Origin of the sequence: Pantoea sp. QMID4 (genome assembly GCF_030270445.1) — a bacterium.
Lineage (GTDB): Bacteria > Pseudomonadota > Gammaproteobacteria > Enterobacterales > Enterobacteriaceae > Pantoea > Pantoea vagans.
In genome coordinates this window covers 113,689-171,359 of the sequence record NZ_BSXL01000007.1, presented here as the reverse complement: position 1 = coordinate 171,359, position 57,671 = coordinate 113,689, and the positions used below count along the sequence as shown (strand labels likewise).

Below are 57,671 nucleotides of genomic sequence, written 5' to 3'. Positions count from 1 at the left end.
GGCTGCGCTTAACAGAATGCGCGCGTTGGGCTGAATGTCGGCCGGGTTAAACGGTAATACAAACTGGAACGGTGCCTGTTTGCCTTCAGTACGCACCACGCGCTGCGACAGCACTTTTGATGGAGCGTCGGATACCGAGGCATCAGAAAGCGTCACGGTTAATACCGCATCCGGCGGCAGCGCAATGCGCTGGCGAATAAAGACTGAACCACTTACGTTTGGCTGCGCAATCGCGGCCGTCTGTCCTGCAACTGCAGAACCCAGCGTTGGCGTTGGCACGGGTTTACTCTTGTCGGCACATCCCGCAACAGCAACCGCAATAACTACCCCACTGAACACATGCCTGAGTTTCATTGATGTCGTCTCCATTTGATCAAAATGATTGTCGGCAGCGAATCCTGCTTACAGCGCTTCACTCGCCGTATGTGCTTAATATTGGCACAAAAATGAAATTTTGCCTGGCACAGGCAAAGCGGAAAGTCTGATTGACGTCAACTGGTCCGATCTTTCACACTGAACGGGTCACTATATTGAGGAATGCGCCATGAGTCAGGCACTGCAAAATCTGCTGAATTTATTGAATCTGGAAAAACTGGAAGAGGATTTATATCGCGGCCAGAGCGAAGATCTGGGACTGCGCCAGGTGTTTGGCGGTCAGGTGGTGGGTCAGGCACTCTATGCCGCAAAGCAAACCGTCGCGGAAGATCGCATTATTCACTCATTTCACAGTTATTTTTTGCGGCCCGGCGATAGCCAGAAAGCGATTATCTATGATGTTGAAACGCTGCGTGATGGCAAAAGTTTCAGCGCACGCAGGGTTAGCGCCATTCAGAATGGCCAGCCGATTTTTTATATGACGGCCTCTTTCCAGTCACCGGAAAGCGGATTTGAACATCAGAACCCGATGCCACAGGTGGCGGGGCCAGAGAACCTGTTAACCGAACAGGCGATGGCACAGAAAATGGCGCATCTGTTGCCAGAAAAGTTACGCGAGAAATTCATTGCTGAACGTCCGCTGGAGATTCGCCCGGTGCAGATTCATAACCCGCTTCGTGGGCATGTGGATAAACCGGAGCGTCAGGTCTGGATCCGTGCCACCGGCCCCCTGCCCGCTGACCTGCGTATCCATCAGTACCTGCTCGGCTATGCGTCCGACCTCAATTTCCTGCCGGTCGCGCTGCAGCCGCATGGCAAAGGCTTTTTAGAGCCGGATATGCAGGTCGCTACTATTGACCACTCTATGTGGTTCCATCGCCCATTCGACTTCACTGAATGGCTGCTCTACAGCGTGGTCAGTACCTCAGCTTCTGGTGCACGCGGTTTTGTCCGCGGCGAGTTCTACAATCAGCAAGGTGTGCTGGTAGCCTCAACAGTTCAGGAAGGGGTAATGCGCCAGCGCAGCGAATAGAGAATAAAAAAAAGGGGCGATTGCTCGCCCCCGATTATTCATATCAGTACCTGTCCATTACTGGTTGTAAGCATTTTCGCCGTGGCTGTTTACATCCAGACCTTCACGTTCATGCTCTTCCGGTACGCGCAGTCCGACAATCAGATCGGCCAGCTTGAAGCCGATGAAAGCGACAACGCCGGACCAGACAATCGTCAGACCCACGCTGAAGAGCTGCACCCAGACCTGATGGCCCATGGTAACGCCCTGAGCATAACCGACGCCGCCCAGTGAAGAGGAAGCAAACACGCCCGTCAGGATACAGCCGACAATACCGCAGACGCCATGCACACCGAATACATCGCACGGGTCATCGACGCGCAGCCATTTTTTCAGGGTGGTGACGCCCCACAGTCCCGCCAGGCCACCAACCAGACCGATGATTAATGCACCGCCAACGCCGACATAACCACAGGCTGGTGTAATCGCGACCAGACCCGCAATAAAGCCTGAGCAGGCACCCAGTAGTGAAGGCTTACCACGTACCGCCCACTCACCAAAGGTCCATGCCAGTACGGCGCCCGCTGTTGCCACCACGGTGTTCAGGAAAGCCAGAGCCGCGATTTCATTTGCTGCTGAAGCTGAACCGGCATTAAAGCCAAACCAGCCAACATAAAGAATAGCGGTACCGGTGAAGACCATTGGCAGATTATGTGGCTTGAATGCCTCTTTACCAAAGCCCGCACGTTTGCCCACCAGATAAGCACCCACCAGACCTGCGACAGCGGCGTTGATGTGCACCACGGTACCGCCAGCGAAGTCCAGAGCGCCATCCTGAGCCAGGAAACCGCCCGCCCAGACCATGTGTGCGATAGGTAAATATGACAGCGTCAGCCAGACACCGACGAAGATCAGTACGGCAGAGAAACGGATACGTTCTGCAATGGCACCAACAATCAGGCCCACGGTAATACAGGCAAACGAGGCCTGGAATGCTACGTGGATATACTGATAGAAACTGCCCATAACGGCGGTGAGCTGAATGTTTTTCAGCATGGCCCAGCCAAAGCCGCCAAAGAAGGCATTGCCTTCACTGAAGGCCAGTGAATAGCCGTAGACCACCCACAGCACGCAGACCAGCGAGAAGGTCACAGCAACCTGCGTCAGCATCGACAGAACGTTTTTGCCACGAATCAGACCGCCGTAAAACAGCGCAATACCCGGAATTGACATAAACAGCACCAGCGCGGTGCAAATCATCATAAATGCGTTATCAGCCTTGTCCGCAACGGCAGGCGCAGCCATTGCGAGTGAGGGTAACAGTGCCAGGCTGGTGAGGCCCAGCTTAGTGAAAATTTTATTCATTTTTATTCCATCCCATCACAGTACTGAGTCTTAATTACAGAGCGGCTTCGTCAGTCTCACCGGTACGAATACGGATGACGCGCTGCAGTTCAGCCACGAAAATTTTACCGTCGCCAATTTTGCCGGTGTAGGCCGCTTTACTGATGACATCCACCACTTCGTCTAACTGATCGTCGGCAATCGCGATATCAATTTTGACCTTTGGCAGGAAGTTCACGCTGTACTCTGCGCCACGATAGAGCTCTGCATGGCCTTTCTGACGACCAAAACCTTTCACTTCGGAGACGGTCAGTCCCTGAATGCCGATAGAGGATAAAGCTTCACGTACATCCTCCAGTTTGAATGGCTTAATTACGACGGTAACCAGCTTCATTGGATCCCCTCCAGCGAATAAATAGGTAACGTTTACGGACACGCAGGGATATAAGCAAAGCCTGTGCCAGAGTGTAAAAGTGACCTTAATCAGTGAGTCAGGCGAGACGGAGCAAGGGATGCTTCAAAGAAGATATGAAAGAGAAAGGGTGTGTGACAGGGATCGCAGCCTGAGACTGCACCCCTTTGGTGCTTCAGGCGTCAAAGGAGTGCATTTATACAGATTATTCCGATAAAGCTGCGCGAAAAAGGTGCAATTCAGCTTTCAGATGTTACAGGTGCGCCCGACACCAGACCATCCCCTGCCTGCTGCAGCTGATACATCTGCCAGTAACGTCCCTGTGTCGCCAGCAGTTGCTGATGAGTACCCTGTTCAACCACACGGCCACGATGCAGAACCAGAATTTTATCCGCATCAATAATCGTTGAGAGGCGGTGAGCGATCACCACCAGCGTGCTGTGTTGCCGTAGCGTCGCAAGCGTCTGCTGAATGGCCTGCTCGGTGCCAGAGTCAATGTTAGCGGTTGCCTCGTCGAGGATCAGAATCTGCGGCAGATCAACCAATACCCGGGCCAGCGCCAGCAGCTGCTTCTGTCCGACCGACAGGTTATTGCCCTGCTCGCCCAGCCGGGTGTGGATTCCCTCCCGCAGGGCATGCGCCAGCGGTGCCAGCTGCACCTGTTCCAGCACTGTCAAGACGGCCTCTTCGCTGATGTCGCGGCCCAGCCGCACATTTGCCAGCAGCGTATCGGCCAGCACCACCGGATCCTGCTGCACCATCGCGATACCACGTCGCAGCACGGCATGGCTCAGATCGCCAATCGGGCGATCATCAATACGGATTTCGCCGCGCGTCACCGGGTAATAACCCATTAACAGGTTAGCCAGGGTACTTTTGCCACTGCCGGTATGACCCACCAGCGCCACAAACTCACGCGGTGCGGCCTCAAGGTTGATATCACTCAGCACATCGCGGTTTTCACGGTAGGCAAAACTGAGGTTGTTCAGAGCAATACGACCTGAAGCCAGTGGCTGCTGATCGGCACCATACTGCTGCTGGGCGGCATCCATCAGCTCAAAAATACGCTCCCCGGAAACCACCGCCTGCTGCAGCATCGACTGCTGGGTGGTCAGCTCAATCAGTGGCTCATTCAGACGGCCCAGGTAAGTAATGAAGGCATAGAGCACTCCCACTTCAAACACGCCAGGCATGGAAAAACTGAACAGAATCAGCAGCCCGCACAACACCATCGCTGAAAACAGGCTCAGCAATGGACGCAGCAGAAAGCCATCGAGACGCAGCGTTTCCATACGCGCCAGATAGTGAGAGCGGCTCGCTTCGCCCATGCGCTCACCAAATCGCGCCTGCTGACGAAACTGCTGAATCACGCTCATGCCGCTGATCACTTCGTTAAAGCCGTTGTTGATGTCCGCCAGATAGCTGCGAACCCGTCGGGCAATCGGCGTGCTGTAACGCTGATAGATGAACATCACTATCAGTACCAGCGGAAAGATCATCATTGCTACCAGCGCCATGCGCCAGTCAAGACTGAACATCGCTACCATCATGGCGCCCACCAGTGCGGCGCTGCGCAGCACGGTGGAGACCACCGTGACGTAGAGATCGCGGATCACCTCCGTGTCATTCGTGACGCGCGAGATAAGCTGACCGACCGGCTGGGTATCGAAGGCGCTCAGCGGCTGACAGAGCGCCGCATTCATCACGTCGCTACGCAACCGCTGAACTACACCGATAGCGGCACGGTTAAACAACAGCGCCTGCCAGTAGTGCAGCCCGGCAGCCAGCAGCTGAAGCAGGATAAAACTGACCACCAGTCCGGCAACCAGCCCCCAGGGCATCTGATGTTTCGCCACCAGGTTATCGATAAAGTAGCTGATCAGCACCGGGCCAGTCACTTCCGCTGCAGCCGCGATCCACAGCATCCCTACCGCCAGCGACAAGGATTTACGCCATGGTTTGCCGTAACTCAGCAGGCGCTTAAGGGTTGGCCACAAGCGGGCAGGCTTAGCCATGCGGCACTCCTTTTTCATTTTCATCATCATCCAGCGCGGCTTCCAGTTGCTGGTAACGGTACATATCGCGATACCAGCCAGCACTGTCGGCCAGCGTGTCATGGTCGCCTCGCTGTGCCACGCTGCCCTGCTGCAGCACCAGAATTTCACTGGCTTCCGTCAGCGCCGACAGGCGGTGCGCGCTGATTATCAGCGTGCGTCCCTGACCCCAGATGCGCAGGTTATGCAGGATTTCGTGCTCGGTACGACCATCCACCGCAGAGAGCGCGTCGTCCAGAATCAGGATTTCTGCGTTCAGCAGCAGTGCCCGGGCAATTGAAAGACGCTGCTTCTGTCCACCAGACAGCATCACACCTCGCTCCCCGACTTCGGTTTCATAACCCTGCGGCAGCCGCAGAATATCGTCATGCACGCAGGCCAGCGTGGCGGCCTGTTCAATCTCCTGCAGGGTTGCGCCTGGTTTCCCCAGCGCAATATTGTTCGCCACGCTGTCTGAGAACAGGAAGGGTGTCTGGCTGACCACGGCGAGACGACTGCGCCAGCTGTCCAGCCGCAACTGCGGCAGCGGGATCTGATGATAACGGATGTCGCCCTGCTGAATATCAAAATGGCGCTGGATCAGGCTCAATAAGGTACTTTTTCCGCTGCCGGTTGGCCCACACAGTCCCAGCATTTCGCCGGGCTTAAGCTGGAAGCTGACATCGCTTAACACCGGAGCCGTGCTGGCCGGATAGTGAAAGGCGCGAATCGCGACCTGCAGCGTGCCCGGTTCAGGTGGCAGAGACTTATCGCCATCTTCCACCGCGGGCGCTTCCGCCAGCAATGCACCAATGCGGCTCCAGGCGGCGCTGCCGCGTTCGACGATATTGAACATCCACGCCAGGGCGAGCATCGGCCAGATCATCAGGCCGAGATACATCACAAAGCTGGTTAGCTGGCCAAGCGTCATCTGGTCATGCCACACCAGCCAGCTGCCGCCGCCAATCGCCAGCAGGTTTGAGAAACCAATAGCGATGTAGATTGTGGGATCGAAACGGGCATCAACCCGCGCCACGCGCAGGTTCTTTTCACCGGTATCGCGGGCGATATCGGTGAATTGCTGCGACTGATGCTGTTCAAGACCAAAGGATTTAATCATCCGGATGCTGGTCAGGCTCTCCTGCGTCTGATCGTTAAGGCTGGAGAAGGCCGCCTGGGCCAGTTTAAAGCGATGATGCAGCTGATTACCGTAGCGATGGATGACGATTGCCATAATGGGCATCGGCACCAGCGCCAGCAGGGTCAGCTGCCAGCTGATCTGCGTACACATCACCAGCAGCACCACGCAGCCCATTACCAGCGAGTCGACCAGCGTCAGCACCCCTTCCCCGGCCGCAAACACCACCCGATCCACATCGTTAGTGGCGCGCGCAATCAGGTCACCGGTACGGTGACGCAGATAAAATGCCGGTTGCTGCCGACTCAGCTGGCGATAGAAATCTTCGCGCAGCTCAACCGCCAGCTGGTAGGAGGCCCCAAAGAGCAGCACGCGCCAGACGTAGCGCAGCAGATAGACCACCACGGCGGTTGCCAGTATGATGCCAATCCACATCATGATGCGGCTGGTACTCATGTTGTCACGTGTGGCACCATCAACAATGACACCGACGACATGCGGCGGCAGCAACTGCAGAACAGCAATCACAATCAGCAGGATGACCGCGCCCAGATAGCGCCGCCACTCCCGCAGAAAATACCAACTTAATTGACTGAATAATCGCACAACGCTGCTCTCAATCTCAGGCCCTCATGGGGCGACAGGTAAAGCCGTGGTGTATTTAATCTCTTCCATGGCGAAGCTGGATGTCACATCAATCAGGCCGGGCACACCGTTCACTAATCGCTTGTAGAAAGCATCATAGCTCTTCATGTCCGCTACCTGAATGCGCAGCAGGTAATCATACTCGCCTGCCATCCGGTAAAAGGCCATCACCTCGGGCATGCTGCTGACTACCGAGACAAAAGCCTGATACCAGTCGCGGCTGTGCTGATGGGTCTTCACAAACATAAACGCCGTCAGTGACAGTCCGATTTTCTCTCCATCCAGCAGCGCCACCCGAGCGCGAATAATGCCATCATCTTCCAGCTTTTTCAGGCGCTTCCAGCAGGGTGTGGTAGTGAGGTTGACGGCATCCGCCAGCGCCTGCAGCGACAGCGTGCAATCCTGCTGCAGCAGTGAGAGCAGTTTAAGGTCGGTTTTATCTAACATACGGGACTCCGGGAGAATCATTTTCTCCATTACCGCGATTTTAGCGGTATTTTTGCAATCTCTTTTTCCTGCACGTGCCATAAAATAGCCGCATCACTTCTTTACCGGATGCCTGAGATGCAGACCTGCTGGATTCGCCACGCTATCAACGAAATTAACGCTGATTTTCAACGATCGGCTGAAACCCATTTAATCCGATTCGATCTGGCGGCTTTTCCCGGTATCGGGTTCTACCTGAAAGATGAGAGCACCCATCCCAGTGGCAGTCTTAAACATCGGCTGGCACGATCCCTGTTTCTCTACGGTCTCTCCAACGGCTGGATTAAAGAGAATACGCCGATTATTGAAGCCTCGTCAGGCAGTACGGCCGTTTCTGAGGCGTACTTCGCAAGGCTGCTGGGCCTGCCCTTTATTGCGGTGATGCCCGCCAGCACGGCGAAACGTAAAATTGAGCAGATTACCTTTTATGGCGGACAGTGCCATTTTGTCGAAGATCCCTGCCAGCTTTACGCAGAATCTGAACGGCTGGCACGTGAGCTGAATGGCCATTTTATGGATCAGTTTACCTATGCTGAACGCGCCACCGACTGGCGCGGTAATAATAATATTGCTGAGAGCATATTCCGTCAGATGCAGCATGAACCTTATCCGATTCCTCATACGGTGATTATGAGCGCGGGCACCGGCGGCACCTCGGCGACGCTGGGCCGCTATATCCGTTATCAGGGCCTGGAAACGAAACTGCTGGTGGTGGATCCGCAGCATTCGGTATTCTTTGATTACTGGCAACAGCGCGATGCAACGCTGACCAGCACGCGTGGCAGCATGATCGAGGGAATTGGCCGTCCGCGCGTGGAGCCGTCGTTTATGCCTGACGTGATTGATGAAATGATCAAAGTGCCGGATGGTGCGACGCTGGCCGCCATGCTGAAGCTGGAAAAGATCCTGGGACGCAAACCGGGCGCCTCTACCGGCACCAATTTCTGGGGCATGATGCAGGTGGCGAAGCGGTTACGGGCAGCGAATCAGCAGGGATCCCTGGTGACACTGCTGTGCGACAGTGGCGAACGTTATCCCGATAGCTACTATCAGCCAGAATGGGTGGCAAAACATATTGGCGATATCACGCCGTGGCAGCGCGAACTCGAATAAAAAACCGGACATCCTGTCCGGTTCACGGCAATCCTCAGCATTCGGGGGAATACGCGAGGTCGGGTGTAGCCAGCCAGTGATTTAAATAGTGAGACACCGCCTGTGTCTCGCAATGCCCTAACACCGGCAGATGCGGTAGCGCGGCTTTCAGCTGCGCCATCGCATTGCCCATAATGAAACCCCGTCCAACCTGCGACAACATTTCTCTGTCATTCATTGCATCCCCGAACGCCATACACTCCGCCAGCGTCAGTGACAGATGGTCGCACAACAGTGCCAGCGCGCTGCCTTTGTTGCAGCGGGCGGGCAACACTTCCAGACAGTCCACCGCAGAGAAGCAGATATTTGCCTGCTCACCCAGCGCCGCGTCCAGTTCTGTTTTCAGCTGGCACAGATGCTGATGCTGATCGATAAAGCAGATTTTTGTTACCTGATGCGCGGGCAGCCTTTTCAGATCGCACAGCTGATAGCCAAATCCGCTCATCTGATGGGCCACCAGCAGCTCAGGCTGGGGTCGATCGGTAAACCATCCCTGATCGTTAAAAACGTGGATCGAGGCAGGTATTTTCCAGTGGCGATGGATGACCTCTTCGGCTACAGCTGAAGGCAAATCGCGGGCAAAGATCAGATTGCCAGACCGATCATGTACGCGGGTGCCATTCCCGGTAATCAGCCACGCGGGCAGCGTTAATTTCTCCCGCAGAATCTGCATCTCCAGCAGATGGCGGCCCGTCGCCAGCGCCAGATTAACGCCGCGCAGATGCAGCGCCTGCAGACTGTCCAGCGTTTGCTGACCCAGTTGATGATCCGGCAGCAATAATGTGCCATCCATATCGAATGCGGCTAAACGCATTATGGTTACCCTCCTGCTGAAAAGATGAGCTTACTATTGCCTGTTAATTACGGAACTAATAGTGAATACTTTTAAAAAACTGTTCCGGATTTACGATGCGTCAGCTTAACCGCCTTAATCAGTTTCAGCGCCTGTGGCAGCAGAGCCAGGGCGTCCCTCAGCAGACCTGCGTGGCAGAGATGGCGCGCCACTGCATCTGCAGCGAGCGCCATCTGCGCACGTTACTGTCACAGTGGCAGCACGCTGGCTGGCTTAGCTGGCATGGTGAACCAGGCCGTGGCAAACAGGGTCAGTTAGTGTTTCTGCATACGCCTGAACAGTTACGGCAGCAGTTGCTGCAAAAACAGCTTGATGCCGGAGAGGCAGCTGATGCTTTACAGCTGCTGGATCTGCCACCAGAAAGGCTGATTAATATGCTGAGGCCGTTAATGGGTGGACAGTGGCAGAACGACACGCCGGTTCTGCGCATCCCCTACTATCGTCCCATGGAGAGTACCGAGCCACGTCAGATTACCGGAAGGGCTGAACAGCATCTGGTTCGTCAGATCTATTCCGGTCTGACCCGTTTTGAGCAGGATGAGCCGGTCGGCGATCTGGCACATCACTGGCAGCACGATGAAGCGTCCTGTAGCTGGTTATTCTGGTTGCGGCCTCAGCTGATGTGGCATAACGACGAGCCGGTGCAGGCCGCGCAACTGGTGGTGCAGTTCCGCCAGCTGCTGCAGGATACGCGTGTCAGGAGATTGCTTGCCGATGTGGTCAGCGTGGATGCGCCTCACCCGCTGGCGGTGCGGTTTAACCTGCGACAACCTGATTTCTGGCTGCCTCACCGGCTTGCCCATCTTTTGTGCCTGCTGCCCCATCCCGATTATCCCGCTACGGGCAGCGGGCCCTGGAAACGGGCGCACTTCAGCGCTGAACTGGTCAGGATTGAAAGTCATGCGCGCTGGCATCTGCAGCGTCCGCTGTTGCAGGCGGTAGAATACTGGATTACTCCTCAGCTGTTTGATGCCGCACTCGGCAGCAGCTGTCGCCATCCGGTGCAGATTGCCATTGGTGATGCCGCTGAACTCAGGACATTAAAGCCGGTCAGCAGTAGCATCAGTCTCGGCTTCTGTTATCTGGTCTGCCGCCCGCGAGCCGGATTTACCCCCGATCAGGCGCGCACGCTTTTCCAGCTCATCCAGCAAAGCGGCATCGTCAGCCGGTTACCACTGGATGAGGGGTTAATTACCCCCAGCAAAGAGCTGCTACCCGGCTGGGAAGTACCGCTTATTGATAGTGTTCCGGCACCCTTGCCTGCAACCCTGACGCTGCATTATCAGTTGCCGGTTGAGCTGCATCAGATGTCACAGGCACTGGTCGCCCTGTTAAAACAGCACGGCTGTACTCTGAACGTCGTTTTTCACCCGGTGAAAAGCTGGCATCACATCGCCCCGCCTGATGAGGCGGATATCGTGATGGGCGATCGGCTGATTGGTGATGCGCCGGTCTTCACACTGGCCAGCTGGTTACAGATTGACCCGCTATGGCGTCGGCTGTGGCCCACACCGCAGGGCGAAGAGATCCAGGCGAAACTGCTGGCTATCCAGCAGATAGCAGACGGAGACAGTCGTACCCGTGCGCTGCAGCAGCTTTATCATCAACTGATGACGGACGGCATCCTGCTTCCCCTGTTCAATTATCGATACCAGATTTATGCCCCCCCTGCCGTTGAAGGGATTGAACTGAACACGCTGGGCTGGTTTGATTTCAGCCGCGCCTGGATTCCGCCACCTATTCATCCGCCTTGCAGCTGTTCAGCGGCGGACTGAGGCATTACCATAAGCGCAAAATTAATTATCAGGGAAACACCATGAAACGCGCGGTTGTAGTTTTCAGCGGTGGACAAGACTCCACTACCTGCCTGATTCAGGCTTTGCAGCTTTATAATGAAGTTCATTGTGTCACTTTCGACTATGGACAACGCCATCGGGAAGAGATCGATGTCGCCCGCGATCTGGCGATAACACTGGGTGTGCGCGCGCATAAAGTACTGGACGTGACCATGCTGAACGAACTCGCCGTCAGCAGCCTGACGCGGGATAACATTCCGGTGCCGGCTTATAATCCTGAGGCCAGTGGATTACCCAGTACGTTTGTACCAGGACGCAATATTCTCTTTCTGACGCTGGCCTCAGTTTACGCGTATCAGGTCGAAGCAGAAGCGGTCATCACCGGCGTCTGCGAAACCGATTTTTCCGGCTATCCCGACTGCCGCGATGAGTTTGTCAAAGCGCTGAACCATGCGGTGTCGCTTGGCATGGCACGCGAGGTACGTTTTGAGACGCCGCTGATGTGGCTCAATAAAGCGGAAACCTGGGCGCTGGCGGATTACTGGCAGCAGCTTGCGCTGGTTCGCGAGCAGACATTGACCTGCTATAACGGCGTGAAAGGTGACGGATGCGGTGAGTGCGCAGCCTGTCATTTACGGGCCAATGGCCTGCAGGGTTATCTTAGCGATCGGGCGCGCGTAATGGCAGCCATGAAAGCAAAGAGCGGCCTTAACTAAGGCGGTATGACATGGCGGCAAAGCAGTTTGGTTTGCCGCTTTTTATCGGCTTATGCCATCAGACGCAACAGCCGCTCACGTAACTCCCCTTCCAGCGTAACCGCCTTCTGGGTTCGCAAATCAATACAGACAAAAGTGAGTGCGGCATCCGCCACCACCGTCTCCTGACCTGCCAGCAACACCCGCTGGGCAATAATGCCGCTTTTGCCATTTAACTGCGTAATCTCACTGTCGATAATCAGTACGTCGCCCAGCACGGCCGGGCGACGGTAGTTGATGTTGATATTGACCACCACAAAAGCCAGTTTCTGCTCCAGCAACCAGTGGAACGCTTCAGCCTCTTCCAGCCATTCCCAGCGCGCCTCCTCAAGAAACTCAAGATAGCGCGCATTGTTGACGTGCTGATAAACATCCAGATGATAGCCACGCACTTTTATGGTTGTCTGCATGATCATGCTCTCCTGCTACAGTAAGTTAACTGGTTGGACCTGTTCACTTTAGCAGAGTCGTCTGGTTAGCGTAGTTTAAGCATCGCAGATGTGTACTGACTCACAATTTCAGCCGGGCCGTATTTCGCTCTATCAGCGCATTACCGATACCCGGTACCTCGCTGAGTTGCTGAATCGCGCTAAAGGGCCCGTACTGTTCGCGATAGTTCACAATCGCCTGAGCTTTCTTCAGCCCCACACCATTCATAGCGGCTGAGAGCTGTTCCGCTGTCGCTTCATTAATGCTGACCTGCTCCTGCTTTGACGGCAGCTGCGAGGCGGTGTCCGGCTTCGGTGCAGGATGTGCGTTCTGCGAGACCGCTGGACTGGCAGGTTCAGGTGCTGCAGAGACGCTGCCGTGACAAAGTGCACCGCCCAGTGCGAGTGAGAGATAAAAGGCAACGAGTTTAGATTTAGCCATGCTGTGTTTCTCCTTGTGTGTAAACAGCAGCGACAGAGTGGCACTACGCCGCACAAGGCTCAAAAGCCGGATTTCAAAAATGGAAAAGGCCGCGAATGCGGCCTTTGATTGTTACAGTCGTTGCGTAATTTTTGCGAGGCTTACTGCATTTGTGCGGCAGCGCCGTACTTGATTTTGGCCTCTTTACGCAGGTTTTGCAGTAAGGCTTCAAACGTCAGCTGCGCATTATTCTGCGTAACGCCTTTGACCATTTCGTCAATCTGCGCCTGCGGCATACTGCCGGTTTTAACTTTATCTACCGCCACCAGCACCACATTGCCCTGCATATCTTCGCTGACACCCCATGAGGGCTTATTGTCTACAGGCTGAGGCAGATTAAAGGCGGCCTGTGCCACCGGATCCTGCGCATTGCGATCAACGGTTTTGCTGACGCTCAGTGTCAGGCCTGCTGAAGTCAGTGCTTCCAGCTTGCCCGCTTTGAGATCGGTCAGCAGTTTGTCGGCCTGTGCTTTAGCCTGCTGTGTCGCTTTGTCATGCTTAAGCGTATCCGTAATCTGCGCCCTCACCTGCTCCAGCGGTTTTACCGCTTCCGGTTTGTGCTCGCTGATACGCAGTACAAAGGCACGGTCGCCATCGACGGTGATAATATCGGAGTTATTACCCGGTGCACCGTTCTGACCCACCAGACCACCGTTAAAGATCGCCTGCTTCACCGCATCGAAGTTAAGCGCGTCTGGCAGCGTGTCCTGACTGAACCAGCCGGTCTCTTTCGCTTTCAGACCCGAAGCCTGCTCGGCACCCGTCAGTGACTCATTGTCATTGCTGGCCGCTTCACTGACTTTCTGCTGCAGTTTGTAGAAGGCATCAACGCCCTTCTCCTGCTTCACTTTCGCTGCAACAGCGCTGCGAACCTCATCCAGTGGCTTAACCTGCTCTGGCTGAATGTCGTCGAGACGAACCACCAGGAAGCCTACTGACGATTTGATCACGCCTGACATCTGGCCTTTCTCGGTCAGACCCGCATTTTTCAGCTCATCCGGCGTGGTTGACGGTTCCAGCCAGCCCATATCACCGCCCTTACGCGCAGAGATGGGGTCGATTGATTTGGCTTTCGCCACATCTGCGAAGCTGGCGCCACCTTTCAGCTGAGCCAGTACCGCATTGGCATCCGTTTCAGTTTTGGTCTGAATGACGCTGTAGCGATTACGCTGTGGTTGCGAGTAGTCTGCTTTATGCTGGTCGTACCAGGCCTGAATATCTGCTTCGCTGGCATCCTGCTGCATGCTGGCGGCATCCATCAGAATGTAGCTGACGCGGAACTGTTCCGGCGCCATAAAGCTGGTTTTATGCTGCTGATAGTACTGACTGATTTCGTCGTCGGTGACGGTTTGCTTCGCCGCCAGGGCATTGACGTCCAGCGTCGCCTGACGAATATCACGTTGCTGTGAAACCAGGTCCACCAGTTTGCTGGCTTCGCCTTTCAGCGTGAAGTCTGTGTTGGCCACGGCATTGATCAGCTGCTGATTGGAGAGTTGCTTACGCAGTGCTTCAGCATACTGGTCGGCGCTGAAACCCATGTTGCCAATCAGCGCCAGATATTTAGCATTGTCGAATTTGCCGTTGGTCTGGAAAGCCTGCTGATTGAAGATAGCCTGCTTAACCTGATCGTCACTGATGCTGAGATGAAGCTCTTTGATGTAGCTGTCGAGCAGCGCCTGGTCGATCAACTGCGACAGCGCCTGCTGACGCATCTGCTGCATGAAGCCATCGTTGCTGGCCAGCTGCGAGAACTGGTCACCCAGCATCTGCTGCTGGCGACTGCGTTCGCTGTTAAACGCCTGCTCCAGCTGTCCCCGGCTAATCTCCTGACCGTTAACTTTGGCCGCATAGTCGTTATTGCCGCCAATCAGATAGTTGCCAACGCCTGTCAGCACAAAAGAGACGATAATCAGTCCCAGAATAATCTTGAGCACGACATGGTTCGACGCCGCGCGTAAATTGTCCATCATGGTATGGCAACACTCCGCTGTAGTGTGAATGTAAAGCTCGGTCGCAATTCGCCACTGGCTGGCGACTCACGCAACTGCTGGCTTAGCTGGCAGTCTCAATCCGGTCCAGGTCCATCTTACGGCCCGATTCTCACCGGTTAAAACAAAAAAGGCACATCTCATTGATGTGCCCGTATGTTACATGAGAACGGGTTAATCGTCCTCTAATCCACTGAAGAAAATGCGTCAATGAATCTATTCGTTGTTATTAATTGACGGCGTCTTTCAATGCTTTACCAGCACGGAAACCGGGTACTTTACCAGCCGGGATGGTGATCTCTTTACCGGTTTGCGGATTGCGGCCGGTACGTGCAGCGCGGTCACGCACAGAGAATGTGCCGAAACCCACCAGAGCCACTTCATCACCCTCTTTCAGCGCATCTGAAACTGAGCCCATAAATGCATCTAAAACACGTCCTGCTGCAGCTTTAGAAATATCAGCATCAGCAGCAATTTTGTCGATCAATTGTGACTTATTCACTCTCTTCATCCCCTCTTTTATTATTTCACATCGTACCGGGCTTCCGGCCGGGTACGAACGCGCAGCAAGTTATATCAAGCCTGTGGAGTCGAAACAACGGTATTTCTCTGAGAACGTTGCCCCGACAGCCACCTAAATTAGCGGCACAAAAAAAAGCTGGCAAGCGCCAATTGCCTTGCCAGCTCCGCTTTTTAACGGTTTATGCCGTTAATCACTATTTTGCTGTTGCGACCTGCATACCGTAAGGCGCATTTTCCAGTGCCAGATTCAGCACCTCTTCAATGCGTTTCACCGGATGGATCTCCAGATCGGCAATCACGTTCTGTGGAATCTCTTCCAGATCACGCTTGTTATCGTCCGGGATCAGCACAGTTTTAATGCCACCACGGTGTGCTGCCAGCAGTTTCTCTTTCAGACCGCCAATCGGCAGAACCTGACCACGCAGGGTAATCTCCCCGGTCATAGCGACATCCGCACGCACCGGATTACCGGTCAGACAGGAGACCAGCGCGGTACACATTGCGATACCCGCACTTGGACCATCTTTCGGCGTAGCGCCTTCGGGCACGTGAACGTGAATATCACGTTTTTCGTAGAAATCACCATTAATGCCCAGCTTCTCGGCACGGGCACGCACCACGGTCAGCGCAGCCTGAATCGACTCCTGCATCACTTCACCCAAAGAGCCGGTATAAGTCAGCTTGCCTTTACCCGGTACACAGGCCGTTTCGATAGTCAGCAGATCGCCGCCCACTTCCGTCCACGCCAGACCAGTCACCTGGCCCACACGGTTTTCACTGTCAGCACGGCCATAGTCGAAGCGCTGTACGCCCAGGAAGTCTTTGAGGTTTTCACCATTGATGATGATGTGCTTTTTCGTTTTGTCCATCAGCAGTGATTTCACCGCTTTACGGCACAATTTCGACAGCTCACGCTCAAGGCTACGCACGCCGGCTTCACGGGTGTAGTAACGGATAATGCCAACAATCGCGCTATCTTCAACCGTAATTTCACTGGCTTTCAGGGCGTTGCGTTCAATCTGCTTGGTCAGCAGATGCTGCTTAGCGATATTCAGTTTCTCATCTTCGGTATAACCCGACAGACGAATCACTTCCATACGGTCCAGCAGCGGTGCCGGGATGTTCATTGAGTTCGACGTTGCCACGAACATCACATCAGAGAGGTCGTAGTCGACTTCCAGATAGTGGTCATTGAACGCAATGTTCTGCTCTGGATCCAGCACTTCCAGAAGCGCTGAAGCCGGGTCGCCACGCATGTCCGAAGACATTTTGTCGATCTCATCCAGCAGGAACAGCGGGTTTTTAACCCCGACTTTCGCCATTTTCTGGATGAGTTTACCCGGCATGGAGCCGATGTAGGTACGACGGTGACCACGGATTTCCGCTTCATCACGCACGCCACCCAGCGCCATACGGACATATTTACGGCCGGTCGCTTTGGCGATCGACTGACCGAGGGATGTTTTACCTACCCCAGGCGGTCCGACCAGGCACAAAATCGGCCCTTTAATTTTGCTGACGCGACTCTGAACCGCAAGATACTCAAGAATACGATCCTTGACGCGCTCAAGGCCGTAATGGTCAGTATCCAGGGTCTCCTGCGCTTTGCGGAGATCTTTCTTCACTTTGCTGCGCGCGTTCCACGGAACCTGCACCATCCAGTCGATGTAGCCGCGAACCACGGTCGCTTCTGCGGACATCGGGGACATCATTTTCAGCTTCTGCAGCTCAGCTTCTGCTTTTTCACGTGCTTCTTCCGGCATTTTTGCCGCGTCAATTTTGCGTTTTAACGCTTCGTACTCGTCAGGCGCATCGTCCATCTCGCCCAACTCTTTCTGAATCGCCTTCATCTGCTCATTCAGATAGTACTCACGCTGGCTTTTCTCCATCTGCTTCTTAACACGGTTGCGAATACGCTTCTCAACCTGCAGCAAATCGATTTCAGATTCCATCATCGCCATCAGATATTCCAGACGCTCGTTGACGTCGGACATCTCCAGCACAGACTGTTTGTCTGCCAGTTTCAGTGGCATATGTGCTGCAACGGTGTCGGCAAGGCGGGCAGCATCGTCAATATTATTCAGTGAGGTTAAAACCTCGGGTGGGATCTTTTTATTGAGTTTGATGTAGCCTTCAAACTGATTGATCGCCGTACGCACCAGCACTTCCTGCTCGCGCTCTTCAATCTCTGGCGACACCAGATATTCAGCTTGTGCCACAAAATGGTCACCGTTGTCGGCCAGCGTCGTAATATGGGCGCGCTGTAAACCTTCCACCAGGACTTTGACCGTGCCATCCGGCAGTTTCAGCATTTGCAATACTGATGCAACGGTCCCTACTGAAAAGAGATCGTTAATGCCAGGTTCATCCGTTGAAGCCTCTTTCTGTGCGACCAGCATGATTTTTTTATCATGATCCATTGCGGCTTCAAGGCACCGAATTGATTTTTCCCGGCCAACAAACAACGGAATTACCATGTGCGGATAAACCACCACGTCGCGCAGCGGCAACACGGGGATTTCAATGCGTTCAGAACGCTCAGGATTCATAGAGCTCTCTCTTTGTTTAATGTCCGCCAGGTGATGGGAACCGCATCAGGCAGGTATGCAGTTAAACCCACAGGTATCTGAGTATATGGGGATGATTGTCCGACATTCAACGTCACAGAGGCGAGAAAAGCAAAAGGGGAAACATTTTCCCCTTTTTTAATAGAACAACATGGACGATCTGTTTAATTATTCGCCAGATGCCTGTGCTTCATGCTTGCCGTAGATCAGCATGGGCTCAGACTGACCTTCAATAACTGATTCATCAATCACTACTTTTTCCACGTCATCCATGGAAGGCAGGTCATACATGGTTTCCAGCAGCGCGCCTTCAACAATAGAACGCAGGCCACGAGCACCGGTTTTACGTGACATTGCTTTCTTCGCAATGGCCGTTAATGCCTCGTCACGGAACTCCAGTTCAACGCCTTCCAGGTTAAACAGCGCCTGGTACTGTTTTGTCAGGGCGTTTTTTGGCTCACGCAGAATCTGAATCAGTGCTTCTTCACTCAACTCGCTAAGGGTCGCGACCACAGGCAGACGACCAATGAACTCTGGGATCAGACCAAACTTGATCAAATCTTCAGGTTCACACTGTGAAAGCAGTTCGCCTTCGCTGGCTTTCTGCGACTTCCCTTTTACGGTAGCGCCGAAACCAATACCGGATCCAGTCTCCACACGCTGGGAGATCACTTTATCCAGGCCGGCGAATGCGCCGCCGCAGATAAACAGAATTTTCGAGGTATCAACCTGCAAAAATTCCTGCTGCGGATGCTTACGTCCACCCTGCGGCGGAACGGCAGCCACGGTGCCTTCAATCAGTTTAAGCAGAGCCTGCTGTACACCTTCGCCTGACACGTCACGAGTAATCGACGGGTTATCTGACTTACGTGAGATTTTGTCGATTTCATCGATATAAACGATGCCGCGCTGTGCTTTTTGTACGTCGTAGTCACATTTCTGCAGCAGTTTCTGGATGATGTTTTCAACGTCTTCACCCACGTAACCGGCTTCAGTCAGCGTGGTAGCGTCAGCCATAGTGAATGGCACGTCCAGCAGGCGCGCCAGCGTTTCTGCCAGCAGCGTTTTACCACTACCGGTCGGGCCGATCAGCAGAATGTTACTTTTGCCCAGTTCGATGCCATTGCTGGTATCGCCATTACGCAGACGCTTGTAGTGGTTGTAAACCGCAACCGCCAGCACTTTCTTCGCTCTTTCCTGACCAATAACATAATCATCGAGGTGATGGCGAATTTCATGTGGGGTTGGCAACGCACTACGTTCACGATGCGGGGCAACTTCTTTAATCTCTTCGCGAATGATGTCGTTGCACAGATCAACACACTCATCGCAGATATACACTGACGGCCCGGCAATCAGCTTACGCACTTCATGCTGGCTTTTGCCGCAAAAAGAGCAGTACAGCAACTTTCCTGAACCGTCTTTGCGCTTATCTGTCATCAGTTAACCTCTTCTTGTTCTCAGGCCATACCCGCGTACGGCTCAGGCCGTACAGGGACGGCCGAAATTCATTCAACCCATAATAGTACCGTTGTCCTGTTAACTATAGACCAGGGACAACGGTAAGTCGGGGTCTTATTGGCGATGCGTCAGAATTGAATCGACTAATCCATACTCTACCGCTTCATTTGCAGAGAGGAAACGGTCACGCTCGGTATCACGCTCAATTTCTTCCAGCGTTTTACCGGTGTGCTCAGCCATCAGCTCATTCATACGCTGTTTAACTTTGAGGATTTCACGCGCATGGATTTCAATGTCTGACGCCTGGCCCTGATAGCCGCCCAGCGGCTGGTGGATCATCACGCGCGAGTTTGGCAGACAGAAACGCTTGCCTTTAGTACCCGCTGTCAGCAGGAACGCACCCATAGAACAGGCCTGTCCCATACAGATGGTGCTGACATCTGGTTTGATAAATTTCATGGTGTCGTAAATTGACATGCCGGCCGTGATCACACCGCCTGGCGAGTTAATGTAAAGATAGATATCTTTTTCCGGGTTCTCAGCTTCCAGAAACAGCATCTGCGCCACGATCAGATTCGCCATGTGGTCTTCAACCTGGCCAGTCAGAAAGATAACGCGCTCTTTCAGCAGACGGGAGTAGATGTCGTAAGAACGCTCACCACGCGAAGTTTGTTCAACCACCATTGGCACCAGCGCATTGTGCGGTGCAGTATATTCACGATCGCCACTGTATGACATTACCGTCTCCTGGATAAATTTCATTGGCAACATTCTGTACCGATTCTACGTAAGACGCGCGGGAAACTCCACGTCGCACCTTTTCCGACACCTTCAGGACGGTTAATCAGCCAGCCTCACTCTTCATTCTGCATACTCACACTATCTGGGGATGCTGCACGCATGTTTCAAGCATAACAATCTTTTCCCTGTTCGCTAACCCGGAAAAAGCGATGCGTGAATAATTTGCCGATTAATTAAGCAAATAGCAGCGAAGAGTCGCGTTCTGTACGCAAAACACAAAAAAGCCCGCGACTTTTCAGTCACGGGCTTAGCACAGACGGTTAACTGCGTGATCAGGCCTGAGCAGTCTGATTCATCAGTTCCTGGAAGTTGGTCTCTTTCTCGGTCACTTTAGCTTTCGCCAGGACCGCTTCAACCGCTTGCTCTTCCAGCGCGACGTTGCGCATGTTGTTCATCAGCTCGTTATTCTTGCTGTAGAACTCGATAACTTCTTTCGGATCTTCATACGCAGAAGCCATCTCTTCGATCATGGTGTTCACGCGCGCTTCGTCAGCTTTCAGCTCGTGGGTACGAATCACTTCGCCCAGCAGCAGACCGACAACAACACGGCGTTTAGCCTGCTCTTCAAACAGTTCGCGTGGCAGTTCCAGCGCCTGCTGTTCGTTGCCGCCGAAACGCTGTGCAGCCTGACGACGCAGAACGTCGATTTCGCTGTCAACCAGCGCAGCTGGCACGTCGATTTCGTTCGCTTCAACCAGGCCGTCGATCGCCTGGGTTTTGATGCGGTTACGGATAGCGCCTTTCAGCTCGCGATCCATGTTCTTACGTACTTCAGTACGCAGACCGGCAACTGAACCATCTTCAACGCCGAAACGTTTGATGAACTCTTCAGTCAGCTCTGGCAGCTCACGCGTTTCAACTTTCTTCAGCACGATCTCGAACTTCGCATCTTTCCCTTTCAGGGTTTCTGCATGGTAATCGTCCGGGAATTTTACGTCGATAGTGAACGTTTCGCCCGCTTTGTGACCCACAACGCCTTCTTCAAAGCCTGGGATCATGCGGCCCTGGCCCATGGCCAGAACGAAATCAGTGGCTTTGCCGCCTTCGAACTCTTCACCATCAACAGAACCGTTGAAATCGATAGTTGCACGATCTTCCGGGCCTGCAGCTGCATCGCTTTCGATCCAGTTGGCCTGCTGCTTGCGCAGTGTATCCAGCATGGTATCAACGTCAGCATCAGTCACTTCAACAACAGGTTTTTCAACTTCGATGTTTTCCAGGCCTTTCAGCTCAACTTCCGGATAAACTTCGAATTCAACCGCGTAGGTGAAATCCTGACCTTCTTTGTATTCGCCTGGCACGTAGTTTGGTGCGCCAGCCGGATTAATTTTTTCTTTGATGATGGCGTCAACAAAGTTGCGCGTCATCAGCTCGCCCAGCACGTCCTGACGGACAGAAGCGCCGTAACGCTGTGCCACGATGTTCATCGGCACTTTGCCTTTACGGAAACCATCGATGCGAACTTTCCTGGCAACGTCAACCAGTTCTTTTTTTACTGCGCTTTCGATGCTGTCAGCTGCAACAGTAATCGTAATGCGACGGCCCAGGCCCTGAGTGGTCTCTACAGAAACTTGCATCTTGTTACCTCAAAAAATCACGTGCTCGGTCAACTTCAGACACCACACATAGTGAAATGCGCCGTATCCAACAACCGGGACGGCTTCCGTGAAGAGAACCTGATCCCTGTTACCAGAAGCGTCCCGAAGACATTCCGGAAAAATAGACGCAGCATTATAGCGGCATCGCTGGAATGAGTCGAGAACGCTAACTCACCACTTTTCAGCAGGTTTGCTGCTTTTTTGAGCCAGGGATCGCGTTTTTCGCTAATTCACAGAAAAAACGGCCAGCAGGCCGTTTCAGAGAAAGGAGATCAGGCGAGACTTCCGGCACCACGACAGTTAGGCGAAGCCAGAACGGTATCCTGCAACCCTTCCCACTCTTTCAGGGTGTAAGTATGCAGGGCTAAAGCATGGACACTGCCCGCTAATTCAGCCGCCAGTTCGCTATAAATCAGACGATGACGCGCCAGGAAGCGCTGGCCTGCAAAGCAGTCGCTGACAATAACCACTTTGAAGTGACTTTCCGAACCAGCAGGCACGTTGTGCCGGTAACTTTCGTCATGCACTTCCAGATGAGCTGGCTGAAACGCCACACGCAGCTTTTCTTCTATTTGTTCGCGGATCATGGCTATTACTCCTCAATGGCGAGCGCGGTGCCCCATCTCATTCAATCTTAGTCGCTTTTAGTGCGCTTACCCGCAGGCAGACGCTAAATATTGCATTTTATGTCAGCCCGCTTCCGGCACGCATCATAACGTAGTCGAAACCATCAGCAAACCAGCCTGTCAGAGAAGGGGCTTAAAACGGTTTCAGAGACAATTTCACCCGTAACAGGGCTTTTTTCACTGCCGGGCAATGCTATGATGGCCGCAGTTTTTGCAAACCAACCCCCTGACACCAACGAGAAAAAGTATGTTGAAAAAACTGTTATTCCCACTGTTGGCTGCGTTCATTTTAGCCGGCTGTGCAACCAGCAATAATACCCTCACTATCCAGCCTAAGATTCAGCTGCCACAGCAGGATCCAGGCCTGATGGGCGTGACTGTGAGTATTAACGGTGCCGATCAGCGTAAAGATCAGGCGCTGGCCAAAGTTAACCGTGACGGTCAGTTAGTGACCCTGACGCCTTCGCGCGATCTCCGTTTCCTGCTGCAGGAGGTGCTGGAGAAACAGATGACCGCACGTGGTTATATGATTGGCCCTGATGGCGCGGTCGATCTGCAAATCGTTGTTAACAACCTTTATGCTGACGTGACGCAGGGCAATGTGCGCTACAGCATCACCACAAAAGCGGACATCTCTATCATCGCGACTGCGAAAAATGGCAACAAGCAGGTTAAAAACTACCGCCAGACTTACAGCGTAGAAGGCGCGTTCAACGCCAATAACCAGAAGATTACTAACGCGGTGAATGCCACCATGAGCGATGTGATCGCGGATATGGCACAGGACACCAGCGTTAACGACTTCATCAAGCAGAACGCCCGTTAATACCGTCTCACCTCTGCCCTGCCTCGTGCAGGGCTTTTTGTTATCTGCAGGATCCGCATGAACCACTATCTTCGCCTCTTCAGCCAGAAAAACGCCGCCGTACTGCTGCTCCTTGGTTTTGCTTCCGGACTGCCGCTGGCACTGACTTCGGGCACGTTGCAGGCGTGGATGACGGTGGAAAATGTCGATCTGAAAACCATCGGCTTCTTTTCACTGGTCGGCCAGGCCTATGTCTTCAAATTTCTCTGGTCGCCGATGATGGACCGCTATACGCCGCCATTTCTCGGCCGGCGTCGCGGCTGGTTACTGCTGAGTCAGCTGGCGCTGGTGGGCGGGATTGTCGCGATGGGATTTCTGCAGCCAGGACGCGATCTGACCCTGATGGCGGCGCTGGCAGTGCTGATTGCTTTCTGCTCCGCCTCGCAGGACATCGTTTTTGACGCCTGGAAAACCGATATTCTGCCACCTGAAGAGCGCGGTAGCGGCGCGGCCATTACCGTGCTGGGCTATCGACTGGCGATGCTGATTTCAGGCGGACTGGCCTTGTGGCTGGCTGACCGTTATCTGGGCTGGCAGGCAACCTACTGGCTGATGGCGCTGATGATGGTGCCCGGCATTATCGCTACCCTGATGGCGAGCGAGCCGGACTCGCGCATATCCACCCCGCATTCACTGCGACAGGCAGTTGTCGACCCGCTTAACGATTTCTTTCAGCGCAACAACGCCTGGCTGCTCATTACGCTGATTATTCTCTACAAGCTGGGCGATGCCTTTGCCGCCTCGCTGACGACCACTTTTCTGATCCGCGGCGTCGGGTTCAATGCCGGTGACGTCGGCCTGGTCAACAAGACGCTGGGTCTGCTGGCGACCATTATCGGGGCGCTTTATGGCGGCGTACTGATGCAGCGTCTGAGTCTGTTCCGGGCGCTGCTGATTTTCGGCGTGCTACAGGCGGTGTCAAACTTTGGTTACTGGCTGCTGGCGGTCACTGACAAACAGTTATGGAGCATGGCCAGCGCAGTCTTTGTCGAAAATCTTTGCGGCGGCATGGGCACCGCGGCCTTTGTCGCGTTGTTAATGACACTGTGCAATAAATCGTTCTCAGCCACCCAGTTTGCCCTGTTATCGGCGCTCTCTGCAGTTGGCCGGGTCTATGTCGGCCCCGCAGCAGGCTGGCTGGTAGAACTCTGGGGCTGGCCAACTTTTTATGCTTTCACGGTGGTCGCGGGTGTACCGGGCCTGGTGCTGCTGGCTTTTTGTCGCCAGACGCTTAATCAGGTCGAGCAGAGTGGCAATTTCCTCACACGAAGCTACTATCCTCATGGCTATCGCTGGACTCATCGTCTGTTTGCAGCCGGCTGCGGCGTGCTGGCTCTCTGGCTGGTCGCGCTGGCACTGAATGCACTGGGGCTGACTGCGCTGGCACCGCTACTGACCCGCCTGTTTGAACTGGGCATGAGCCTCTCTCTGCTGGCGGTGCTTGCCGGGGTGTTGCTGGATTACAGGGCGCTGAAGAGAACGCCGGTGTTGCCCGCGTCAGATGCTTAAGTGAAATCGATAGGTTTACGGCTGCGGCTTATTTTGTGACGTCCGGATAAGTCGCCGTCATTTATCATCGCGTGTTATTTTTTAAAAATTAAGAATAGATCCTGAGGAGGCGTAGCGGAAATACTAAAAACCGGTTAGCAATTACTTTAGTTAAATTTCATCGCGCAAATGATGCAGACTTGTTAAATATTTGGGAGTTAAAAGTAAGGGTTATTCCTTTCCCTGATTTTTTTACGGTTACTTCCATCGGTTTTTGTTATATTGATGCCAACTGCTTGTCTGCGTTAATTATTTGTCACCTGGCGCAACATCTGTGACACCCTTAGCAAAAGGTGTCAACACGTATCTGACACATCCTTAAGCTGGTTTACACTGCATAAACCTTCCCGTAAAATGCGCGCACACTTAAACGACAATAGAGCCCTTTGTCATTGAGGTCGTTAAATGAGACTCAGTAAATACAATAAAAGTTTGGGGATTTTGTCATTAATTGCAGGCACTTTATTAATGAGTGGCTGCGATAGTGCATTGTTAAATCCCAAAGGACAGATTGCACTGGAGCAACGTTCGCTGATACTGACCGCCTTTGGCCTGATGTTGATCGTCGTGATTCCCGCAGTCCTGATGGCCGTGGTGTTTGCCTGGAAGTATCGGGCGTCCAACACGAATGCGAAGTACAGCCCTAACTGGTCACACTCTAACAAGGTTGAAGCCGTGGTCTGGACCATTCCGATCCTGATCATTCTCTTCCTCAGCGTACTGACCTGGAAATCAACCCACGCACTGGAGCCCAGCAAACCGCTGCAATCTGATGTGAAACCGGTTGAGATCGATGTGGTTGCACTGGACTGGAAATGGTTGTTCATTTACCCGGAACAGGGTATTGCGACCGTGAACCAGATTGCCTTCCCGGCAAATACTCCGGTGAACTTCAAAATCACTTCTAACTCCGTCATGAACTCTTTCTTCATTCCAACACTCGGCAGCCAGATCTATGCGATGGCGGGTATGCAGACCAAACTGCATCTGATTGCGAATGAGCCAGGCATTTTCGACGGTATCTCTGCGAACTTTAGTGGTCGTGGTTTCTCTGGCATGAAGTTTAAAGCCATTGCAACCAAAGACGATGCGGAATTCCAGCAGTGGGTGGCTAAAGTTAAAGCAGCCCCTAACACGCTGACCACCATGGAAGATTTCGAGAAAGTGGCTGTGCCAAGCGAAAATCATCCGGTGGAATATTTCTCTTCAGCTGATCCGAAACTGTTCATGCAAGTTATGGACAAGTTCAAGATGAGCCACGGGAAAATGGACATGCCACAGCATGAAGGTATGGACATGAGTCACGCCGCTTCCGCGGGAGCCGAGGAATAATACGATGTTAGGAAAATTAACACTTGATGCAGTGCCGTACCATGAGCCGATTATCATGGTTACGGTTGCCGCTATCCTGATAGGTGGTGCTGCGCTGGTTGCTGCGCTCACCTATTTTGGTAAGTGGAAATATCTGTGGTCTGAATGGCTGACGTCAGTTGACCACAAACGCCTGGGTATCATGTATATCATCATGGCGTTCGTCATGCTGATTCGTGGCTTCGCAGATGCCATTATGATGCGTACTCAGCAGGTGATGGCTTCGGCCGGTGAAGCGGGCATTCTGCCACCGCATCACTACGACCAGATCTTTACCGCGCACGGCGTGATTATGATCTTCTTCGTGGCGATGCCTTTCGTGGTTGGCCTGATGAACATCGCCGTTCCGTTGCAGATTGGTGCACGTGACGTTGCGTTCCCGTTCCTGAACAACCTGAGTTTCTGGTTTACCGCGGTCGGTGTGATCCTGGTTAACCTGTCTCTGGGTGTGGGCGAGTTCGCACAGACCGGCTGGCTGGCTTATCCGCCGCTCTCCGGCGCGGAGTACAGTCCCGGCGTCGGGGTCGATTACTGGATCTGGAGCCTTCAGCTCTCAGGTATTGGTACGACCTTAACCGGTATTAACTTCTTCGTGACCATCCTGAAGATGCGCGCACCGGGCATGAGCCTGTTCAAAATGCCGGTCTTTACCTGGACCGCGCTGTGCACCAACGTCCTGATCATCGCTGCGTTCCCGGTTCTGACCGTGACCCTGGCGCTGCTGACCCTTGATCGTTATCTCGGCTTCCATTTCTTCACCAATGAAATGGGCGGGAACATGATGATGTACGTCAACCTGATCTGGGTCTGGGGCCATCCGGAAGTGTATATCCTGGTGCTGCCGGTGTTTGGTGTATTCGCAGAAATTACCGCGACCTTCTCCAAAAAACGTCTGTTTGGTTATACCTCACTGGTCTGGGCGACCATCGCCATTACCGTGCTGTCGTTCATCGTCTGGTTGCACCACTTCTTCACCATGGGTGCGGGTGCCAACGTTAACGCCTTCTTCGGTATCATGACGATGATCATCGCGATTCCGACCGGGGTTAAAATCTTTAACTGGCTGTTCACCATGTATCAGGGCCGCATTCAGATGCACTCTGCCATGCTGTGGACCGTTGGCTTCCTGGTAACCTTCTCTGTAGGGGGTATGACCGGCGTTCTGCTGGCCGTTCCGGGCGCTGACTTCATTCTGCACAACAGTCTGTTCCTGATTGCACACTTCCATAACGTCATCATCGGTGGTGTAGTCTTCGGTTGTATGGCGGGCGTGACCTACTGGTTCCCGAAAGCATTCGGCTTCACCCTGAACGAAACCTGGGGTAAGCGCGCATTCTGGTTCTGGATCATTGGTTTCTTCGTTGCCTTTATGCCGCTGTACGCACTGGGCTTCATGGGTATGACCCGTCGTCTGAGCCAGGATATCGATCCACAGTTCCACCCTCTGCTGGTGGTTGCTGCGGTCGGTGCGGGTCTGATTGCACTGGGTATCCTGTGTCAGCTGACCATGTTCTACGTCTCGGTACGTGACCGCGATCAGAACCGTGATGTGACAGGTGACCCGTGGGGCGGTCGTACGCTGGAGTGGGCAACTTCTTCACCACCACCGTTCTATAACTTTGCTGTGATCCCACATGTCCATGAGCGTGATGCGTTTTGGGAAATGAAAGAGAAAGGCGAAGCGTACAAACAGCCGGCATCGTATGAAGAGATTCATATGCCGAAAAACAGTGGTGCGGCAATCGTCATCTGCGCATTCGCTACTGTGATGGGCTTCGCGCTGATCTGGCATATCTGGTGGATGGCGGGTCTTTCATTCCTCGGCATGATCGTTACCTGGATCGTGAAGAGCTTCGACGAAGACGTGGATTACTACGTTCCGGTTGCCGAAGTTCAGAAGATTGAGAACCAGCACTTTGACGAAATCAGCAAAGCAGGTCTGAAATAATGTCAACTGAAACTCTGATTAAACATCACCACGACGCCCATGCGGAGCATGGGCATCACGATGCAGGAGCCAATAAAGTCTTTGGCTTCTGGATCTACCTGATGAGTGACTGCATTATCTTCGCAACCCTGTTTGCGACCTATGCCGTCATGGTCAACAACACTGCCGGTGGCCCGGCAGGTAAAGATATCTTTGAGCTGCCGTTTGTTCTGGTAGAAACCGCCCTGCTGCTGTTGAGTTCGATCACTTACGGCATGGCTGTTATCTCCATGAACAAGGAGCAAAAAGGTGCCGTTATCGGCTGGCTGGCGCTGACCTTCCTGTTCGGTCTGGGCTTCATCGGTATGGAAATCTATGAATTCCATCACCTGATTGCTGAAGGCTTTGGTCCGGATCGCAGTGGCTTCCTGTCAGGCTTCTTTACGCTGGTTGGTACCCACGGTCTGCACGTGACCTCTGGTCTGATCTGGATGCTGGTTCTGATGTTCCAGATTTCTAAACGTGGCCTGAACGCGACTAACCGCACCCGTATCATGTGTCTGAGCCTGTTCTGGCACTTCCTGGACGTGGTCTGGATTTGCGTCTTCACCGTTGTTTACCTGATGGGAGCCATGTAATGAGTCATTCTGTTAACGAACATGGCGCTTCACACGGTAGCGTGAAGTCCTACATGATCGGCTTCATCCTCTCTATCATCCTGACGGCAATCCCGTTCTGGATGGTGATGGATGGCAGTGCATCTCACGGTACTATCCTCGGTGTTGTTCTGGTGTGTGCGGTTATTCAGGTGCTGGTTCACCTGGTTTATTTCCTGCACCTGGACAGCAAATCTGAGGGTGGCTGGAACATGGTAGCCATTGTTTTCTCGGCCATCATCATCCTGATTGTCGTAGTAGGCTCACTGTGGATCATGTGGAACCTCAACTACAACATGATGCCTCACTAAAGAGTCACGCGTAATGTTTAAGCAATACCTGCAAGTTACAAAACCAGGAATTATTTTCGGGAATTTAATTTCTGTGATCGGCGGATTCCTGTTGGCCTCCAAAGGCAACACGGATTACGCCCTGTTTCTCATCACCCTGGTGGGCGTGTCACTGGTGGTTGCATCGGGTTGTGTTTTCAACAACGTGATTGACCGCGACATCGACATCAAGATGGAGAGAACCAGGAATCGGGTGCTGGTAAAAGGCCTTATCTCCGCGAAAGTAAGCCTGGTTTATGCCACTGTGCTGGGTATTGCTGGCTTTGCGTTGCTCTACTTCGGTGCTAATCCGCTGGCCATGTGGCTGGCGGTGATGGGCTTCGTGGTGTACGTGGGCATCTACAGCCTGTACATGAAGCGTAATTCCGTTTACGGAACGCTGATTGGCAGCCTGTCGGGTGCTGCGCCGCCGGTTATCGGCTACTGCGCCGTCTCTAACCAGTTTGATGCTGGCGCGTTGATCCTGCTGGCTATCTTTAGTCTGTGGCAGATGCCGCATTCGTATGCGATTGCTATCTTCCGCTTTAAAGATTACCAGGCAGCGAACATTCCGGTTCTGCCGGTGGTGAAAGGCATTTCCGTCGCGAAGAATCATATTACGCTCTATATCCTGGCGTTTATGATTGCCACGCTGATGCTGACGCTGGGCGGTTACGCAGGCTACAAATACCTGGTGGTGGCCGCTGCGGTCAGCGTCTGGTGGCTGGGCATGGCGTTATCGGGTTACAAAACCGCAGATGACCGTGTCTGGGCGCGTAAGCTGTTTGTCTTCTCTATCGTGACCATCACCGCGCTGAGCGTGATGATGTCGGTAGATTCGATGGCTCCGGCTTCGAAGGATCTGCTGACATACGTCTGGTAACCGGCACTGATACAGCATGAAAAGGGCGCGATTTTCGCGCCCTTTCTTTTTGTTACCACTGCTTAAAAACTATTGTTTTACCCGCCCTGCCCCGGCCCCTAGAATAAATGCAGCACATTAACAGAGGTTGGAATGAACGATAATAAAATGACTCCGGTGGAGCTGCGCGCCACATGGGGCCTCGGTACGGTCTTTTCCCTGCGTATGCTTGGGATGTTTATGGTCCTGCCGGTACTGACCACTTATGGCATGGCATTACAGGGCGCGAGTGAAACCTTAATTGGCCTGGCGATTGGGATCTATGGCCTTGCCCAGGCGATATTTCAGATTCCTTTTGGTCTGCTCTCCGATCGCATCGGCCGTAAGCCGTTAATCGTCGGCGGACTATTGCTGTTTGTTCTGGGCAGCGTTATTGCTGCCTGCACCGACTCCATCTGGGGCATTATTCTGGGCCGTGCACTACAGGGTTCGGGCGCGATTGCCGCTGCGGTGATGGCCCTGTTATCCGACTTAACCCGTGAGCAGAACCGTACCAAAGCGATGGCCTTTATCGGCATCAGTTTTGGCGTGACCTTCGCGATTGCGATGGTGGTCGGTCCGGTTGTGACTCATGCACTGGGTCTGCATGCGCTGTTCTGGATGATTGCGATTCTGGCCTCGCTGGGAATTGTGATCACCCTTCTCGTGGTGCCATCGGCTTCCCATCATGTCCTGAACCGTGAATCGGGCATGGTGAAAGGCAGCTTCCGCAAAGTGCTGGCGAATCCGCGTCTGGTGAAACTCAACATCGGTATTTTCTGCCTGCACGTCCTGCTGATGTCGAGCTTTGTTGCGTTGCCCGGACAGTTTGAACAGGCTGGATTCCCGGCCTCCGAGCACTGGAAAGTTTATCTTTCTACGATGCTGATCGCCTTTGCCGGCGTGGTGCCGTTCATCATTTATGCCGAAGTCAAGCGCCGTATGAAGCGCGTCTTTGTCGGCTGCGTCGGGATGATTGTGATTGCTGAGATCGTGCTGTGGGGTGCAGAAGGCCACTTCTGGACGCTGGTAGTGGGTGTTCAGCTCTTCTTCTTCGCCTTTAATCTTATGGAAGCCATTCTGCCCTCGCTAATCAGTAAAGAGTCGCCCGCAGGTTACAAAGGTACGGCGATGGGGATTTATTCCACCAGCCAGTTTCTGGGCGTGGCCGTTGGCGGCAGCATGGGTGGCTGGGTATTTGGTCATTTCGATGCGCAGACCGTGTTCCTGGTAGGCGCGATGGTGGCAGCGTCATGGCTGTTTGTCAGCATGACGATGCAGGAGCCGCCTTATGTCAGCAGCCTGCGCATCGTGCTGAGTGATGCTGCACTGGCTGTGCCGAATCTGGAGCAGCGTCTGAAGGCTCAGAAAGGCGTTAACGCCGTGTTTATCGTGCCTGAAGAGAAAAGCGCGTATATCAAAATTGATAGTAAGGTCACCAGCCGCCCTGAGCTGGAAGCGCTGCTGGGGAGTTGCTGATAAAAAGTAGGATCGCATGCTTAGCCGTTAGATGGTGCGTACATTGGGAAACGGCTTGAAAGCCAGGCACCAGCCCGTTTCGCTGTATGATCGAGCTGGCTCAGGAAACACGGTCAGATCGGAAAGTCGCAAAACCCGCCATCCATGGCATGCCCGGCCCGCGCCGTCCTGGCGCGGGACGCTTTCCTCTTCTGCCCATGTTCCCTGCGCCTCACAAGCTTTTGCGCTGCTGCCAGGTTCCCCCCCCTCCAGATTTAAGTTTTTTGCGCAAATTAAACCCAATCCAGTCCCTTATTAAACTTGTCTAATCCAGTAAAGCGATTGGAGCCAGCACGTACTCCGCGGCCTCAAATCCTACTAAAAACTTCTTACAGACGACTCAGAAATTCAAAGCGATGGGAGCCTGTGCCTGTAGCAAAGCATAGCGGGCCAGGGACAAAAACGCCGGGAGCGTTTTTGAACAACGCTAAGCGTTGGCCCGTTTACGGGCGCACCTCAGGGATGAGGTGCGTAATCGCCCGTGCTGAGCCAGCCATGGATGGCGCTTTTGCGTCATTGCGAAAGGCACAGGCTCCCTGAGCCAGAACGCCATCATCCAGACGGCTTACAGCTCAACAATGAAAAACCCGGCCTGAGCCGGGTTTTTCATCACTGCATTCAGGCCAAAAAAAACAGCCTCCCCCACTTAATCGCGGAAGTTTTTAAACTGAAATGGCTGGCCCAGATTGCTGCCGCGCACGATCGCCATCGCACCCTGCAAATCATCACGCGCTTTGCCGGTCACACGCAATGCTTCACCCTGAATCTGGGTCTGCACTTTCAGCTTACTGTCCTTAATCAGCTTCACCAGCTTCTTCGCCACGTCGCTCTCAATGCCTTTCTTCAGTTTGGCATCGACCGCCCAGCTTTTGCCGCTGTGCTCAATCTCTTCCGGTACCTCTAAGGCTCCACCTTCAATCCCGCGCTTCAGCAACTTTTCACGCAAAATGTCGACCAGCTGCTTAACCTGGAAATCAGACTCGCTGGTGATCCTGATGGTTTCATTCTTTTCGTTGAGTTCAAACTCGGCGCTCACGTTGCGGAAATCGAAGCGGGTAGACACTTCACGGTTGGCATTCTCCACCGCATTGCGAATTTCCTGCAGATCGACTTCTGAAACGATATCGAAAGATGGCATCTCTTCTTCTCCTGACGCTAAAGTGACATGCATAATACGCGTCTTAAGGTGCTAAATAAAATCAGACTGCACACAACGCTATAATGTAGGTATGACAGTAAATAACAGATGGATAGCCCGCCAGCGGGAGGCAGCATGAAAATTACCGTGTTAGGTTGCGGTGCATTGGGTCAGGTCTGGCTGACAGCGCTTGCCCGCCAGGGACATGAGGTGCAGGGATGGCTGCGCGTGCCGCAGCCTTACTGCTCAGCCAATGTGATCGATCCTCAGGGCAACATCTCGAATCGCACGTTTATTGCCAACGATCCGCTGTTCCTGGCGGAAAGCCAGCTGCTGCTGGTCACACTCAAAGCGCCACAGGTCTCACCCGCCGTGAAGAATCTGGAAAGTGTGCTGCCAGAAAACTGCCCGGTGCTGCTGCTGCACAACGGTATGGGTACGCTGGAGGAACTCAAAGGGCTGACTCAGCCACTCCTGCGTGGCGTCACAACGCATGCAGCGATGCGTGATGGCACCGTTATCAAGCACATCGCCAGTGGCATCACCCACATTGGTCCCGGTAACCGTAAAAGCGCCGCTTACAGTGACCTCGCCGACATCCTGCACCCTGCCCTGCCGGATGTTGCATGGCATGACAACATCCGGGCGGCCTGCTGGCGCAAACTGGCCGTCAACTGCGTCATCAACCCGCTTAGCGTGGAGTATGAATGCCAGAACGGCGCACTACGTGCGTATCCGGAACAGATTGCGCAACTGTGCGAAGAGATCAGCTGGGTCATGGAGCGCGAAGGCCAGAACGTGGCCAGCGATAGCCTGCAGGACATCATCTTCGACGTGATAGAAAGCACGGCGGCCAATACCTCTTCGATGCTGCAGGACGTGCGCGCCCAGCGGCTCACCGAAATCGATTATATCAGCGGCTTTCTGCTGCGCCGCGCCCGGATGCACGGCCTGGTGCTAACGGAGAACACTCGTCTGTATGACATTGTAAAACACAAGGAGTCCCATTATGACCGCGAACGCATCGGTGCTGGTTTGCCTGGCACATGGCAGTGAAGAAACCGAAGCTGTCACCACCATCGACCTGCTGGTTCGGGCCGGGCTGAAGGTTGTTACCGCCAGCGTCGAAAGTGATGGCAGCCGGGAGATCGTTTGCTCGCGCGGTGTTCGCCTGTTGACTGACGTCACGCTGGTTGAAGTCGCCGACAACGATTTCGCCGCCATCGTCCTGCCCGGCGGCCTGAAAGGGGCTGAGACCTTCCGTGACAGTCCGCTGCTGGTCGAAACGGTGCGTCAGTTTCACCTCAATGAGAAGATTGTCGCCGCGATATGCGCAGCTGCAGGCACGGTGCTGATCCCTCACGATCTCTTCCCGGTCGGTAACATGACCGGCTTTCCTGGCCTGAAAGAGACGATTCCGGAGGAAAAGTGGATGGAGCGCCGTGTCGTCTGGGATCCGCGCGTTAATCTGCTGACCAGTCAGGGACCTGGCACGGCAATGGATTTTGCGCTGAAGTTAATCGATCTGCTGGCGGGAAAAGAGATGGCGCGTGAGGTCGCTGCACAGCTGGTGCTGGCTCCCGGCATTTATGATTATCAGGCTTAAAACGAGAAAGCCAGTCAGACCTGAACAGGTACTGACTGGCTCAGAGCGATGACTACGGGCGATAGACTTTAACGTTCTTAAAGCCCTGCTCATGCAGATAAAGTGCCTGCAGACGGCTCATCACACCGCGATCGCAGTAGAGCAGCCAGGTGCGGTTCTGGTCGAGGTCGCCAAACTGCGTGCTGAGTTTATAGAACGGCAGTGATTTCACTTCCGTGGCGTTCAGCGTCAGTGGCTTCTCTTCCTGCTCATCAATAGAGCGAATATCCAGCACCACATCGTTGTCACTCAGAAGCGCGACGGTCTCAACTTCCACCACCTCCTCTTCCGTCTGCTCAGCGATGGTACGGATATCGACGTTGGTCGCTTCTTCGATAACCCGATCCAGAATCGAGAAGTCAAAATTCTGCTCTTCAGCCGCAATCTTCTCTTTTACCGCTCTGACCGTTGGGCTTTTTGAGATCACGCCACAATATTCCGGCATGGTGCTGGCGAAATCTTCGGTGCCGATCTCCCGGGCAACGTTGATGATGTGCTCTTTGTCATAAGAGATCAGCGGACGCAGAATCAGCGTATCTGACGCGTTATCAATCAGGCGCAGGTTGGTCAGCGTCTGGCTCGACACCTGCCCTACCGCTTCACCTGTGACCAGCGCCTGCACGCCGTAGCGCTCAGCAATCGTCGAGGCGGCACGCACCATCATGCGCTTCAGCACCACGCCCATCTGGCCATCATCCACTTTTTCGAGGATCTCACCCACCACCGGCTCAAAATTGATTGCCACGAACCGCACGCGGTGTGAACGACCAAAACGATTCCACAGATAGTGGGCAACCTGACGGACGCCAATCTCATGGGCGGCGCCGCCAAGATTAAAGAAGCAGTAATGCACGCGGCTGCCGCGGCGCAGCAGCATATAGCTGGAGACGCCGGAGTCGAAACCACCGGAAATCAGCGACAGCACATCTTCCTGCGTGCCGATCGGGAAACCACCCAGACCCTCGTAACGTGCCGTCACCAGCGTCAGGCGATTCTCTTCCACTTCAAGGTTCACCGTCACGTCAGGATTTTTAAGCTGCACGCGGGCGCTTTCAATATGCTGATTCAGACCGCCACCCACATAGCGCTCTACATCCTGCGAACTGAAGCTATGCTTACCACGACGTTTTACACGTACGCAGAAGCTCTTGCCTTCAAGACTGTCGCGATACTGCGCCAGAGTCTGTTCAAAGATGTGATGAATATCGGTGTACTCACGATCTTCAACCGCTAAAACGTGATGGATACCGGGAATGCGGGAAAGCTCATCGGGAATAATGTCCGCAAGCGCCGCATTTTTTGACCGCACTTCAATGTGATCCCAGTAGCGCACAACGGCGATGTCGTCGCTGACAGTTTTCAGGACGTTGCGGATATTGCTGGCAAGAATCTTGATAAAACGCAAACGCACCGACGGACTCTTGATGGTGATTTCAGGAAATAACTTGATGATAAACTTCATGGCGACACAGCTTCGTTGGGCAAATAAGTGCTAAAACAGGCGGCACTTAGCTGGTAAAATCACAAAATTGCGGGCTGCAAGGCGCAACCGCATCCGAGGCGCGGGAGTATATCACCTTTGTCAGGTGACTGCTTCTCGATCAGCCGCCGCATTGATTATTTTGCTAATCATTGGGTCTCAGCTACCATGACCGATTGCGAGATAATGTCCCAACCGTGAGTCGACACGAAATATGCCGAAAAAAGCCGAACAGCCAGCCAGCTTTGAAACGTCATTGCAGCAGCTGGAGCAGATTGTCAGCCGTCTGGAAAGTGGTGAACTGCCGCTGGAAGAAGCCCTGAACGAATTTGAGCGCGGCGTGCAGCTGGCGCGGAATGGCCAGCTGACGCTGCAGCAGGCTGAACAGCGGGTCCGTATTCTGCTTAACGATGATAAAGATGCCGATCTCACTGCTTTCACGCCGGAAAACGACTGATGGATTTTGCCCGCTTACTCGACGCCTGTCAGCAGCAGGTCAACGCCGCGCTGACGCGTTTTATAGATCCACTCCCTTTTCAGAGTTCTCCTCTGGTGAATGCCATGCATTATGGGGCATTATTAGGCGGTAAACGTCTGCGTCCTTTTCTGGTCTACGCGACTGGCGAAATGCTCCACGCCAATCCGGCGAGTCTGGATGCCCCTGCCGCCGCAGTTGAATGCATTCATGCGTACTCTCTGATTCATGACGATCTCCCTGCGATGGACAATGATGCGCTGCGTCGCGGGCAGCCAACCTGTCACATTAAATATGGTGAAGATACCGCGATTCTGGCGGGCGATGCCCTGCAGACGCTGGCCTTCTCCATTCTGGCCGATGGAGCAATGCCCGGTGTCAGCGCCGAATATCGACTGATGATGCTCTCCGAACTGGCAAAAGCCAGTGGCGTAGCCGGGATGTGTGGCGGGCAGGCACTGGATTTAGCGGCGGAAGGCAAATCCGTCGATCTCGATCAGCTGGAACAGATCCATCGCCATAAAACCGGTGCCCTGATCCGCTCAGCGGTACGGTTAGGCGCATTAACGGCAGGCGATGCGGGTCGTGAAGCACTACCGCTGCTTGACCGCTATGCAGAGGCGATTGGTCTCGCGTTTCAGGTGCAGGATGACATCCTGGATGTGATCGGCGACACAGCCGTGATCGGAAAACGTCAGGGTGCCGATCAGGATCTGGGGAAAAGCACCTATCCTTCACTGTTAGGCCTTGAAAGTGCCCGTGCTAAAGCGCGGGATTTGTATCAGGAAGCGCTTGATGCTTTAGAATTGCTCGCTGCGCACTCTTATAACACGACAGCACTGCAGGCGCTGGCGAGCTTCATAATTGAACGCGACAAATAACTTCCATAATGAGTCTCTGATGAGTTTTGATATTGCTAAATACCCGACACTGGCGCTGGCAGACACGGTTCAGGCGCTGCGTGCCCTGCCAAAAGAGAAGTTGCCTGCGCTGTGTGATGAACTGCGTCAGTATCTGTTAGACAGTGTGAGCCGCTCCAGCGGCCATTTTGCATCGGGTCTGGGCGTGGTTGAACTGACGGTCGCGCTGCATTATGTCTATAACACCCCGTTTGACCATCTGGTCTGGGATGTGGGTCATCAGGCTTATCCGCATAAAATTCTGACCGGTCGCCGCGATCGCATCGGTACTATCCGTCAGAAAAGCGGCGTACACCCGTTTCCGTGGCGCGGTGAAAGTGAATATGACGTCCTGAGCGTCGGTCACTCGTCGACCTCTATCAGTGCCGGTCTTGGCATGGCCGCTGCGGCAGAACGTGAAGGCCAGGGCCGTCGCACCGCCTGTATTATTGGCGATGGTGCGATTACCGCAGGTATGGCGTTTGAAGCAATGAACCATGCCGGTGATATCAAGCCGGACATGCTGGTCATCCTCAATGACAACGAGATGTCGATCTCTGAAAACGTCGGCGCGCTGAATAATCGCCTGGCGCAGATCCTGTCGGGTAAAACCTATGCGCGACTGCGCGAAGGCAGTAAGCGAGTGCTGACAAATCTGCCGCCAATCAAAGAGCTGGTCAAACGCACCGAAGAGCATCTCAAAGGCATGGTCGTGCCGGGCACGCTATTTGAAGAGCTGGGCTTTAACTATATTGGCCCGGTTGACGGTCACGATGTGCTGACGCTGGTGAACACGCTGAGCAACATGCGCAGCCTGAAAGGCCCGCAGTTCCTGCATATCATGACGAAGAAAGGTAAAGGCTACGCCCCGGCAGAGGAAGACCCGATTGCCTGGCACGCCGTTCCTAAATTTGACCCGGCGATTGGCGAACTGCCGAAAAGCGCAGAGGGTCTGCCGAGCTACTCTAAAATCTTCGGCAACTGGCTGTGCGAAATGGCCGCCAACGATCCGAAGCTGATGGCGATTACCCCGGCGATGCGTGAAGGCTCCGGCATGGTGGCCTTCTCACGTGAATTCCCGAAGCAATATTTTGACGTGGCGATCGCCGAGCAGCACGCGGTGACTTTCGCAGCGGGTATGGCGATTGGCGGCTACAAACCCATTGTTGCCATCTATTCCACCTTCCTGCAGCGCGCCTACGATCAGCTGATCCACGACGTCGCTATCCAGAAACTGCCGGTCCTGTTTGCTATCGATCGCGGTGGTATTGTTGGCGCTGATGGTCAGACTCACCAGGGTGCGTTTGATCTCGCCTATCTGCGCTGCGTGCCGGATATGGTGATCATGACGCCGAGCGATGAGAATGAGTGTCGGCAGATGCTTTACACCGGCTATCACCATCAGGAGGGGCCGAGTGCGGTGCGCTATCCGCGCGGCACCGGTGTCGGCACGCCGCTGGCCCCACTACAGAGCCTGCCGCTGGGTAAAGCAGTAGTGAAACGTCAGGGTGAAAAGCTGGCAATCCTGAACTTCGGTACATTGCTGCCGGAAGCCGCCGCCACGGCGGAAGCGCTGAACGCGACCCTGGTCGATATGCGCTTTGTGAAGCCGCTGGATGAAGCGCTGATCGCCGAGCTCGCTAAAACCCACGACTCGCTGATAACGCTCGAAGAAGGCGCCATCAAAGGCGGTGCGGGCAGTGGCGTAAATGAGTTTGTGATGGCGAAACGTCTGGGCATTCCGGTACTGAACATCGGCCTGCCCGATGAATTCATCCCTCAGGGCACGCAGGATGAAGTGCGTCATGACTATCTGCTGGACTCGGAGGGCATTCAGCAACAAATCGCCCGCTGGCTGGCGCAGTAATCTCTCCTCTCTGCGCTCCCCCCTCGGGAGCGCAACATCCTGCTATGCTGTAACTTTTGCACTTTCGCAGGAGCCTCCACCATGAAAACGATTCAACTGGGTACCACCGATCTGCAGGTGTCGCGTCTCTGTCTTGGCTGTATGACCTATGGCGAGCCCACACGCGGTAATCATGCCTGGACGCTGCCGGAAGCAAGCAGCCGTCCGCTGATCCAGCAGGCGCTCAATGCGGGCATCAATTTCTTCGATACCGCCAACAGCTACTCCGATGGCAGCAGTGAAGAGATCCTGGGTCGGGCGCTGAAAGAGTTTGCCCGCCGCGACGAGATTGTGGTCGCCACCAAAGTCTATTTCCCGCTCACCAATCTGTCACAGGGGCTGTCGCGTAAAAATATCCTGAAATCGATTGATGACAGCCTTCAGCGTCTCGGCATGGAGTATGTCGACCTGCTGCAGATTCACCGCTGGGACTATGAGACACCGCTGGATGAGACGCTGGAAGCGCTGCATGACGTGGTGCAGTCCGGCAAAGCCCGCTATATCGGCGCCTCATCTATGCACGCCAGTCAGTTTGCGCAGGCGTTGCAGATGCAGTCAGAACAGGGCTGGCATCGCTTTGTCAGCATGCAGGATCAGTACAACCTGATTCAGCGTGAAGAGGAGCGTGAAATGCATCCGCTCTGCCTGAAAGAGCAGATCGCCGTGCTGCCCTGGAGTCCGCTGGCGCGCGGTAAACTGACCCGCCCCTGGGGTGAAAACACCGCGCGTTCCACCTCTGATCAGGTGATGGCCAGGCTCTATGACAACACTGAAGAGAACGATGCCGCGATTGCAGAGCGGCTGGCGCAGGTGGCGGAAAGTAAGGGCGTGACGCGGGCGCAGGTGGCGCTGGCCTGGCTGCTCAGCAAGCCTGCTGTTACGGCGCCGATTATTGGTGCGTCACGTGCAGAGCAGTTTGATGATCTGGTGAAGGCGGTGGATGTCACGCTGAGTGACGACGAGATTACCCTGCTGGAAGAGGTCTATCAGCCGCATCAGGCGGTAGGATTCGAATAAAGCTGAATCAGAAAGTGACGCTCTGTCAGAGCGTCACTTTCTGTCAGGTGCTCGGCGCTGGCCGTTAGCCCGCCAGCCAGACGGCAAAGCCGTAGAGCATGGCCGCAGAAATCACACCAGCAATAATGTCATCAACCATGATCCCCATGCCGCCATGCACATTGCGATCGAACCAGCGTATCGGCCACGGTTTCCACATATCAAGAATACGGAACACGACAAAACCGCCCAGTACCCATTGCCAGGTATTGACCGGAATCGCCATAAGCGTAATCCACATGCCGATGAACTCATCCCAGACAATACTGCCGTGATCGTGCACGCCCATGTCTTTTGCGGTGCGATGGCAAAGATAGACGCCGACGCAGATACCAACCAGCACCACCAGCGAATAGAGATCATGCGGCAGATAGGTCATCAGACACCAGAAGGGGATGGCCGCCAGCGATCCCATGGTGCCGGGCACAACCGGGCTTAGCCCGCTGCCGAAACCGGTGGCCAGCAGGTGCCAGGGATTGCTCATCCGCAGGCGGCTTTTCGCCACGTCGTTATTTAGTATCAAAGTGATCAAACCCTTTATGACGGAAGGTGGCGGGTTTACCATTATCCAGCAGCATTAAGCCTTCCGATTCCGGTGCTATCTGCCCGATACAGGAATAAGGCACGCCCAGATGGCCCAGCGCCACATCGAGCGCGCCGCGATTCACTTCCGGCACGGTGAAGCAGAGTTCGTAATCTTCCCCGCCGCTCAGCGCCCAGCGCAATACCTGCTCAGATTCAAAGTGGTCACGCAGCGCCGCCGACAGCGGCAACGCGTCAAGGTTGAGCCGTGCGCCGCAGCCACTGGCTTTCAGCACGTGGCCGAGATCGGAAATCAGGCCGTCGGAAAGGTCCACCGCTGAGGAGGCCAGCGAACGTAATGCCTGCCCCTGCAGAATGCGCGGCATGGGACGCAGATGACGTTTAATCAGCGCCTCATGCACCGCCGGATCGCTGATGCGACAGTGATGCTGCAGCAGCGCCAGACCGGCCGCGCTGTCACCCAGCGTGCCGGTCACGTAGATCCAGTCGCCCGGCTTTGCGCCCGAACGTTTCAGGGCGCGGCCCTGCGGCACCAGACCGTGAATCGCCAGCGTCAGGCTCAGCGGGCCACGGGTCGTGTCGCCGCCCACCAGCTGCATATCGTAATATTCCAGCAGTTCAAACAGGCTTTCGCTGAAGGCAGAAAGCCAGCTCTCATCGACCTGCGGCAGCGTTAAGGCCAGCGTCAGCCACGCGGGATCGGCGCCCATCGCAGCAAGGTCGCTAAGATTAACAGCCAGGGCTTTGTAACCCAGATCGGCGGGATGAATATCCCGTAAGAAGTGCACACCCGCGACCAGGGTATCGGTGCTGATCGCCAGCGTCTGTTTTTCCGGCACGCTAATTAACGCACAATCGTCACCGATGCCGAGTTCGACATCACGACGGCTGCGTGTTCTGCGGTTGAAGTAGCGTGCGATGAGTTCAAATTCACCACAAGACATAATTGCGTTCCGCTTAACTCTTCATGAAAAAAGGCCGGCAAGCCGGCCTTTTTGTTTATTTGCGAGTGGGTCGAATTTGTGGACCGGCTTTATCCAGCACGCCGTTAACAAATTTATGACTGTCTTCGGCACCGAAGACTTTCGCCAGCTCAATCCCTTCGTTAATGGCCACTTTATAAGGCACATCATCACGTTTGCTCAGCTCATACAGCGAGATGCGCAGGATAGCTTTTTCTACCTGTCCCAGCTCTTCGAGCTGACGCGACAGATAAGGCTTCATCAGTCCATCCAGATACGCACTGTTGGTCGCCACACCGGACAGCAGTTCGCGGAAATAGGTAATGTCGACGTCTTTGACGTCCTGTTCCGCCAGAAACTGGTATTCCACATCGGCAATGTCGTTATTCGACAACTGCCAGGAGTATAGCGCCTGAACAGCGCACTCACGGGCGCGACGACGAGCAGCAGGTTTCACAAAATTCCCCTTACAAAAATCAGGCTTTAATGGCTTTCAATACGTTGATCATTTCGAGCGCAGTCAGCGCCGCTTCAGCACCTTTATTACCCGCTTTGGTGCCGGCACGCTCAATGGCCTGCTCGATGCTTTCAGTGGTCAGCACGCCGAACGCGACAGGAATGTCGCTGTTCATGGCAACACTGGCGATACCGGAGCTGGCTTCACCCGCCACATATTCGAAGTGCGCAGTGCCACCACGAATAACGGTGCCGAGTGCGATAATCGCATCATGTTTGCCGGAATTCGCCAGCGCACGTGCTGCCAGCGGCAGTTCGTAAGCACCCGGCACCCAGACTACGGTGATATTGTCATCTTTGACCTGGCCAATACGTTTCAGGGCATCAACTGCGCCATCCAGCAGGCTGTCATTAATGAAGTTGTTAAAACGCGCAATAACGATGGCAACATTGGCCTCAGGCGTTGCAACAGCAGCTTCGATAACTTTCATACTTATCCTTTCAGGGGTTTGGTTGGCCCCGCGCAGGGGGGCGGATTCTATCATACTCTTGGGCGGCGTGCTCTCGCTTTTCCGGGCATGCTATTGCGGTGTCAGGATCAGACGTAAATCGTCACCGACCTGCCGGACATCGCTGAAGCGGAAGGCAGGCGCGTCAGCCAGCTGGCTAAGTCCCGGCAGCTGACACAGGCCGCGTCCTTCATGGCCTAACAGCTTCGGTGCCAGATAAACAATCAGTTCATCCACCAGCCCGGCCTGTAACAGTGCACCGGCGAGCGTCGCACCCGCCTCAACCCAGACGCTGTTAATCTGTCGCTGTCCCAGCAGCATCATCATGGCCACCAGATCCAGCTGCTGTTCGCGCAGCGGCACGGCGATTTGCGTGACATCAGCGGGCCAGTGCTGCTGATCCGGCTGATGACGCATCAGCCAGGTTTCGCCCGGCTGTGAAACGAGCCGATGCTGCGGCGTCACGCGATTCTGGCTGTCGATAATGACACGTACCGGCTGACGCAGTTGCTGCTCATCAATCAAAACCTGGCTGTCGGTATTGAGTTCAGACCAGCGCACGGTCAGAGCGGGATCATCCGCCAGCACCGTAGCACTGCTGCTGAGAATGGCGGCGCTTAGCGCCCGCAGACGCTGCACATCACGGCGGGCAGCCGGCGAGGTTATCCACTGGCTTTCGCCGCTGGCCATGGCCGTGCGGCCATCCATTGATGCGCCCAGCTTGAGCTGAATCCAGGGAAAGCCGGTGCGCATGCGCTTGAGGAAGCCGCGATTCAGTGCTTCGGCTTCCGGCATCATCAGACCATGGCTGACGTCAATGCCTGCCTGATGCAGACGGTGCAGTCCACGCCCCGCGACCTGCGGATTCGGGTCCTGCATGGCGGCGACGACACGGGTTACACCTGCGGCGATCAGCGCATCACAGCAGGGCGGCGTGCGACCATGATGGCTGCACGGCTCCAGCGTGACATAGGCAGTTGCCCCACGCGCTTTCTCGCCAGCCATGCGCAGAGCGTGGACTTCAGCATGGGGTTCACCGGCACGCTGATGCCAGCCCTCACCCACGACGTCGCCATCGCGCACAATCACACAGCCGACATTCGGGTTCGGCATGGTCGTAAAACGGCCGCGTCGCGCCAGTTCCAGCGCACGCGCCATATAGCGTTCGTCCATACTTTAATCCTGTAACCGGGCGATCTCTTCGCCAAAATCGCGAATATCTTCAAAGCTGCGGTAAACCGAGGCGAAGCGAATATAGGCGACTTTATCGAGCTTTTTCAGCTCATCCATCACCAGATTGCCAATCAGCTTACTGGGGATCTCACGTTCGCCGGTGGCGCGCAGGTGTGTTTTAATATGGTTTACGGCGCTTTCTACCGCGTCGGCGCTGACCGGACGCTTCTCAAGTGCTTTCATCATCCCGCTGGCCATTTTGTCTTCATTGAAAGGCTCGCGCACATCATTGCTTTTCACCACGCGGGGCATCACCAGTTCCGCTACCTCAAAGGTGGTGAAGCGTTCATGACACATCAGACACTGGCGGCGGCGTCGCACCGAGGAGCCTTCACTAACCAGACGAGAATCAATCACTTTGGTGTCCACAGCGGAGCAGAATGGGCAATGCATGACGTTTCCTGACGCGAGGGTGATGGGCCATACAGTGTAGCGCGAACTGCGAATCAACAAAATCTCTTCCGTGTCTTTCGTGTACCGCCGGGCACAGCATAAATGATGTTAAATATCAGCGCCGGCAAAAGGGTCTACGCTTATAGAGCCGAAAGACGGCGTATATCCACTAACACACTGGAGGTTGTATGGGTCTGTTTAACTTTGTGAAAGAAGCCGGTGAGAAACTCTGGGACGCCGTAAACGGCGGTGACGATCAGAATAAAAAGCTGCAGGATCACATCAACAAGCTCGGCTTGCCAGACAGCGATAAGGTGGACGTAAAGGTCAATGGTGATACCGTCACCGTGACCGGCGATGGCCTTTCTCAGGAGCTGAAAGAGAAGATTCTGATCGCGGCAGGTAACGTGGAAGGCATTACAAAAGTGGAAGATAAGGTCACTGTGACAGACAGCGCGACCGAGTCAGAGCTTTACACAGTGAAAAAAGGCGACACGCTGAGCGCTATTTCTAAACAGGTTTATGGCAACGCTAACGAATATAACAAGATTTTCGAAGCGAATAAGCCAATGCTCACCCATCCTGATAAGATCTATCCTGGCCAGGTTTTACGTATTCCAAAATAACGGACAAGGATAACTTATGAGCAGGATGGTTTGGGTTCCGGTGGCGATCTCACTGGCGGCGCTGAGCGGCTGCAGCAGCAATGCTGGCAATCCGCAGGTCAGAGAGCTGCATCAGGAAGTGAGTCAGCTTAATCAGCAGATGCAGCATCTGACCACACAGGCCAGCGCGCTGGAGATTCAGGGGCAGCTTAACAGCCAGTTGCAGCAAGGTGCCTGGCTGGTGCCACAGGCGAATACGCCAGTGGCGCTGCAGACTCAGCTCGGCACGTTGCGACTGACGCTGTCCCCTGTCACTGCGGAAGCCAGCGGTTCGCGGGCAATCCTGACCGTACGATCAATGGACGATCGGCCTTTGCCCGCTCTGCACGCGACAGTGATCTGGGGTGAACTCGACCCGGCGACCGGTAAACCGCTGACCAGTGACAGTCTGACGCAGACGGTCGCGGTGCCTGCCTCGCTGCTGCCGCAGCATTCGGCGAGCATTCCACTTCGACTCAGCGGCCTGACGCCGGACCAGTTAGGTTATGTCCGTGTGCATAACGTAACCGCTGACACACCGCCCCAGACCTCCCCTGCTGCACCCGCTAATCCTTAGCTATAGTGCAAAAAAAACGGGCAGCCAAAAGGCTGCCCGTTTTTTTATTTCCGACGCACGATTAAGGCAGGATAGAAGGCTGATCGGCGCCCTCTTTCTCGACTTTCTGCACCATCATATGTTCACGCTTCATGCCCAGCTTCAGCGCCAGCGCTGAAGAGACATAAATGGATGAAATCGTACCAATCGTCACACCAATCAGCATGGTCAGTGAGAAGCCTTTCAGCAGCGCACCACCAAATATGAACAGGATGAGAATCATCGCCAGCGTCGTCAGCGAGGTAATCAGGGTACGGCTTAACGTCTGGGTCAGTGACACGTTGGTAATATCGTAAGAGCTGCCGCGACGGATTTTACGGAAGTTTTCACGAATACGGTCAGAGACCACGATTTTATCGTTAAGCGAGTAGCCAATCACCGACATCAGCGAGGCAACAATCGTCAGATCGATTTCAATGCGGAACAGCGCCAGCAGGCCGCAGGTGATGATCACGTCATGCGCCAGCGCCAGCACGGTGCCCAGCGCCAGACGCCACTCAAAGCGAAAACCGATATAGATCAGAATCGCAATCAGTGCCGACAGCAGCGCCATCGCACCCGCCTGTGCCAGGTCGCTGCCCACACTTGGCCCCACGAACTCAATGCGCTTAACGGTCGCGTTTTGCTGCGTGGTCTGGTTGATCACCGACACCACTTTATTGCCTAACTCGGTACCTGCCGGGCCGGTAACCGGTGCCATACGCACCATCACGTCACGGCTGCTGCCAAAGTTCTGCACCAGCGGCTCGTCAAAGCCCGCTTTCACCAGTTCGCTACGCAGCGTGTCGAGGTCGGCCGGTTTCTCCAGCGCGATCTCAATCACCGTACCACCGGTGAAATCGAGGCCCCAGTTAAAACCACGCACGCCCACGATCGCAATCGCGGCCACAATCAGCAGTCCCGAGATGATGAAGGCCAGCTTATCCCAGCGCATAAAGTCGACGACTTTACGCCCGTGGTTTAACTGCTCAATGTTATATTCCTGTGCCACAACGCACTCCTCAGATAGACAGCTTGTTGATGCGTTTGCCACCGTAAACCAGGTTAACAATGGCACGGGTACCGATAATCGCGGTGAACATTGAGGTCGCGATACCAATTGCGGTGGTAATCGCAAAGCCTTTGATCGAACCGGTGCCGACCGCATAAAGAATGATAACTTTGATCAGGGTGGTCACGTTCGCATCGACAATACTGGAGAAGGCGCCTTTATAGCCTTCATGAATTGCCTGCTGAACCGAGCGCCCGTTTCGCAGCTCTTCTTTAATACGTTCGTTAATCAGTACGTTGGCATCGACTGCCACCGCCAGCGTTAACACGATACCGGCAATACCCGGCATGGTCAGGGTCGCGCCCGGCAGCAGGGACATGATGCCGACAATCAGCACCAGGTTCACCAGCAGCGCACTCGTCGCAATCAGACCAAACTTCTTATAGAACACCACCATAAACAGGATCGAGGCGAGCAGACCCCACAGGCAGGCTTCCAGACCCTGAGTAATGTTCTGCTGACCCATGGTCGGCCCGATAGTCCGCTCTTCCACAATCTGGATCGGCGCAATCAACGCACCGGCACGCAGCAGCAGCGACAGCTGACGCGCTTCGTTCGGGTTGTTGATACCGGTGATGCGGAAGCTGTTCCCCAGGCGAGACTGGATATTAGCGACGTTAATCACCTCTTCCTGCTTCATCAGAATGGATCGGCCATTGGCATCTTTCTTACCGCTGTCCTTGTACTCCACAAACAGGGTCGCCATCGGCTTGCCGATATTGTCCTTGGTGAAGTTGGACATGATGTTACCGCCTGCGCCATCCAGTGAAATGTTCACCTGTGGCTGGTTGTACTCATCCATGCTGGAGGTTGAGTCGGTGATATGGTCACCGGTCAGGATCACCCGCTTGTAGAGCACGACCGGCTGGCCATCACGCATGTCTTTAACTTCAGAGTCACCCGGTACACGGCCACTGGCCGCCGTAGCAGGATCCACGCTGGTGTTCACCAGACGGAATTCCAGCGTCGCGGTGGCGCCCAGAATCTCTTTGGCGCGCGCCGTATCCTGAATACCCGGCAGCTCAACCACGATGCGATCGGAACCCTGACGCTGAACCAGCGGTTCCGCCACGCCCAGCTGGTTTACACGGTTACGCAGAATCGTAATGTTCTGCTGAACCGCATATTCACGCGCTTCGCTGAGACGGGCATCGCTCATGGTGGCACGCAGTGCATCACTGCCGCTGCTGTTGATCACCAGATCCTGATGACGGGAACTCAGCCAGGAGATCGCCGCATCACGACTGGCAGCGTCACGGAAACGAATTTCCACGCCGTAGTTCGCGATTTTATTGACGTTAGTGTAGGGGATATTTTTGGTGCGCAGGTCGCTACGCAGCGTGTCAGCATTCTGCTCCTGCAGCTTGCTGAGCGCGGTGTCCATGTCTACTTCCATCAGGAAGTGCACACCACCACGCAGATCGAGACCGAGTTTCATCGGCTCAGCTGACAGCATCGTCAGCCAGCGCGGCGTGGCAGGCGCAAGGTTCAGCGCGACAACGTAGTTTTCACCCAGCGCTTTCATGATCGCTTCACGGGCGCGTAACTGCACATCCGTATTCGCGAAACGCGCGGTAATCGCACCATTCTCCAGCGCAACAGATTTGCTCTGGATATTGTCTTGTTTTAATGCGGACTGAATTTGATCCAACGTCTGCTCACTGGCGGCGCTTCCGCGCGCACCAGTGATTTGAACGGCCGGATCCTCACCATACAGGTTGGGAAGCGCATAGAGCAGGCCGACGAGAATCACGACGACCAGCATTACGTACTTCCACAAAGGATAACGATTTAACACGGCAGTTCCCTTAGGGAAGAAAGAATTACAGCGCCTTGATAGTGCCTTTCGGCAGCACGGCGGCGACGAAATCACGTTTAATGACGACTTCATTGGTGTCATTCAGCGCAATAGCTACGTAGCCCGTGTCAGAGACTTTCGTTACGCGACCGACCAGGCCACCGCTGGTCAGCACTTCATCACCCTTAGAGATGGAATCCATCAGCTTCTTGTGCTCTTTCGCACGTTTCTGCTGCGGACGCAGGATCATGAAATAGAAAATCAGACCAAACACCACCAGCATGATCACCAGAGAATACGGACTTCCCTGAGACGGAGCGCCTGCTGCGGCCACGGCGTCAGAAATGAATAAGCTCATTAAATTTCCCTCATTGATGAATTATCAGACGTTAATGGCGGAACTTCTTTGCCCGTCCGTTGGTAAAACTCAGTTACAAAGCGCTCTAATTTACCCTCTTCGATGGCCTGGCGTAAACCTGCCATCAGACGCTGGTAATAGCGCAAATTGTGGATAGTATTCAGACGCGCGCCCAGTATTTCGTTACAACGGTCGAGATGATACAAGTAGGCACGGCTATAATTGCGACAGGTATAACAATCACACTCCGCATCCAGCGGCGCAGTGTCATCTTTGTAGCGGGCGTTGCGAATCTTCACCACACCTTCGGTTACAAACAGGTGACCATTTCGCGCATTACGGGTTGGCATCACGCAGTCAAACATATCAACGCCGCGACGGACGCCTTCAACCAGATCTTCTGGCTTGCCGACACCCATCAGATAACGCGGTTTATCCTGCGGAAGCTGCGGACAGACGTGCTCAAGAATACGGTGCATGTCCTGTTTAGGCTCACCCACCGCCAGGCCGCCAACAGCGTACCCATCAAAGCCAATCTCTACCAGACCTTTCACCGAGACATCTCGTAAATCTTCGTAAACCGAGCCCTGAATAATGCCAAATAAGGCATTTTTATTCCCGAGGCTGTCGAAACGATCACGGCTGCGTCGCGCCCAGCGCAGCGACATCTCCATGGAGCGTTTGGCGTAGTCCCAGTCCGCCGGGTACGGCGTACATTCATCGAAAATCATCACGATGTCGGAACCCAGGTCGTACTGAATCTCCATCGATTTTTCCGGATCGAGAAAGATCGGGTCGCCATTGATCGGGTTACGGAAATGCACGCCCGCTTCAGTGATTTTACGAATGTCGCCCAGGCTGAAGACCTGGAAGCCGCCGGAGTCGGTCAGGATCGGTCCTTTCCACTGCATAAAATCATGCAGGTCGCCATGCAGCTTCATGATCTCCTGGCCGGGACGCAGCCAGAGGTGAAAGGTATTGCCCAGAATGATCTGCGCGCCGGTTTCCTGCACTTCTTCCGGTGTCATGCCTTTCACGGTGCCGTAGGTGCCAACGGGCATAAACGCCGGAGTTTCCACCACGCCGCGATCAAAAATCAGACGGCCACGGCGTGCGCGTCCGTCTGTGGTATCAAGTTCAAATCTCACAAAGCCTCCATCGGAGAAACAGTCCGATGTATACAACCTTCACGCTCTTAAGGCGGTTCCGGCTATCGGTTAATAAATCAGTCGCCCACTTTTTCCAGCGGCGCCTGCGGATTTTTGCTGATAAACATCGCGTCTCCATAACTGAAGAAACGATATTGCTCAGCCACGGCTGCGCGGTACGCGGCCATGGTGTGCTGATAACCGGCAAACGCCGAGACCAGCATAATCAGAGTCGACTCGGGCAGATGGAAGTTGGTGATCAGCGCATCGATCACCTGATACTCATAGCCCGGATAGATGAAAATCTGGGTATCATCGAAGAACGGCGCAATCAGAGCATCCTGACTCGCTTTGGCGGCGCTCTCCAGCGAACGAACAGAGGTGGTGCCGACAGCAACCACCTTGTTGCCACGCGCTTTACAGGCCAGTACCGCGTCGACAACCTCCTGCGGCACTTCGGCATACTCCGCGTGCATATGATGCTCTTCGATGGTTTCGACACGTACCGGCTGGAAGGTGCCTGCACCGACATGCAGCGTCACAAAGGCCATCTCAATACCCTTCTCTTTCAGCGCCTGCAGCAGCGGTTCATCGAAGTGCAGACCGGCTGTCGGAGCCGCAACCGCACCCGGACGGGCGCTGTAAACCGTCTGGTAAAGCTCGCGATCCGCCTCTTCATCCGGACGGTCGATATACGGCGGCAGTGGCATGTGGCCGACGCTGTTGAGGATATCGAGCACTGCGCGCTCATCATCAAACGCGATCTCAAACAGGGCATCGTGGCGTGCCACCATGGTCGCTTTCACGCTCTCATCTTCACCCAGCAGCAGTTCTGCACCCGGCTTCGGCGCTTTTGAGGCGCGCACATGTGCCAGCACGCGCTTGTCGTCGAGCATCCGTTCCACCAGCATCTCGATTTTGCCGCCGCTGGCTTTACGGCCAAAGACGCGCGCCGGAATCACACGTGTGTTGTTGAACACCAGCAAATCGCCTGGATTCAGCTTATCCAGCACATCGGTGAAAACACCGTGCGACAGCGCACCGCTGGGACCATCGAGCGTCAGCAGACGACAGCCGCTGCGCTGCGCCTGGGGATAGTGAGCAATCAGGGATTCGGGCAGTTCAAAAGCAAAATCGGCGACACGCATTGAAATGTTCTTTCTCAGGCAAAAACAGGCGGCACAGTTTAGCGGAAAACCGGCCAATTCTGAACAACTGGCTGCGCAAAGTCAGTTCAGCCTATAATGCGGCATGAACTTTCTTGCTCATCTCCATCTGGCTAAGCTGGCCGACAGCTCCTTACTCGGCAATTTAATGGCCGACTTTGTGCGTGGCAACCCGCACCAGCATTGGTCCGCGCCTGTCGCAGACGGCATTCTGATGCATCGTCGTCTGGATGTAATGACGGATGCGCTGCCGGAAGTGCGCAGCGCCCGTCAGCTGTTCCGTGTGGAAACCTATCGTGTGGCACCGATTACGCTGGACGTCATCTGGGACCATTTCCTGGCCCGTCACTGGCAGCAATTTACGCCCGACCAGACGCTGGTGCAGTTTTCTGCCACCGCCGAGCGCGAAATCCTGCCGCAGCTGGCCGACACGCCTCCTGAATTTCAGGCGCTTAACGCGGTGATGTGGCGCGAGCGGTGGTTTGAGCATTATGCCCAGCCTGCCCGGCTGGAGCGGGTGCTGTACGGCATGGCCAGCCGCCGTCCACGCCTGGCGGCACTGCGCGACTCCTACCACGATTTCACGCAACATTATGATCAGCTGGAAGCGCTGTTTTTTGTTTTTTATCCGCGTTTAATGGCGCTGGCGACCAGCAGAACCCTGTAAAACCCGATCCTCTGCTGCCGGGCTGACGGACATGCGCTTTTGCCTGATGAAAAAAGCCGCCTGCCCGGCTCAGCACCATCTTGCCATTGCTGCTTATCTGCGGCTTAATGAAGCCTTTCTTAACAATAGTGAAGTAAACATCACAGCCAGACCGCCTGTTCAGGCGCGCCTTCCGTTCGTTATGGCAAAAAATCATAAGAGGATAAGATGTCATCCGCTTCGCATTCTGAAATAGACGCGCGTTACCGTTACGCCTGCGACATCGCCCGTGCGGCGGGCAGCCGGGCCCTGTCATGGTATCAGCAGCGTCAGACACTGGTCGTGGAACACAAAAGGGATTTGCAGGACGTGGTCAGCGAGGCTGATCGTAACGTTGAGGCATTAATTAAGACTTTAATCGCTGAACGTTTTCCTGAGGATATCGTCTATGGCGAAGAAAGCGGCGGCGAGGTTGAGGGTGCGCCCTTTATCTGGGTTGTTGATCCGATCGATGGCACCGCCTGTTTCGTCAACGGCCTGCCTAACTGGTGCGTTTCGCTTGCGGTGGTCTGCGAAGGCGAACCGGTGATCGGCGTAGTCTGCGATCCCAATCATCAGGAGCTGTTCCACGCACGGGCAGGCCAGGGGGCATGGCTGAATGAAAGTCGCCTGCAGGTGCATGACGCAGCGCATCTCAACGAGGGTTTACTTGGCATCAGCAACTCCAGCCGGACGCCGGGCGAAAGCGTCTCACGCCTGATCAGCGGCTTAATCGAACAGGGTGGTATGTTTATTCGCATCGGTTCGGGTGCGCTGACCAGCGCCTGGGCGGCAGCCGGTCGGCTGATTGGTTACTACGAAGCGCATATGCATCCCTGGGATAGTCTGCCGGGCATCGTTCTTATGCGCGAAGCAGGCGGTGTCACCAATGATTATCTGCGTAATGAAGGCCTGAAAAACGGTAACCCGGTGTTGCTGGCCAATGCGGCCCTGTATCCAAAAATTAAAGCGCTGACCGGTAATGGCGCACTGGAAGAGTAAATGACGCTGCTAACCCTGTGCCGCTGTGCGCTGATCCTCGGTTCTCTCTGGCTATTAAGCCCGGCGACACGGGCGGCGGATTACCAGCTGGAAAAAGTGGTTGAACTGAGCCGTCACGGCGTACGTCCACCCACGCCAGGCAATCGTAAAGAGATTGAAGCCGCCAGCCAGCAAACCTGGATACAGTGGGCCACTGCCGATGGCGAGCTGACGGGTCACGGCTACAGTGCCGTAGTGAATAAAGGACGCTGGGAAGGCGATCACTATCGCCAGCTTGGCCTGCTGAGCGCAGGCTGTCCGGATGCCGTTCAGGTCTACGTGCGCGCCAGTCCGTTGCAGCGCACCCGCGCCACGGCTTCGGCGCTGACGGATGGGGCGTTTCCCGGCTGCGGCGTGCCGGTGCATCACGTCGCGGGCGATGTGGATCCCCTGTTTCAGAGTGAAAAGCTGACGGTCACCCGAACCGATCCCGCACAGGAACTGGCTGCTAAACAGCAGAAAGCGGGCGCTCTGGCGCACCGGCAACAGCAACTGCAACCGGCGATTCAGCAGCTGAAAGCCGCCGTCTGTCCGCCCGCAACGGATTGTCCCCTGTTTGATGCGCCCTGGACGTTCCGGCAAACCCGCAATGGGAATAGTTACGTTTACGGGTTGAGTGTGATGGCGAGTATGGTGGAGACGCTGCGACTGGGCTACAGCGAAAATCTGCCGTTTAATCAGCTCGCCTGGGGACACATCACTACGGCCGCGCAGATCACCTCACTGTTGCCGCTGCTGACCGCCAACTACGATCTCAGCAACGACGTATTCTATCTGGCACAGCGCCGTGGATCGATATTGCTCAATACGATGCTGGAGGCGATCGCTGCCGACAGCTCGCCGGGCCGCTGGCTGGTTCTCGTCGCGCATGACACCAACATTGCGATGGTGCGCACCCTGATGGACTTTACCTGGCAGTTACCCGGCTATTCACGCGGCAACATTCCGCCGGGCAGCAGTCTGGTGCTGGAGCGCTGGCGCGACACCCGCAGTGGCGAGCGTTTTTTGCGGATCTATTTTCAGGCACAGAGTCTGGATGGCATCCGCCAGCTGCAACCGATTGACGATACACATCCGTTATTACAGCAGGAATGGCATCAGCCCGACTGCAGAGTTACCGATGCCGGCCTGCTCTGCCCTTATCAATCCACGCTGACTCTGCTGCGTAAAAACCTGGACAACAGCGCTGTGCTGCCAGTTTCGGTTATATTGCCCTGAGTCTGTGGCTAATCAAATTAAGGCCGCAACCGCAATGCGGCCTTAATAATGTTAACCGCTGTTAATTAACGCCGCTCCGACCTTTTCTTATTTAATTCGCCTGACTATCAGCGCCACGCGTTTTGATTTACGATAGTCATGTCAATCATCCCTTTATTATCTTTTTTCCTGTAATTCTTGCGTATTTCGGCGACTGGTTTCGCCGTTTTTTATTGCTCTTTTCCTGTCTCCTCCCCCTGTGCCCATGTACCCACACGCGCTCTCGCCTGAAGCTACGCACTCAATGGCCTGGAAAATAGTAAGGTTGAATTTAATTGTTTCCTTTAAAATCAACCTATTAATCCCTTACCTGCTGATTATGAGAGTCAGGAGCACTTCGGCGCAGAATACTGAATTCCACGGCGCCACCCTGGTATATCGTTCGATTCCCCAGATACCACATAATAAATTCATTATTGTTTTTGACTCCTATTTTCCTCATTACCCTTCTTTTGTAATAACTAACGGACTTCTCAGTCAGCCCTAACCATTCGGCTATCTGCTTCAGGGTCATGCCTGTCATAAAAAACCAGGTGACAGCGACTTCATTCTCAGTAAATGACATGCAGCGTTGGGTATTATCCATAAACGTCACAATTCCTCCATTGCTTAAAACGGATTAAATAATGTTGTAAAATAAAAGCTGTAAACAGCGTTATTCTGCCAGTATGGAAACAGCGTATATAAGGTAAAACTAATTCAGGTTTTTAGTGAAAACGGCCTCTTTTCCAACGTCATCGACCAGCGTGTATTCAACGGTCATTTTTTTATTTTTCATTACTTCAGGAAAACTAAAAACTTTATTTTCATAAGGAGCAATCATTCTGTCCATGCCCAGTATTAGTGACCGCTCTCCAGCCAATGACATAACTTTTAATGAAACAGGCGTCACAAAATAGGGCGTAGGATTATTCAGCTCGAGTGAATGACCGTTGTCGGTAGTGCGGACGTTTATAGCGCCGCCAATACTGTTAATGTCCATACTGCCATTGAAAGGCCGATAGGTAATTTTCAGCTGGGTGTTTAATCCGACCTCTATTTTATTGGCCGTTTTCTCCTGCTGAGAAGATTTGACCCCCGGAATTTCGTAGAGATTTATCCAGAATACGGACTCACGATCACGGGGTAAATCAAGTATTTTTTCCGTCGGCAGTATCTTCAGGTTCAGAATTTTACCCGGTGTCATCCTGGCGACTGCTGGAATAATAGCAAAAGGATAATTTTTCTCTTTATTAATATCGCCGACACTTCCATCATCAACCCAGCTCTGAAGTAAAACCGGCGCCTGACTGTCGTTGTTGACGATGAGCAGGCGCCTGCCGCTGTCCTTGCTGCTGAACAGCACCCTGTCCTGCAACGGCATAATCGTGGCATAGAGTTCCGGCGCATTAAACAGAAAAATAAAACTCACCCAATATAAGAAATATCTCATCACCAGTACCTCACAATAATATGCGCCGTCGCATCTATTTTCCCAGGCGTGACAGGTTTAGCGGGGTCAACGATGCCATAGAATGCGAAATACTGAGACGTGATATCTACCTGAGTGGGAGTATTTTGAGAACGCGAGATTTCCCCATCCAGAAGAGAAAACCAACCTTTTGTATAATCATTAGTATACGCGTTGGTTATAAATCCGATCGTCTTACCGGCAACAGACACACCTATGCCGACGTTTGACGCATATCCATCCTGCCCGTAATTATCCGATAACGCATAACGTGACCACAAAACATTGTTCCCGAACATAGGATGATCAGTGCTGAATGCGACCGAAATTTTATCAGGTCCAACCCCTGCATTCCGGTTAATAAAGCCATTAACGAGCGCCCCACCGCACCGGTAAGTTACAGTAAAGTCCTTACCTATTGTTTCAAAATCAGACTTCAACGCAGTGACAGTGACTGGTGGTAAAACGACAGGATTTGTATAGCTGTAGACACGACATCCCCAGGGCGTTTGCACGAACGTGTTTGCCGTAGAGTATTGCATCCCAAAGCCAATCCAGTTCCAGTTACTGAACCCGTCCCAGTTCGTGTTACTGTCAGCACCTGGGATAGTGATATTTTTTTTGTCGTTCCAGCCCGGCCCGACAAAAACCGTATAGCCGTTGGGCTGGGGACAGGTATATGTAATACCGCTGGCGGAATCATCCGCAGGGCCATTACATCCCCAATGCGCAACCGGATCGCCTCCTCTCATTGTGGAGGGTAAGCGGTAAATTTCTGCCGTCACACCGCTGAAGTCACGGGCATAAAAGTTGAGCTTGTTACCCTCCCGGTGCCCTTCAATCGGTGAATGCTGCCAGTTCCTTGAGAACACCTTACCGTCACTGTCACGAATCAGTTTGATGCCGATAAAAGGAAAATAGGTCTGATAGACGCCCTCTCCCGCGCTGATATTGCCCCCCACGTTACTGTCGCCGTTGGTGGCAAAATACTCATAGGTCTGTCCCTGATCGGCAAGATCACAGGTATATAACAGCTGGTTCTCCCCTTCAGGCAAGGATTGAGCCTGCCCAACCGTAGCCGTAGTGGAGCCAACCAGGCCGGTTGGCATAAACTCCGCGGGCTGAAGTTTTATTGAACCAAAAATCAGAGGCACACCGCCTTTGCTGTCATCGCCCTGTCTGGCTTTATAGACAGGCTGGCATGTGGCGAAGGCTGACGATGTAAAAAACGCCACGATCGGCAGGGAAAAAATGACTGCATAATTTTTCATGCATAAGGCCTTATTGGCAGACTGCGGTAATGTAATTCAGCGCTTTCGTGGACTGAGTATTTACAGGCGTATAACGGATGGTGCACTGTTCATCGGGCGCGCTGCCCCACCTGGCGGTCAGTGTCTGACGGTTTTCCAGCCGCAGATAGGTATTACCGGCCTGGCTTACCGTTGCAACGTTATTTCCACCGGAATCAAAAATATCTGACCCCAGGGGGACATAGCTGCCATTCGCCCGCCTGAGCTGCATCATGACTGGTATGCCCTGGCGCGTTTTGAAGACCACCCGGTTGACGGAACCCGCGTATGGCGTCACAACGTGCTGGCTGTCAATAATATCGACATCCGCGGACGCCCCTTCCGGCGCATCAAGGTTGATGTTGTTTCGTCTGTAAGGCATCAGCGAAGGAACGATTGCATAACCTGAACTGTCGATTTTGATGTTCTGGCCATTGAGTACCGTGGCGCCCTCTGCCCCTTTTGCTTCCACAATGGCAAACGTGTTACTCACGGTATGCCCCAGTGTGATCCCTCCACTGTGCAACGCGATGGCACCGCTCATCGAACCCGATACCTGCCAGTTTCCCGGAGATTTTGAGACCGTTCCACTCACGTTGGCTTTGGGCAGAATGGTCGCCAGATTCAGACCTGAACTGTTTCCTGAACGGTCGCGACTGTAATTCACACCCCACTGGGTCGTGTTGTCTTTACCTGCGCTGCCGGACAGCGAGGTCTGGTAGCTGTGTTCACTATTACTATTGATGTATGACGCAGACAGGGTTGTATTACGGGTATCACGCCCGATAGGCACAGAAAAATTCAGCGCAAACTGGGTGTCTTTGTAATATTCCTTGTGACGTTTTTCGTCAGGTACTCCCCATCTCTGCGCGTCAGAAATCCGGG

At 54.2% G+C, this 57,671-nt stretch carries 56 protein-coding genes (2 of these 56 only partly in view); 23 read left to right on the top strand and 33 right to left on the bottom strand.

Annotation, left to right across the window (positions count from 1 at the left end):
* Nucleotides 1-354 carry the 5' portion of a YbaY family lipoprotein gene (locus QSK07_RS16825; protein WP_098051301.1) on the bottom strand. Its footprint begins 204 nt before the window's first position, so 354 of the gene's 558 nt are visible here — the first part of the coding sequence; it begins with the start codon at nt 352-354; the stop codon falls past the left edge of the window.
* Between the two features lie 190 nt (nt 355-544).
* Here QSK07_RS16825 and tesB point away from each other — a divergent pair, with 190 nt between their 5' ends.
* Entirely contained in the window at nt 545-1,408 is an 864-nt protein-coding gene (tesB, locus tag QSK07_RS16820; RefSeq protein ID WP_285720915.1) for an acyl-CoA thioesterase II, read from the top strand.
* A gap of 57 nt (nt 1,409-1,465) precedes the next feature.
* On the opposite strand, the gene amtB is transcribed toward tesB, so the two are convergent.
* The 5 genes from amtB to QSK07_RS16795 all read right to left on the bottom strand — a co-directional run bounded on the left by amtB (nt 1,466) and on the right by QSK07_RS16795 (nt 7,406).
* The gene (amtB, locus tag QSK07_RS16815; protein WP_013357006.1) at nt 1,466-2,752 is read right to left on the bottom strand and encodes an ammonium transporter AmtB; all 1,287 of its coding nucleotides are present in this window, start codon (nt 2,750-2,752) and stop codon (nt 1,466-1,468) included.
* A gap of 34 nt (nt 2,753-2,786) precedes the next feature.
* The gene (gene glnK, locus QSK07_RS16810; protein WP_003850469.1) at nt 2,787-3,125 is read right to left on the bottom strand and encodes a P-II family nitrogen regulator; all 339 of its coding nucleotides are present in this window, start codon (nt 3,123-3,125) and stop codon (nt 2,787-2,789) included.
* Nucleotides 3,126-3,382: 257 nt separating this feature from the next.
* Nucleotides 3,383-5,158 carry a SmdB family multidrug efflux ABC transporter permease/ATP-binding protein gene (locus QSK07_RS16805; protein WP_285720916.1) on the bottom strand — a complete coding sequence of 592 codons (1,776 nt, stop codon included), beginning with the start codon at nt 5,156-5,158 and terminating at the stop codon, nt 3,383-3,385.
* Nucleotides 5,151-6,920, bottom strand: coding sequence for a SmdA family multidrug ABC transporter permease/ATP-binding protein (locus tag QSK07_RS16800; RefSeq protein WP_285720917.1), 1,770 nt, complete (start codon nt 6,918-6,920; stop codon nt 5,151-5,153). The genes QSK07_RS16805 and QSK07_RS16800 overlap by 8 nt, the downstream gene beginning before the upstream one ends.
* A gap of 24 nt (nt 6,921-6,944) precedes the next feature.
* Nucleotides 6,945-7,406, bottom strand: coding sequence for an Lrp/AsnC family transcriptional regulator (locus QSK07_RS16795; protein ID WP_285720918.1), 462 nt, complete (start codon nt 7,404-7,406; stop codon nt 6,945-6,947).
* 117 nt (nt 7,407-7,523) lie between these two features.
* Here QSK07_RS16795 and QSK07_RS16790 point away from each other — a divergent pair, with 117 nt between their 5' ends.
* Nucleotides 7,524-8,558 carry a PLP-dependent cysteine synthase family protein gene (locus QSK07_RS16790; protein ID WP_285720919.1) on the top strand — a complete coding sequence of 345 codons (1,035 nt, stop codon included), beginning with the start codon at nt 7,524-7,526 and terminating at the stop codon, nt 8,556-8,558.
* 34 nt (nt 8,559-8,592) lie between these two features.
* On the opposite strand, the gene cof is transcribed toward QSK07_RS16790, so the two are convergent.
* Nucleotides 8,593-9,414, bottom strand: a complete 822-nt coding sequence (cof, locus tag QSK07_RS16785; RefSeq protein WP_285720999.1) for an HMP-PP phosphatase — start codon at nt 9,412-9,414, stop codon at nt 8,593-8,595.
* A 92-nt stretch (nt 9,415-9,506) separates the two neighbouring features.
* Between cof and QSK07_RS16780 the strand changes: the two genes are divergently transcribed.
* The gene (locus tag QSK07_RS16780; protein WP_285720920.1) at nt 9,507-11,225 is read left to right on the top strand and encodes an SgrR family transcriptional regulator; all 1,719 of its coding nucleotides are present in this window, start codon (nt 9,507-9,509) and stop codon (nt 11,223-11,225) included.
* Nucleotides 11,226-11,266: 41 nt separating this feature from the next.
* The gene (queC, locus tag QSK07_RS16775; protein ID WP_275219960.1) at nt 11,267-11,962 is read left to right on the top strand and encodes a 7-cyano-7-deazaguanine synthase QueC; all 696 of its coding nucleotides are present in this window, start codon (nt 11,267-11,269) and stop codon (nt 11,960-11,962) included.
* Between the two features lie 50 nt (nt 11,963-12,012).
* Here queC and QSK07_RS16770 read toward each other — a convergent pair whose 3' ends face one another.
* The 9 genes from QSK07_RS16770 to bolA form a co-directional block, all read right to left on the bottom strand.
* The gene (locus QSK07_RS16770; RefSeq protein ID WP_285720921.1) at nt 12,013-12,411 is read right to left on the bottom strand and encodes an acyl-CoA thioesterase; all 399 of its coding nucleotides are present in this window, start codon (nt 12,409-12,411) and stop codon (nt 12,013-12,015) included.
* Nucleotides 12,412-12,511: 100 nt separating this feature from the next.
* On the bottom strand, nt 12,512-12,871 hold the full coding sequence (locus QSK07_RS16765) for a helix-hairpin-helix domain-containing protein (RefSeq protein ID WP_098051308.1): 360 nt from the start codon (nt 12,869-12,871) through the stop codon (nt 12,512-12,514).
* Between the two features lie 140 nt (nt 12,872-13,011).
* Nucleotides 13,012-14,880 carry a peptidylprolyl isomerase gene (gene ppiD / locus QSK07_RS16760; protein WP_285720922.1) on the bottom strand — a complete coding sequence of 623 codons (1,869 nt, stop codon included), beginning with the start codon at nt 14,878-14,880 and terminating at the stop codon, nt 13,012-13,014.
* Between the two features lie 247 nt (nt 14,881-15,127).
* Nucleotides 15,128-15,400, bottom strand: a complete 273-nt coding sequence (hupB, locus tag QSK07_RS16755; RefSeq protein WP_033731763.1) for a nucleoid-associated protein HU-beta — start codon at nt 15,398-15,400, stop codon at nt 15,128-15,130.
* Between the two features lie 214 nt (nt 15,401-15,614).
* Nucleotides 15,615-17,969, bottom strand: coding sequence for an endopeptidase La (lon, locus tag QSK07_RS16750; protein WP_098051310.1), 2,355 nt, complete (start codon nt 17,967-17,969; stop codon nt 15,615-15,617).
* A 186-nt stretch (nt 17,970-18,155) separates the two neighbouring features.
* Nucleotides 18,156-19,427, bottom strand: a complete 1,272-nt coding sequence (clpX, locus tag QSK07_RS16745) for an ATP-dependent protease ATP-binding subunit ClpX (protein WP_003850494.1) — start codon at nt 19,425-19,427, stop codon at nt 18,156-18,158.
* 135 nt (nt 19,428-19,562) lie between these two features.
* Nucleotides 19,563-20,186 (bottom strand): ATP-dependent Clp endopeptidase proteolytic subunit ClpP, encoded by a 624-nt coding sequence (clpP, locus tag QSK07_RS16740; protein ID WP_010255410.1) that lies wholly within the window; start codon nt 20,184-20,186, stop codon nt 19,563-19,565.
* Between the two features lie 335 nt (nt 20,187-20,521).
* Nucleotides 20,522-21,826 (bottom strand): trigger factor, encoded by a 1,305-nt coding sequence (tig, locus tag QSK07_RS16735; RefSeq protein WP_110331458.1) that lies wholly within the window; start codon nt 21,824-21,826, stop codon nt 20,522-20,524.
* A gap of 293 nt (nt 21,827-22,119) precedes the next feature.
* A complete protein-coding gene (gene bolA, locus QSK07_RS16730) occupies nt 22,120-22,434 on the bottom strand; it encodes a transcriptional regulator BolA (RefSeq protein WP_033731761.1) in 315 nt (104 codons plus the stop codon).
* A 286-nt stretch (nt 22,435-22,720) separates the two neighbouring features.
* On the opposite strand from bolA, the gene QSK07_RS16725 reads away from it, so the two are divergent.
* The 8 genes from QSK07_RS16725 (at nt 22,721) to QSK07_RS16690 (ending at nt 31,549) form a co-directional block, all read left to right on the top strand.
* Nucleotides 22,721-23,299, top strand: coding sequence for a lipoprotein (locus tag QSK07_RS16725; protein WP_013356991.1), 579 nt, complete (start codon nt 22,721-22,723; stop codon nt 23,297-23,299).
* Between the two features lie 57 nt (nt 23,300-23,356).
* Nucleotides 23,357-24,847, top strand: a complete 1,491-nt coding sequence (gene ampG, locus QSK07_RS16720; protein WP_285720923.1) for a muropeptide MFS transporter AmpG — start codon at nt 23,357-23,359, stop codon at nt 24,845-24,847.
* A gap of 444 nt (nt 24,848-25,291) precedes the next feature.
* Nucleotides 25,292-26,218, top strand: coding sequence for a cytochrome o ubiquinol oxidase subunit II (gene cyoA / locus QSK07_RS16715; RefSeq protein ID WP_285720924.1), 927 nt, complete (start codon nt 25,292-25,294; stop codon nt 26,216-26,218).
* 4 nt (nt 26,219-26,222) lie between these two features.
* The gene (cyoB, locus tag QSK07_RS16710; protein ID WP_013356988.1) at nt 26,223-28,205 is read left to right on the top strand and encodes a cytochrome o ubiquinol oxidase subunit I; all 1,983 of its coding nucleotides are present in this window, start codon (nt 26,223-26,225) and stop codon (nt 28,203-28,205) included.
* The gene (locus QSK07_RS16705) at nt 28,205-28,822 is read left to right on the top strand and encodes a cytochrome o ubiquinol oxidase subunit III (protein WP_009091720.1); all 618 of its coding nucleotides are present in this window, start codon (nt 28,205-28,207) and stop codon (nt 28,820-28,822) included. The genes cyoB and QSK07_RS16705 overlap by 1 nt, the downstream gene beginning before the upstream one ends.
* Nucleotides 28,822-29,151 carry a cytochrome o ubiquinol oxidase subunit IV gene (locus QSK07_RS16700; protein ID WP_008924889.1) on the top strand — a complete coding sequence of 110 codons (330 nt, stop codon included), beginning with the start codon at nt 28,822-28,824 and terminating at the stop codon, nt 29,149-29,151. Before QSK07_RS16705 ends, QSK07_RS16700 begins: the two co-directional genes overlap by 1 nt.
* Before the next feature lie 13 nt (nt 29,152-29,164).
* Nucleotides 29,165-30,052, top strand: coding sequence for a heme o synthase (gene cyoE, locus QSK07_RS16695; protein WP_010255394.1), 888 nt, complete (start codon nt 29,165-29,167; stop codon nt 30,050-30,052).
* A 132-nt stretch (nt 30,053-30,184) separates the two neighbouring features.
* A complete protein-coding gene (locus QSK07_RS16690) occupies nt 30,185-31,549 on the top strand; it encodes an MFS transporter (protein ID WP_285720925.1) in 1,365 nt (454 codons plus the stop codon).
* A gap of 685 nt (nt 31,550-32,234) precedes the next feature.
* Here QSK07_RS16690 and QSK07_RS16685 read toward each other — a convergent pair.
* Entirely contained in the window at nt 32,235-32,726 is a 492-nt protein-coding gene (locus QSK07_RS16685) for a YajQ family cyclic di-GMP-binding protein (RefSeq protein WP_098051315.1), read from the bottom strand.
* A 135-nt stretch (nt 32,727-32,861) separates the two neighbouring features.
* Between QSK07_RS16685 and panE the strand changes: the two genes are divergently transcribed.
* A complete protein-coding gene (panE, locus tag QSK07_RS16680; protein WP_098051316.1) occupies nt 32,862-33,782 on the top strand; it encodes a 2-dehydropantoate 2-reductase in 921 nt (306 codons plus the stop codon).
* The gene (gene yajL, locus QSK07_RS16675; RefSeq protein WP_098051317.1) at nt 33,736-34,332 is read left to right on the top strand and encodes a protein deglycase YajL; all 597 of its coding nucleotides are present in this window, start codon (nt 33,736-33,738) and stop codon (nt 34,330-34,332) included. Before panE ends, yajL begins: the two co-directional genes overlap by 47 nt.
* 52 nt (nt 34,333-34,384) lie before the next feature.
* On the opposite strand, the gene thiI is transcribed toward yajL, so the two are convergent.
* Complete coding sequence (thiI, locus tag QSK07_RS16670; RefSeq protein WP_275219967.1) at nt 34,385-35,833, bottom strand: tRNA uracil 4-sulfurtransferase ThiI; 1,449 nt, start codon at nt 35,831-35,833, stop codon at nt 34,385-34,387.
* Between the two features lie 232 nt (nt 35,834-36,065).
* Here thiI and xseB point away from each other — a divergent pair, with 232 nt between their 5' ends.
* The 4 genes from xseB (at nt 36,066) to QSK07_RS16650 (ending at nt 40,148) form a co-directional block, all read left to right on the top strand.
* Nucleotides 36,066-36,308: an exodeoxyribonuclease VII small subunit gene (gene xseB, locus QSK07_RS16665; RefSeq protein WP_275219968.1), complete on the top strand. Its 243-nt coding sequence runs from the start codon at nt 36,066-36,068 to the stop codon at nt 36,306-36,308.
* On the top strand, nt 36,308-37,207 hold the full coding sequence (ispA, locus tag QSK07_RS16660) for a (2E,6E)-farnesyl diphosphate synthase (protein WP_098051320.1): 900 nt from the start codon (nt 36,308-36,310) through the stop codon (nt 37,205-37,207). The genes xseB and ispA overlap by 1 nt, the downstream gene beginning before the upstream one ends.
* Nucleotides 37,208-37,226: 19 nt before the next feature.
* Entirely contained in the window at nt 37,227-39,092 is a 1,866-nt protein-coding gene (gene dxs / locus QSK07_RS16655; RefSeq protein WP_098051321.1) for a 1-deoxy-D-xylulose-5-phosphate synthase, read from the top strand.
* 81 nt (nt 39,093-39,173) lie between these two features.
* Nucleotides 39,174-40,148, top strand: coding sequence for an aldo/keto reductase (locus tag QSK07_RS16650; RefSeq protein WP_285720926.1), 975 nt, complete (start codon nt 39,174-39,176; stop codon nt 40,146-40,148).
* Nucleotides 40,149-40,212: 64 nt separating this feature from the next.
* On the opposite strand, the gene pgpA is transcribed toward QSK07_RS16650, so the two are convergent.
* The 6 genes from pgpA to nrdR all read right to left on the bottom strand — a co-directional run bounded on the left by pgpA (nt 40,213) and on the right by nrdR (nt 44,283).
* Nucleotides 40,213-40,752, bottom strand: a complete 540-nt coding sequence (gene pgpA / locus QSK07_RS16645) for a phosphatidylglycerophosphatase A (RefSeq protein WP_285720927.1) — start codon at nt 40,750-40,752, stop codon at nt 40,213-40,215.
* Nucleotides 40,697-41,674 carry a thiamine-phosphate kinase gene (thiL, locus tag QSK07_RS16640; RefSeq protein WP_285720928.1) on the bottom strand — a complete coding sequence of 326 codons (978 nt, stop codon included), beginning with the start codon at nt 41,672-41,674 and terminating at the stop codon, nt 40,697-40,699. Before thiL ends, pgpA begins: the two co-directional genes overlap by 56 nt.
* Nucleotides 41,675-41,729: 55 nt before the next feature.
* Nucleotides 41,730-42,149, bottom strand: a complete 420-nt coding sequence (nusB, locus tag QSK07_RS16635) for a transcription antitermination factor NusB (RefSeq protein WP_098051325.1) — start codon at nt 42,147-42,149, stop codon at nt 41,730-41,732.
* 19 nt (nt 42,150-42,168) lie between these two features.
* The gene (gene ribH, locus QSK07_RS16630; protein ID WP_275219971.1) at nt 42,169-42,639 is read right to left on the bottom strand and encodes a 6,7-dimethyl-8-ribityllumazine synthase; all 471 of its coding nucleotides are present in this window, start codon (nt 42,637-42,639) and stop codon (nt 42,169-42,171) included.
* Between the two features lie 90 nt (nt 42,640-42,729).
* Nucleotides 42,730-43,830, bottom strand: coding sequence for a bifunctional diaminohydroxyphosphoribosylaminopyrimidine deaminase/5-amino-6-(5-phosphoribosylamino)uracil reductase RibD (gene ribD, locus QSK07_RS16625; protein WP_285720929.1), 1,101 nt, complete (start codon nt 43,828-43,830; stop codon nt 42,730-42,732).
* Nucleotides 43,831-43,833: 3 nt separating this feature from the next.
* Nucleotides 43,834-44,283 (bottom strand): transcriptional regulator NrdR, encoded by a 450-nt coding sequence (nrdR, locus tag QSK07_RS16620; protein ID WP_098051328.1) that lies wholly within the window; start codon nt 44,281-44,283, stop codon nt 43,834-43,836.
* 188 nt (nt 44,284-44,471) lie between these two features.
* On the opposite strand from nrdR, the gene lysM reads away from it, so the two are divergent.
* Nucleotides 44,472-44,909 (top strand): peptidoglycan-binding protein LysM, encoded by a 438-nt coding sequence (lysM, locus tag QSK07_RS16615; protein ID WP_098051329.1) that lies wholly within the window; start codon nt 44,472-44,474, stop codon nt 44,907-44,909.
* A gap of 16 nt (nt 44,910-44,925) precedes the next feature.
* Nucleotides 44,926-45,504 (top strand): SadB/YajI family lipoprotein, encoded by a 579-nt coding sequence (locus QSK07_RS16610; RefSeq protein WP_275219973.1) that lies wholly within the window; start codon nt 44,926-44,928, stop codon nt 45,502-45,504.
* Between the two features lie 61 nt (nt 45,505-45,565).
* On the opposite strand, the gene secF is transcribed toward QSK07_RS16610, so the two are convergent.
* From secF to queA, 5 genes are all read right to left on the bottom strand, one after another.
* Nucleotides 45,566-46,534 carry a protein translocase subunit SecF gene (gene secF, locus QSK07_RS16605; protein WP_013356971.1) on the bottom strand — a complete coding sequence of 323 codons (969 nt, stop codon included), beginning with the start codon at nt 46,532-46,534 and terminating at the stop codon, nt 45,566-45,568.
* A gap of 10 nt (nt 46,535-46,544) precedes the next feature.
* Nucleotides 46,545-48,392, bottom strand: coding sequence for a protein translocase subunit SecD (secD, locus tag QSK07_RS16600; RefSeq protein WP_285720930.1), 1,848 nt, complete (start codon nt 48,390-48,392; stop codon nt 46,545-46,547).
* Nucleotides 48,393-48,417: 25 nt separating this feature from the next.
* Entirely contained in the window at nt 48,418-48,750 is a 333-nt protein-coding gene (gene yajC / locus QSK07_RS16595; protein WP_009091760.1) for a preprotein translocase subunit YajC, read from the bottom strand.
* Complete coding sequence (tgt, locus tag QSK07_RS16590) at nt 48,750-49,898, bottom strand: tRNA guanosine(34) transglycosylase Tgt (protein WP_098051331.1); 1,149 nt, start codon at nt 49,896-49,898, stop codon at nt 48,750-48,752. The genes yajC and tgt overlap by 1 nt, the downstream gene beginning before the upstream one ends.
* Nucleotides 49,899-49,975: 77 nt before the next feature.
* On the bottom strand, nt 49,976-51,046 hold the full coding sequence (queA, locus tag QSK07_RS16585; RefSeq protein ID WP_285720931.1) for a tRNA preQ1(34) S-adenosylmethionine ribosyltransferase-isomerase QueA: 1,071 nt from the start codon (nt 51,044-51,046) through the stop codon (nt 49,976-49,978).
* A gap of 103 nt (nt 51,047-51,149) precedes the next feature.
* On the opposite strand from queA, the gene QSK07_RS16580 reads away from it, so the two are divergent.
* The 3 genes from QSK07_RS16580 to QSK07_RS16570 all read left to right on the top strand — a co-directional run bounded on the left by QSK07_RS16580 (nt 51,150) and on the right by QSK07_RS16570 (nt 54,008).
* A complete protein-coding gene (locus tag QSK07_RS16580) occupies nt 51,150-51,731 on the top strand; it encodes an ACP phosphodiesterase (protein ID WP_285720932.1) in 582 nt (193 codons plus the stop codon).
* Between the two features lie 207 nt (nt 51,732-51,938).
* Nucleotides 51,939-52,751, top strand: coding sequence for an inositol monophosphatase family protein (locus QSK07_RS16575; protein WP_135909906.1), 813 nt, complete (start codon nt 51,939-51,941; stop codon nt 52,749-52,751).
* A complete protein-coding gene (locus QSK07_RS16570) occupies nt 52,752-54,008 on the top strand; it encodes a histidine-type phosphatase (RefSeq protein ID WP_285720933.1) in 1,257 nt (418 codons plus the stop codon).
* A 337-nt stretch (nt 54,009-54,345) separates the two neighbouring features.
* On the opposite strand, the gene QSK07_RS16565 is transcribed toward QSK07_RS16570, so the two are convergent.
* The 4 genes from QSK07_RS16565 to QSK07_RS16550 all read right to left on the bottom strand — a co-directional run.
* Nucleotides 54,346-54,633: a helix-turn-helix transcriptional regulator gene (locus QSK07_RS16565; RefSeq protein ID WP_098051336.1), complete on the bottom strand. Its 288-nt coding sequence runs from the start codon at nt 54,631-54,633 to the stop codon at nt 54,346-54,348.
* A 108-nt stretch (nt 54,634-54,741) separates the two neighbouring features.
* Nucleotides 54,742-55,479, bottom strand: a complete 738-nt coding sequence (locus tag QSK07_RS16560; protein ID WP_285720934.1) for a fimbrial biogenesis chaperone — start codon at nt 55,477-55,479, stop codon at nt 54,742-54,744.
* Nucleotides 55,479-56,768, bottom strand: coding sequence for a fimbrial protein (locus tag QSK07_RS16555; RefSeq protein ID WP_098051338.1), 1,290 nt, complete (start codon nt 56,766-56,768; stop codon nt 55,479-55,481). The genes QSK07_RS16560 and QSK07_RS16555 overlap by 1 nt, the downstream gene beginning before the upstream one ends.
* Nucleotides 56,769-56,778: 10 nt before the next feature.
* A protein-coding gene (locus QSK07_RS16550; protein WP_285762112.1) for a fimbria/pilus outer membrane usher protein crosses the window boundary here: on the bottom strand, nt 56,779-57,671 show its final stretch. Its footprint extends 1,591 nt past the window's final position; the window shows 893 of its 2,484 coding nt (coding positions 1,592-2,484); the start codon falls outside the window, past its right edge — the gene reads right to left on this strand; it ends in the stop codon at nt 56,779-56,781.

Coding starts and splice junctions, on each gene's coding strand:
- tesB (WP_285720915.1), top strand. CDS start 545: ATGAGTCAGGCACTGCAAAATCTGCTGAATTTATTGAATCTGGAAAAA.
- amtB (WP_013357006.1), bottom strand. CDS start 2,752: ATGAATAAAATTTTCACTAAGCTGGGCCTCACCAGCCTGGCACTGTTA.
- glnK (WP_003850469.1), bottom strand. CDS start 3,125: ATGAAGCTGGTTACCGTCGTAATTAAGCCATTCAAACTGGAGGATGTA.
- QSK07_RS16805 (WP_285720916.1), bottom strand. CDS start 5,158: ATGGCTAAGCCTGCCCGCTTGTGGCCAACCCTTAAGCGCCTGCTGAGT.
- QSK07_RS16795 (WP_285720918.1), bottom strand. CDS start 7,406: ATGTTAGATAAAACCGACCTTAAACTGCTCTCACTGCTGCAGCAGGAT.
- QSK07_RS16790 (WP_285720919.1), top strand. CDS start 7,524: ATGCAGACCTGCTGGATTCGCCACGCTATCAACGAAATTAACGCTGAT.
- QSK07_RS16780 (WP_285720920.1), top strand. CDS start 9,507: ATGCGTCAGCTTAACCGCCTTAATCAGTTTCAGCGCCTGTGGCAGCAG.
- queC (WP_275219960.1), top strand. CDS start 11,267: ATGAAACGCGCGGTTGTAGTTTTCAGCGGTGGACAAGACTCCACTACC.
- QSK07_RS16770 (WP_285720921.1), bottom strand. CDS start 12,411: ATGCAGACAACCATAAAAGTGCGTGGCTATCATCTGGATGTTTATCAG.
- QSK07_RS16765 (WP_098051308.1), bottom strand. CDS start 12,871: ATGGCTAAATCTAAACTCGTTGCCTTTTATCTCTCACTCGCACTGGGC.
- ppiD (WP_285720922.1), bottom strand. CDS start 14,880: ATGATGGACAATTTACGCGCGGCGTCGAACCATGTCGTGCTCAAGATT.
- lon (WP_098051310.1), bottom strand. CDS start 17,969: ATGAATCCTGAGCGTTCTGAACGCATTGAAATCCCCGTGTTGCCGCTG.
- clpX (WP_003850494.1), bottom strand. CDS start 19,427: ATGACAGATAAGCGCAAAGACGGTTCAGGAAAGTTGCTGTACTGCTCT.
- clpP (WP_010255410.1), bottom strand. CDS start 20,186: ATGTCATACAGTGGCGATCGTGAATATACTGCACCGCACAATGCGCTG.
- tig (WP_110331458.1), bottom strand. CDS start 21,826: ATGCAAGTTTCTGTAGAGACCACTCAGGGCCTGGGCCGTCGCATTACG.
- bolA (WP_033731761.1), bottom strand. CDS start 22,434: ATGATCCGCGAACAAATAGAAGAAAAGCTGCGTGTGGCGTTTCAGCCA.
- QSK07_RS16725 (WP_013356991.1), top strand. CDS start 22,721: ATGTTGAAAAAACTGTTATTCCCACTGTTGGCTGCGTTCATTTTAGCC.
- ampG (WP_285720923.1), top strand. CDS start 23,357: ATGAACCACTATCTTCGCCTCTTCAGCCAGAAAAACGCCGCCGTACTG.
- cyoA (WP_285720924.1), top strand. CDS start 25,292: ATGAGACTCAGTAAATACAATAAAAGTTTGGGGATTTTGTCATTAATT.
- cyoB (WP_013356988.1), top strand. CDS start 26,223: ATGTTAGGAAAATTAACACTTGATGCAGTGCCGTACCATGAGCCGATT.
- QSK07_RS16705 (WP_009091720.1), top strand. CDS start 28,205: ATGTCAACTGAAACTCTGATTAAACATCACCACGACGCCCATGCGGAG.
- QSK07_RS16700 (WP_008924889.1), top strand. CDS start 28,822: ATGAGTCATTCTGTTAACGAACATGGCGCTTCACACGGTAGCGTGAAG.
- cyoE (WP_010255394.1), top strand. CDS start 29,165: ATGTTTAAGCAATACCTGCAAGTTACAAAACCAGGAATTATTTTCGGG.
- QSK07_RS16690 (WP_285720925.1), top strand. CDS start 30,185: ATGAACGATAATAAAATGACTCCGGTGGAGCTGCGCGCCACATGGGGC.
- QSK07_RS16685 (WP_098051315.1), bottom strand. CDS start 32,726: ATGCCATCTTTCGATATCGTTTCAGAAGTCGATCTGCAGGAAATTCGC.
- panE (WP_098051316.1), top strand. CDS start 32,862: ATGAAAATTACCGTGTTAGGTTGCGGTGCATTGGGTCAGGTCTGGCTG.
- yajL (WP_098051317.1), top strand. CDS start 33,736: ATGACCGCGAACGCATCGGTGCTGGTTTGCCTGGCACATGGCAGTGAA.
- thiI (WP_275219967.1), bottom strand. CDS start 35,833: ATGAAGTTTATCATCAAGTTATTTCCTGAAATCACCATCAAGAGTCCG.
- xseB (WP_275219968.1), top strand. CDS start 36,066: ATGCCGAAAAAAGCCGAACAGCCAGCCAGCTTTGAAACGTCATTGCAG.
- ispA (WP_098051320.1), top strand. CDS start 36,308: ATGGATTTTGCCCGCTTACTCGACGCCTGTCAGCAGCAGGTCAACGCC.
- dxs (WP_098051321.1), top strand. CDS start 37,227: ATGAGTTTTGATATTGCTAAATACCCGACACTGGCGCTGGCAGACACG.
- QSK07_RS16650 (WP_285720926.1), top strand. CDS start 39,174: ATGAAAACGATTCAACTGGGTACCACCGATCTGCAGGTGTCGCGTCTC.
- pgpA (WP_285720927.1), bottom strand. CDS start 40,752: ATGGTAAACCCGCCACCTTCCGTCATAAAGGGTTTGATCACTTTGATA.
- thiL (WP_285720928.1), bottom strand. CDS start 41,674: ATGTCTTGTGGTGAATTTGAACTCATCGCACGCTACTTCAACCGCAGA.
- ribH (WP_275219971.1), bottom strand. CDS start 42,639: ATGAAAGTTATCGAAGCTGCTGTTGCAACGCCTGAGGCCAATGTTGCC.
- ribD (WP_285720929.1), bottom strand. CDS start 43,830: ATGGACGAACGCTATATGGCGCGTGCGCTGGAACTGGCGCGACGCGGC.
- nrdR (WP_098051328.1), bottom strand. CDS start 44,283: ATGCATTGCCCATTCTGCTCCGCTGTGGACACCAAAGTGATTGATTCT.
- lysM (WP_098051329.1), top strand. CDS start 44,472: ATGGGTCTGTTTAACTTTGTGAAAGAAGCCGGTGAGAAACTCTGGGAC.
- QSK07_RS16610 (WP_275219973.1), top strand. CDS start 44,926: ATGAGCAGGATGGTTTGGGTTCCGGTGGCGATCTCACTGGCGGCGCTG.
- yajC (WP_009091760.1), bottom strand. CDS start 48,750: ATGAGCTTATTCATTTCTGACGCCGTGGCCGCAGCAGGCGCTCCGTCT.
- queA (WP_285720931.1), bottom strand. CDS start 51,046: ATGCGTGTCGCCGATTTTGCTTTTGAACTGCCCGAATCCCTGATTGCT.
- QSK07_RS16580 (WP_285720932.1), top strand. CDS start 51,150: ATGAACTTTCTTGCTCATCTCCATCTGGCTAAGCTGGCCGACAGCTCC.
- QSK07_RS16575 (WP_135909906.1), top strand. CDS start 51,939: ATGTCATCCGCTTCGCATTCTGAAATAGACGCGCGTTACCGTTACGCC.
- QSK07_RS16570 (WP_285720933.1), top strand. CDS start 52,752: ATGACGCTGCTAACCCTGTGCCGCTGTGCGCTGATCCTCGGTTCTCTC.
- QSK07_RS16565 (WP_098051336.1), bottom strand. CDS start 54,633: ATGGATAATACCCAACGCTGCATGTCATTTACTGAGAATGAAGTCGCT.
- QSK07_RS16560 (WP_285720934.1), bottom strand. CDS start 55,479: ATGAGATATTTCTTATATTGGGTGAGTTTTATTTTTCTGTTTAATGCG.
- QSK07_RS16555 (WP_098051338.1), bottom strand. CDS start 56,768: ATGAAAAATTATGCAGTCATTTTTTCCCTGCCGATCGTGGCGTTTTTT.